At 65.6% G+C, this 55,827-nt stretch carries 52 protein-coding genes and 1 tRNA gene (1 of these 53 only partly in view); 35 read left to right on the forward strand and 18 right to left on the reverse strand.

Annotated elements, in window-relative coordinates; all coding sequences use genetic code 11:
- The 6 genes from PQU89_RS01400 to PQU89_RS01425 form a co-directional block, all read left to right on the forward strand.
- Positions 1-1,231, forward strand: partial view of an aldehyde dehydrogenase family protein gene (locus tag PQU89_RS01400; protein ID WP_272764268.1) — the 3' portion only. Its footprint begins 242 nt before the window's first position; 1,231 of the gene's 1,473 nt are visible here — the last part of the coding sequence; its start codon lies off the left edge, out of view; its stop codon occupies positions 1,229-1,231.
- Positions 1,232-1,292: 61 nt separating this feature from the next.
- Complete coding sequence (locus PQU89_RS01405; protein WP_272764269.1) at positions 1,293-1,601, forward strand: high-potential iron-sulfur protein; 309 nt, start codon at positions 1,293-1,295, stop codon at positions 1,599-1,601.
- 60 nt (positions 1,602-1,661) lie between these two features.
- Positions 1,662-1,838: a Sec-independent protein translocase subunit TatA gene (gene tatA, locus PQU89_RS01410; RefSeq protein ID WP_272764270.1), complete on the forward strand. Its 177-nt coding sequence runs from the start codon at positions 1,662-1,664 to the stop codon at positions 1,836-1,838.
- A gap of 35 nt (positions 1,839-1,873) precedes the next feature.
- Positions 1,874-3,352: an aldehyde dehydrogenase gene (locus PQU89_RS01415; RefSeq protein ID WP_272764271.1), complete on the forward strand. Its 1,479-nt coding sequence runs from the start codon at positions 1,874-1,876 to the stop codon at positions 3,350-3,352.
- A gap of 199 nt (positions 3,353-3,551) precedes the next feature.
- Positions 3,552-4,448 (forward strand): SphA family protein, encoded by an 897-nt coding sequence (locus PQU89_RS01420; protein WP_272764272.1) that lies wholly within the window; start codon positions 3,552-3,554, stop codon positions 4,446-4,448.
- A gap of 98 nt (positions 4,449-4,546) precedes the next feature.
- On the forward strand, positions 4,547-5,449 hold the full coding sequence (locus PQU89_RS01425) for a helix-turn-helix domain-containing protein (RefSeq protein ID WP_272764273.1): 903 nt from the start codon (positions 4,547-4,549) through the stop codon (positions 5,447-5,449).
- A 7-nt stretch (positions 5,450-5,456) separates the two neighbouring features.
- Here the strand turns inward: PQU89_RS01425 and PQU89_RS01430 are convergent, their stop codons facing one another.
- Entirely contained in the window at positions 5,457-6,380 is a 924-nt protein-coding gene (locus tag PQU89_RS01430; RefSeq protein WP_272764274.1) for a helix-turn-helix transcriptional regulator, read from the reverse strand.
- Positions 6,381-6,539: 159 nt separating this feature from the next.
- Between PQU89_RS01430 and PQU89_RS01435 the strand changes: the two genes are divergently transcribed.
- Genes PQU89_RS01435 through PQU89_RS01455 form a run of 5 tightly spaced genes read left to right on the forward strand, consistent with a single transcriptional unit; the run spans position 6,540 to position 11,838 of the window.
- On the forward strand, positions 6,540-8,537 hold the full coding sequence (locus PQU89_RS01435) for a TonB-dependent receptor domain-containing protein (protein WP_272764275.1): 1,998 nt from the start codon (positions 6,540-6,542) through the stop codon (positions 8,535-8,537).
- A 55-nt stretch (positions 8,538-8,592) separates the two neighbouring features.
- A complete protein-coding gene (locus tag PQU89_RS01440; protein ID WP_272764276.1) occupies positions 8,593-9,702 on the forward strand; it encodes an ABC transporter substrate-binding protein in 1,110 nt (369 codons plus the stop codon).
- Entirely contained in the window at positions 9,699-10,763 is a 1,065-nt protein-coding gene (locus PQU89_RS01445; RefSeq protein WP_272764277.1) for a FecCD family ABC transporter permease, read from the forward strand. Before PQU89_RS01440 ends, PQU89_RS01445 begins: the two co-directional genes overlap by 4 nt.
- Positions 10,760-11,557, forward strand: coding sequence for an ABC transporter ATP-binding protein (locus PQU89_RS01450; RefSeq protein ID WP_272764278.1), 798 nt, complete (start codon positions 10,760-10,762; stop codon positions 11,555-11,557). The genes PQU89_RS01445 and PQU89_RS01450 overlap by 4 nt, the downstream gene beginning before the upstream one ends.
- Positions 11,554-11,838: a DUF2218 domain-containing protein gene (locus PQU89_RS01455; RefSeq protein WP_272764279.1), complete on the forward strand. Its 285-nt coding sequence runs from the start codon at positions 11,554-11,556 to the stop codon at positions 11,836-11,838. Before PQU89_RS01450 ends, PQU89_RS01455 begins: the two co-directional genes overlap by 4 nt.
- 124 nt (positions 11,839-11,962) lie before the next feature.
- Here PQU89_RS01455 and PQU89_RS01460 read toward each other — a convergent pair whose 3' ends face one another.
- The 3 genes from PQU89_RS01460 to PQU89_RS01470 all read right to left on the reverse strand — a co-directional run bounded on the left by PQU89_RS01460 (position 11,963) and on the right by PQU89_RS01470 (position 15,112).
- Positions 11,963-13,135, reverse strand: coding sequence for a Gfo/Idh/MocA family protein (locus PQU89_RS01460; protein WP_272764280.1), 1,173 nt, complete (start codon positions 13,133-13,135; stop codon positions 11,963-11,965).
- Positions 13,136-13,206: 71 nt separating this feature from the next.
- Complete coding sequence (locus PQU89_RS01465; RefSeq protein WP_272764281.1) at positions 13,207-14,133, reverse strand: sugar phosphate isomerase/epimerase family protein; 927 nt, start codon at positions 14,131-14,133, stop codon at positions 13,207-13,209.
- A gap of 79 nt (positions 14,134-14,212) precedes the next feature.
- On the reverse strand, positions 14,213-15,112 hold the full coding sequence (locus PQU89_RS01470) for a sugar phosphate isomerase/epimerase family protein (RefSeq protein ID WP_272764282.1): 900 nt from the start codon (positions 15,110-15,112) through the stop codon (positions 14,213-14,215).
- A gap of 234 nt (positions 15,113-15,346) precedes the next feature.
- On the opposite strand from PQU89_RS01470, the gene PQU89_RS01475 reads away from it, so the two are divergent.
- Positions 15,347-16,360 carry a LacI family DNA-binding transcriptional regulator gene (locus PQU89_RS01475; protein WP_272764283.1) on the forward strand — a complete coding sequence of 338 codons (1,014 nt, stop codon included), beginning with the start codon at positions 15,347-15,349 and terminating at the stop codon, positions 16,358-16,360.
- Between the two features lie 102 nt (positions 16,361-16,462).
- On the opposite strand, the gene PQU89_RS01480 is transcribed toward PQU89_RS01475, so the two are convergent.
- The 5 genes from PQU89_RS01480 to PQU89_RS01500 all read right to left on the reverse strand — a co-directional run bounded on the left by PQU89_RS01480 (position 16,463) and on the right by PQU89_RS01500 (position 21,899).
- A complete protein-coding gene (locus tag PQU89_RS01480) occupies positions 16,463-17,476 on the reverse strand; it encodes a Gfo/Idh/MocA family oxidoreductase (RefSeq protein ID WP_272764284.1) in 1,014 nt (337 codons plus the stop codon).
- 141 nt (positions 17,477-17,617) lie between these two features.
- Positions 17,618-18,604, reverse strand: coding sequence for an inositol 2-dehydrogenase (iolG, locus tag PQU89_RS01485; protein ID WP_272764285.1), 987 nt, complete (start codon positions 18,602-18,604; stop codon positions 17,618-17,620).
- 400 nt (positions 18,605-19,004) lie between these two features.
- Positions 19,005-20,018, reverse strand: coding sequence for a bifunctional inositol 2-dehydrogenase/D-chiro-inositol 1-dehydrogenase (gene iolG, locus PQU89_RS01490; protein ID WP_272764286.1), 1,014 nt, complete (start codon positions 20,016-20,018; stop codon positions 19,005-19,007).
- 72 nt (positions 20,019-20,090) lie between these two features.
- Complete coding sequence (locus tag PQU89_RS01495; RefSeq protein WP_272764287.1) at positions 20,091-20,909, reverse strand: TIM barrel protein; 819 nt, start codon at positions 20,907-20,909, stop codon at positions 20,091-20,093.
- Between the two features lie 90 nt (positions 20,910-20,999).
- On the reverse strand, positions 21,000-21,899 hold the full coding sequence (locus PQU89_RS01500; protein WP_272764288.1) for a sugar phosphate isomerase/epimerase family protein: 900 nt from the start codon (positions 21,897-21,899) through the stop codon (positions 21,000-21,002).
- A 215-nt stretch (positions 21,900-22,114) separates the two neighbouring features.
- Between PQU89_RS01500 and PQU89_RS01505 the strand changes: the two genes are divergently transcribed.
- The 6 genes from PQU89_RS01505 (at position 22,115) to PQU89_RS01530 (ending at position 30,326) form a co-directional block, all read left to right on the forward strand.
- The gene (locus tag PQU89_RS01505; RefSeq protein WP_272764289.1) at positions 22,115-23,167 is read left to right on the forward strand and encodes a LacI family DNA-binding transcriptional regulator; all 1,053 of its coding nucleotides are present in this window, start codon (positions 22,115-22,117) and stop codon (positions 23,165-23,167) included.
- A 169-nt stretch (positions 23,168-23,336) separates the two neighbouring features.
- Positions 23,337-25,193 (forward strand): 3D-(3,5/4)-trihydroxycyclohexane-1,2-dione acylhydrolase (decyclizing), encoded by a 1,857-nt coding sequence (iolD, locus tag PQU89_RS01510; protein WP_272764290.1) that lies wholly within the window; start codon positions 23,337-23,339, stop codon positions 25,191-25,193.
- A 449-nt stretch (positions 25,194-25,642) separates the two neighbouring features.
- A complete protein-coding gene (locus PQU89_RS01515) occupies positions 25,643-26,581 on the forward strand; it encodes a sugar ABC transporter substrate-binding protein (protein WP_272764291.1) in 939 nt (312 codons plus the stop codon).
- A gap of 62 nt (positions 26,582-26,643) precedes the next feature.
- On the forward strand, positions 26,644-28,197 hold the full coding sequence (locus PQU89_RS01520) for a sugar ABC transporter ATP-binding protein (RefSeq protein ID WP_272764292.1): 1,554 nt from the start codon (positions 26,644-26,646) through the stop codon (positions 28,195-28,197).
- A gap of 70 nt (positions 28,198-28,267) precedes the next feature.
- Positions 28,268-29,293, forward strand: a complete 1,026-nt coding sequence (locus PQU89_RS01525; protein WP_272764293.1) for an ABC transporter permease — start codon at positions 28,268-28,270, stop codon at positions 29,291-29,293.
- Between the two features lie 115 nt (positions 29,294-29,408).
- On the forward strand, positions 29,409-30,326 hold the full coding sequence (locus PQU89_RS01530; RefSeq protein WP_272764294.1) for a DMT family transporter: 918 nt from the start codon (positions 29,409-29,411) through the stop codon (positions 30,324-30,326).
- Here PQU89_RS01530 and PQU89_RS01535 read toward each other — a convergent pair.
- The gene (locus PQU89_RS01535; RefSeq protein WP_272764295.1) at positions 30,256-31,092 is read right to left on the reverse strand and encodes a MurR/RpiR family transcriptional regulator; all 837 of its coding nucleotides are present in this window, start codon (positions 31,090-31,092) and stop codon (positions 30,256-30,258) included. The genes PQU89_RS01530 and PQU89_RS01535 overlap by 71 nt on opposite strands.
- A gap of 259 nt (positions 31,093-31,351) precedes the next feature.
- Between PQU89_RS01535 and PQU89_RS01540 the strand changes: the two genes are divergently transcribed.
- The 5 genes from PQU89_RS01540 to PQU89_RS01560 all read left to right on the forward strand — a co-directional run bounded on the left by PQU89_RS01540 (position 31,352) and on the right by PQU89_RS01560 (position 37,551).
- On the forward strand, positions 31,352-33,295 hold the full coding sequence (locus PQU89_RS01540; protein WP_272764296.1) for a bifunctional 5-dehydro-2-deoxygluconokinase/5-dehydro-2-deoxyphosphogluconate aldolase: 1,944 nt from the start codon (positions 31,352-31,354) through the stop codon (positions 33,293-33,295).
- Positions 33,296-33,348: 53 nt separating this feature from the next.
- Positions 33,349-34,248: a myo-inosose-2 dehydratase gene (gene iolE / locus PQU89_RS01545; protein WP_272764297.1), complete on the forward strand. Its 900-nt coding sequence runs from the start codon at positions 33,349-33,351 to the stop codon at positions 34,246-34,248.
- Positions 34,249-34,259: 11 nt separating this feature from the next.
- Positions 34,260-35,057 (forward strand): 5-deoxy-glucuronate isomerase, encoded by a 798-nt coding sequence (iolB, locus tag PQU89_RS01550; RefSeq protein ID WP_272764298.1) that lies wholly within the window; start codon positions 34,260-34,262, stop codon positions 35,055-35,057.
- Between the two features lie 91 nt (positions 35,058-35,148).
- On the forward strand, positions 35,149-36,645 hold the full coding sequence (locus PQU89_RS01555) for a CoA-acylating methylmalonate-semialdehyde dehydrogenase (RefSeq protein WP_189372378.1): 1,497 nt from the start codon (positions 35,149-35,151) through the stop codon (positions 36,643-36,645).
- Between the two features lie 168 nt (positions 36,646-36,813).
- A complete protein-coding gene (locus PQU89_RS01560; protein ID WP_272764299.1) occupies positions 36,814-37,551 on the forward strand; it encodes a sulfite exporter TauE/SafE family protein in 738 nt (245 codons plus the stop codon).
- 75 nt (positions 37,552-37,626) lie between these two features.
- Here PQU89_RS01560 and PQU89_RS01565 read toward each other — a convergent pair whose 3' ends face one another.
- The gene (locus PQU89_RS01565; protein ID WP_272764300.1) at positions 37,627-38,628 is read right to left on the reverse strand and encodes a LacI family DNA-binding transcriptional regulator; all 1,002 of its coding nucleotides are present in this window, start codon (positions 38,626-38,628) and stop codon (positions 37,627-37,629) included.
- 321 nt (positions 38,629-38,949) lie between these two features.
- Here PQU89_RS01565 and PQU89_RS01570 point away from each other — a divergent pair, with 321 nt between their 5' ends.
- From PQU89_RS01570 to PQU89_RS01580, 3 genes are all read left to right on the forward strand, one after another.
- Entirely contained in the window at positions 38,950-39,759 is an 810-nt protein-coding gene (locus PQU89_RS01570; RefSeq protein ID WP_189372383.1) for a TIM barrel protein, read from the forward strand.
- A gap of 42 nt (positions 39,760-39,801) precedes the next feature.
- Positions 39,802-40,851 carry a Gfo/Idh/MocA family oxidoreductase gene (locus tag PQU89_RS01575; protein ID WP_272764301.1) on the forward strand — a complete coding sequence of 350 codons (1,050 nt, stop codon included), beginning with the start codon at positions 39,802-39,804 and terminating at the stop codon, positions 40,849-40,851.
- A 147-nt stretch (positions 40,852-40,998) separates the two neighbouring features.
- A complete protein-coding gene (locus PQU89_RS01580) occupies positions 40,999-41,937 on the forward strand; it encodes a sugar ABC transporter substrate-binding protein (protein ID WP_272764302.1) in 939 nt (312 codons plus the stop codon).
- A 230-nt stretch (positions 41,938-42,167) separates the two neighbouring features.
- Here PQU89_RS01580 and PQU89_RS01585 read toward each other — a convergent pair whose 3' ends face one another.
- Positions 42,168-43,193, reverse strand: coding sequence for a LacI family DNA-binding transcriptional regulator (locus tag PQU89_RS01585; RefSeq protein ID WP_272764303.1), 1,026 nt, complete (start codon positions 43,191-43,193; stop codon positions 42,168-42,170).
- 209 nt (positions 43,194-43,402) lie between these two features.
- Between PQU89_RS01585 and PQU89_RS01590 the strand changes: the two genes are divergently transcribed.
- Genes PQU89_RS01590 through PQU89_RS01605 form a run of 4 tightly spaced genes read left to right on the forward strand, consistent with a single transcriptional unit; the run spans position 43,403 to position 46,945 of the window.
- Positions 43,403-44,476, forward strand: coding sequence for a fatty acid desaturase (locus tag PQU89_RS01590; protein ID WP_272764304.1), 1,074 nt, complete (start codon positions 43,403-43,405; stop codon positions 44,474-44,476).
- Positions 44,477-44,531: 55 nt separating this feature from the next.
- Positions 44,532-44,852, forward strand: coding sequence for a MocE family 2Fe-2S type ferredoxin (locus PQU89_RS01595; protein ID WP_272764305.1), 321 nt, complete (start codon positions 44,532-44,534; stop codon positions 44,850-44,852).
- A 13-nt stretch (positions 44,853-44,865) separates the two neighbouring features.
- A complete protein-coding gene (locus tag PQU89_RS01600; protein WP_272764306.1) occupies positions 44,866-46,116 on the forward strand; it encodes an NAD(P)/FAD-dependent oxidoreductase in 1,251 nt (416 codons plus the stop codon).
- A complete protein-coding gene (locus PQU89_RS01605; protein ID WP_272764307.1) occupies positions 46,109-46,945 on the forward strand; it encodes a sugar phosphate isomerase/epimerase family protein in 837 nt (278 codons plus the stop codon). The genes PQU89_RS01600 and PQU89_RS01605 overlap by 8 nt, the downstream gene beginning before the upstream one ends.
- Before the next feature lie 139 nt (positions 46,946-47,084).
- On the opposite strand, the gene PQU89_RS01610 is transcribed toward PQU89_RS01605, so the two are convergent.
- Positions 47,085-48,236 carry a pyridoxal phosphate-dependent aminotransferase gene (locus PQU89_RS01610; protein ID WP_272764308.1) on the reverse strand — a complete coding sequence of 384 codons (1,152 nt, stop codon included), beginning with the start codon at positions 48,234-48,236 and terminating at the stop codon, positions 47,085-47,087.
- A gap of 142 nt (positions 48,237-48,378) precedes the next feature.
- On the opposite strand from PQU89_RS01610, the gene PQU89_RS01615 reads away from it, so the two are divergent.
- The 3 genes from PQU89_RS01615 to PQU89_RS01625 all read left to right on the forward strand — a co-directional run bounded on the left by PQU89_RS01615 (position 48,379) and on the right by PQU89_RS01625 (position 50,478).
- Positions 48,379-48,468, forward strand: a tRNA-Ser gene (locus tag PQU89_RS01615).
- 497 nt (positions 48,469-48,965) lie between these two features.
- On the forward strand, positions 48,966-49,397 hold the full coding sequence (locus PQU89_RS01620; protein WP_272764309.1) for an SEL1-like repeat protein: 432 nt from the start codon (positions 48,966-48,968) through the stop codon (positions 49,395-49,397).
- Positions 49,398-50,106: 709 nt separating this feature from the next.
- Complete coding sequence (locus PQU89_RS01625; RefSeq protein ID WP_272764310.1) at positions 50,107-50,478, forward strand: hypothetical protein; 372 nt, start codon at positions 50,107-50,109, stop codon at positions 50,476-50,478.
- 670 nt (positions 50,479-51,148) lie between these two features.
- Here the strand turns inward: PQU89_RS01625 and PQU89_RS01630 are convergent.
- Positions 51,149-52,030, reverse strand: coding sequence for an EF-hand domain-containing protein (locus tag PQU89_RS01630; protein ID WP_272764311.1), 882 nt, complete (start codon positions 52,028-52,030; stop codon positions 51,149-51,151).
- Positions 52,031-52,041: 11 nt separating this feature from the next.
- Positions 52,042-52,611 (reverse strand): LemA family protein, encoded by a 570-nt coding sequence (locus tag PQU89_RS01635; protein WP_272764312.1) that lies wholly within the window; start codon positions 52,609-52,611, stop codon positions 52,042-52,044.
- A 69-nt stretch (positions 52,612-52,680) separates the two neighbouring features.
- Between PQU89_RS01635 and PQU89_RS01640 the strand changes: the two genes are divergently transcribed.
- The gene (locus PQU89_RS01640) at positions 52,681-53,550 is read left to right on the forward strand and encodes a Rossmann-like and DUF2520 domain-containing protein (protein WP_272764313.1); all 870 of its coding nucleotides are present in this window, start codon (positions 52,681-52,683) and stop codon (positions 53,548-53,550) included.
- Here the strand turns inward: PQU89_RS01640 and PQU89_RS01645 are convergent.
- From PQU89_RS01645 to PQU89_RS01655, 3 genes are read right to left on the reverse strand one after another with little or no spacing between them, the layout of a single operon-like run.
- Positions 53,537-53,875 carry a hypothetical protein gene (locus PQU89_RS01645; protein ID WP_272764314.1) on the reverse strand — a complete coding sequence of 113 codons (339 nt, stop codon included), beginning with the start codon at positions 53,873-53,875 and terminating at the stop codon, positions 53,537-53,539. The two genes, PQU89_RS01640 and PQU89_RS01645, sit on opposite strands and share 14 nt — an antisense overlap.
- A gap of 10 nt (positions 53,876-53,885) precedes the next feature.
- Positions 53,886-54,590: an SAM-dependent methyltransferase gene (locus PQU89_RS01650; RefSeq protein WP_272764315.1), complete on the reverse strand. Its 705-nt coding sequence runs from the start codon at positions 54,588-54,590 to the stop codon at positions 53,886-53,888.
- Complete coding sequence (locus PQU89_RS01655; protein WP_272764316.1) at positions 54,590-55,168, reverse strand: Maf family protein; 579 nt, start codon at positions 55,166-55,168, stop codon at positions 54,590-54,592. The genes PQU89_RS01650 and PQU89_RS01655 overlap by 1 nt, the downstream gene beginning before the upstream one ends.
- A gap of 128 nt (positions 55,169-55,296) precedes the next feature.
- Between PQU89_RS01655 and PQU89_RS01660 the strand changes: the two genes are divergently transcribed.
- On the forward strand, positions 55,297-55,797 hold the full coding sequence (locus PQU89_RS01660; RefSeq protein ID WP_272764317.1) for a YceD family protein: 501 nt from the start codon (positions 55,297-55,299) through the stop codon (positions 55,795-55,797).
- The last annotated feature ends 30 nt before the right edge of the window (positions 55,798-55,827 follow it).

Here is a 55,827-nt window from a genome sequence, read left to right on the forward strand (position 1 = left end):
GATCATGCTGGCGCGCGCCGAGGAGATCCAGGACTGGATCGTGCGCGAATCCGGCAGCTCGCGGCTAAAGGCCATCATCGAATGGGACAGCGCGCGGCGCATCACCCAGGAGTCCGCCACCTTCTGCAACCGTGTCGAGGGCCGCATCCTGGCCTCGGCCATCCCGAATCAGGAAAGCCGCGTCTACCGTGCGCCGCTGGGCGTGGTCGGCGTGATCAGCCCGTGGAACTTCCCCTACCACCTGACCGCGCGCTCCATCGCCCCAGCGCTGGCGCTGGGCAACGCGGTGGTGGTGAAGCCGGCCAGCGATACCCCGGTGACCGGCGGCCTGTTGCTGGCCAAGATCTACGAGGAAGCCGGCCTGCCGGCCGGGCTGTTCAGCGTGGTGGCCGGCGCCGGCAGCGAGATCGGTGACCATTTCGTCGCGCATCCGGTGCCGAGCCTGATCTCGTTCACCGGTTCCACCGAGGTTGGCCGCAATGTTGGCCGCATCGCCACCGGCGGGCGGCACATCAAGCGCGTGGCGCTGGAGTTGGGCGGCAACGCCCCGCTGGTGGTGCTGGACGACGCCGACATCGAACAGGCGGCACAGGCGGCGGTAGTCGGCCGCTTCCTGCATCAGGGCCAGATCTGCATGAGCACCAACCGCGTGATCGTCGACGCCAGGGTGCACGACCAGTTCGTGGCCGCGCTGAAGGCGCGCGTCGAAAAGCTGCCTTACGGCGACCCGGCCAACCCGGCCAACATCGTCGGCCCGCTGATCAACGGCAAGCAGCTGGACGGCGTGCTGAGCAAGATCGAGCAGGCGAAAAAGGACGGCGCCACGCTGCTGGTCGGCGGCGCGCCGCAGGGCAATGTACTGCCGCCGCACCTGTTCGTGGATGTCGACCCCAGCTGGTCCATCGCCGTGGACGAGACCTTCGGCCCGGTGCTGCCGGTGATCAAGGCCCGCGACGAGGCGCACGCGCTGGAACTGGCCAATGCCAGCGAATACGGTCTGTCCGCCGCGGTGTTCACCCGCGACTACGCCCGCGGCCTGCACTTTGCCCGCGGCATCCGCAGCGGCATGTGCCACATCAACGACATCACCGTCGACGACCAGACCAACGCGCCGTTCGGCGGCGAGAAGAACTCCGGTCTCGGCCGTTTCAACGGCGAGTGGGCGATCGAGGAGTTCACCCGCGCGCAGTGGGTAACGCTGCAGTTCCAGCCGCGCCCGTATCCGTTCTGAGCATCGTCATTCATTGCATCACGCCGGCGGCGGCCGCCGCCGGCATCTTCAGGAGTCAACCATGCAATCACGCCGCAATTTTCTGATCAAAAGCGTAGGGGTCGTTTCCGCGCTGGCCGTGGCCCGTAGCGCGCTGGCCGCCGCCCCGAAAGTGGACGCCAAAGACCCGACCGCGGTGGCACTGGGCTACGTCGCCGACGCCGCCAAGGTCGACAAGGCCAAGCAGCCGAAATACGCCGCCGGCCAGAGCTGCAGCAACTGCCAGTTCTACCAGGGCAAGGCCAGCGACGCCTTCGCACCCTGTCCGATGCTGGCCGGCAAGCAGGTCGCCGGCAAGGGCTGGTGCAACGTCTACGTCAAGAAAGCCTGATCGTTAATCGCCGGGCCAGGTTGGCCGCAGGCCGGCCGTGGCGGGCGCAAGGAGAGCGCAATGGGTTCATTCAGCCTGTGGCACTGGTTGATCGTGCTGGCGGTGGTGCTGCTGGTGTTCGGCACCAAAAAACTGCGCCATGTCGGCGCCGATCTGGGCGGCGCGGTACGCGGCTTCAGGCAGGGCATGCAGGGTGAGGGCGAGCCGCCCGCAAGCGATGCCACGCCGAAAAGCTAGTTGCCGGCCGGCGCGCGGCGGCATACAAACGCAGCATGACCCATCACCCTGCGGAGAGCGCCATGCTGCACGCCAAGCTGTTCATCAATAACCAGGATGTCGCCTCGTCCGACGGCGCCACCTTCGACTGTCTCAACCCGGTCAATGGCGAGGTCGCCACCGTGGCGGCGGCGGCGAGTGTGGATAGCGCGCTGGCGGCGGTGAATGCCGCCACGGTGGCGTTCGGCGCCTGGGCGGCGATGCTGCCGCAACAGCGCCGCGCGCTGCTGGACCGCGCCGCCGACCTGATCGTGGCGCGCAGTGTCGATTTCAGCGCCGCGATGACGGCGGAAACCGGTGCCACCGCGGCGTGGGGCAGCTTCAACTGCCAGCTGGCGGCCAACATCTTCCGCGAGGCGGCGGCGCTGGTCACGCAGATCCAGGGCGAGCTGCCGCCGTCCAGCCGTGCCGGCGCCATCGAGATGGTGCTGCGCCAGCCGGCGGGCGTGGTGCTGGCCTTCGCGCCATGGAATGCACCGGTGCTGCTGGCGGCGCGGGCGGTGGCGATGCCGCTGGCCTGTGGCAACAGCGTGGTGCTGAAAGGCTCCGAGCTGTGCCCGTACACCCACCGCCTGCTGGGCGAGGTGCTGGCCGAGGCCGGGCTGCCGCCGGGCGTGCTCAACGTGGTGCTGAACGCGCCGGCCGATGCGGCCAACGTGGTGGAGGCGCTGATCCGCCACCCGGCGGTGCGGCGGGTGAACTTCACCGGCTCCACCCGGGTTGGCCGCAGCATCGCCGAGATCGCCGCGCGCTACCTGAAGCGCTGTTTGCTGGAGCTGGGCGGCAAGGCGCCGTTCGTGGTGCTGGACGACGCCGATCTGGACGAGGCGGTGAAGGCGGCGGCGTTTGGTGCCTTCTTCAACCAGGGCCAGATCTGCATGTCGACCGAGCGCATCATCGTCGATCGCAAGGTGGCGGACGCGTTCGTGCAACGCCTCGCCGACAAGGCGCTGAGCCTGAAGGCCGGGCTGCCGGACGAGCCGGGCTGCGCACTGGGGCCGATGATCAGCGCCGGCGCCGCCGAGCGCATCACGGCGCTGGTGCAGGACGCGGTCGGCAAGGGCGCCGAGCTGGTGACCGGCGGCCATGCGCGCGGCAGCGTGATGCCGGCGACGGTGGTCGACCATGTCACCGCGGCGATGCGGCTGTACGGCGAGGAGTCGTTCGGCCCGGTGGTGGCGGTGCTGCGCTTTGACGACGTGGAGGAGGCGATCTCGCTGGCCAACGACTCCGAGTACGGGCTGTCGGCGGCGGTGTTCGGCGGCGACGTGCTGCGCGCGCTGGAGGTTGCCCGCCGCATCGAATCCGGCATCTGCCACATCAACGGCCCGACGGTGCTGGACCAGGCGCAGATCCCGTTCGGCGGGGTGAAGGATAGCGGTTACGGCCGTTTTGGCGGCCGCGCCGCGATCGATGAATTTACCGAGTTGCGCTGGATCAGCATCCAGCGCGGCGCACAGCAGTACCCGATCTAACTGGATCTGATCTAACAGAAACGGGCGGCGGCCTACCCGGTCGCTGCCGCCCAGCCGCCGAGTCCCCATCCGGACGCGCGGCTTGCGGCCAACCCTGGCAGCGGGACGCTGCGCTGCCCGTCCCGCTTGCCTAGTCGTGCAGGCAGCGCATTTTCACACCCATCGTTAATGACATATAAATAAAACGGAGAGATTCATCATGCAACAATCCAGAGCGCTCACCACCCTCGTCACCACGGGCGCCTTGCTATCGCTGGCGACCGCCAGCTGGGCGACCGAAGGCGGTGGCGGCATGTACCCCAACGGCAACGAGAACTACCTGACCGGCGCCTTGCCGCCGCCCGGCTTCTACGTGCTGGGCTACGCCTCCAGCTACCGCGCCGATACGCTGCGCGACAACAACGGCGACAAGCTGCCGGTGGATTTCAAGCTGCAGGTCAACGCGGTGGCGCCGCGCTTCATCTGGGTGAGCGACCTGCCGCTGGCTGGTGGCCAGCTGGCGATGCACGCCATCACCCCGCTGGTGGAGCTTGACGCCACGGTCAACGGCCAGTCGCAGCGCAAGCGCGAGCTGGGTGACATCGTGCTGGGCGGTGGTGCCGCCTACCACGTCTCCGACAAGCTGCACTACTACGCCGGGCTGGACATCAACGCCCCCACCGGTCAGTTCGACAAAAATGATCTGGTCAACGTTGGCCGCAACTACTGGAACGTGGAGCCGCTGCTGGCGGTGAGCTACGTGCAGCCTAGCGGCATCAACGCCGACGTGAAGCTGATGTACGACTACAACTGGAAGAACAAGGACACCGACTACCGCAGCGGCCAGGAGGTGCACGCCGACTACGCGCTGGGCTGGGGCTTTGGCAATGGCTGGGTGGCCGGCGTCGGCGGCTACGCCTATCGCCAGGTCAGCGACGATACCGGGCCGAACGTGCCGGCACACGGCAACCGCGGCAAGGCCTTCGCCATCGGCCCGTCGCTGAAGTACGACAACGGCAAGGGCTACTTCGTCACCGCCAAGTGGCAGCGTGAAAGCGGGGTGGCCAACCGCGCCCGCGGTTCCGAATTCAAGCTGCGCATGACGCTGCCGTTCTAAGCCGGCACGCATGATGTCCACCGCTGCGCCGCCGTGCTCTGCATAGCGGCGCAGTGCCGTTATCATGTGTGTTTGTTCACCCTCGTCGCGGCCTGCCCATGACCCCCGTCGCCCAGCGCATCAACGCCAACGCCGCCGCCCACCGTATCGACACCACGCTCGATACCCGCCGCTACGCGCTGGCCAATGGCCGCCACGATACCGCGCGCGCGGCGATCCTGCTGTTGAGCGGCAGTGCCAGCATCAGCCTCGACAAGGACAGCATCGAGCTGGCGGCGCCGGCGCTGGCCTGGGTCAACGTGCCGCCGCAAAGCCATCTGCGCGTCAGCGCCGGCAGTGCCGGCTACCTGTTGTCGCTGTCGGACGTGCTGGTGAAGGAGGCGGCGGGGCAGGGCGCGGAGTCGGTGCCGCTGCGCTATCTGACCGATCGCCGCATCGTGCAGAACCGCCTCGACGCCGCCGAGGCGGTGCAGGAGATGAGCGCCTCGTTCCGCAGCATCGAGCGCGAGCTGAAGCTGGGCGGCAAGGCGTCGTGGAGCTATCTCACCGCCCATCTCACGCTGATCCTGATCCACTGCTGGCGCCTGTCCGGGCTGGAGGATGTCAGCCAGCAGGGGCACAGCACCAATTCGACGCTGCTGATGCGCTTTCGCCACCTGGCCGAGCTGCACCTGCGCGAACACTGGAAGATCGCCCGCTACGCCGCCGAGCTGGGCATCTCCCACGACCGCCTGCACGACATCTGCGTGCGCACCCTCAAGCGCACGCCGCTGGAGCTGCTGCACGACCGCCTCACCCACGAGGCCTGCCTGCGGCTGGTGCGCTCCGGGCTGACCATCGAACAGGTCGCCGCCGATCTCGGCTTTCGCAGCACCACCCACTTCAGCCGCTTCTTCCGCCTGCGCACCGGACTGACTCCGGCGCGCTACCGGCTGGAAGCCAAGCAGCAGCTCAGCAGCCACGAGGCACTGGCGATCCGCAACTACGCCGACTGGCCGTGAGCGCTGCCTAGCGGCGCAGGCTGCGCGGGCAGACGCCGTACTGGCGGCGGAAGGCGGTGGCAAAGTTGGCCGGGCTGCCGTAGCTGGCCAGCAGCGCGGCCTCGGTGACGCTGGCGCCCTGCAGCAGCAGCTGGTGCGCGCGCGCCAGCCGCTGCCGGCGCAGATAGTCAAAAATGCTGCAACCGTGCAGCACGCGAAACTGCCGTTGCAGCGTGGTCGGGTTGCTGCCCATCTCGCGTGCCATCTCCGCTAGCGACCAGCCGTCGGCGCTGCCGCTGTCCAGCAGTTGCTGCAGCTTTTCCACGCGCCGGCGTTCTGCCAGTTTCAGCGTGCTGTCTTGCCTTGTCCCCTGTAATTGTCCCAGTGCCTCCATCAGCAGCTCCACGGCGTGGCACTCCTGGTACAGGCGCTGCAGGTGCGGCGACCGCTGTGCCGGGTGCAGCAGTTGCCCGGCCAGGCGGCCCAGCGCGGCGCCTACCTGCAGCGGGCGCACCGCCAGATGCTGCCGGCACAGGCCGAGGGTGCTGCCGCGGTCGCTGAGGTTGTCGAAACCGCCTTCTTCAAACCATTGCCGGTTGACCGCGATCACCACCTGGCGCTGCTGCATCGGCTGCGGGATGTCCCGCTGCAGCTGTTCGGTTTCGGCGATGGACAGCAGCACTCCCTGCGGCTGGCGGCTGGCATTCAGTCGCAGCGGCTGCTTGCCGAAGCGCGCTTCCAGCGTGCCTTCCAGCATCAGGATCAGGCGCAGGCCGGGCTCGGCGCTGCTCTCGGTATGTATCGCCTGCAGGATGTCGATGTGGGTGCAGTGCAGCGACAGCCCGGGGCGCAGGGTTTCGCTGACAAAGTGGCCGCGTACCGCCGGCGGCGGCGCGTGGTGAGCGGCGGGGTGTGACTGGCTGGCAGCAAGGCCGCTGCGCCCGGTGTTCATGGTGGAAGTCCTGTCGATTGTCCGTGGCGCAAAGCTTTTATTTTGGCAAGCAAAGGACGCCGAGGGGGAGATGTGGAAAAATTATAGTTGAGAATGATTATTGATAACAAGTCGGCTGCTGCCATATCGCCGGCATTTCTTGCACAGGACCGCTTTGCCATGACTCACACTCTTCCTCCGCCGTTCCGGCTGCCCCTGCTCAGTGTCATGCTGCTTGTCGGCTGGAGTAGTGCCGCACTCGCCGAAGACGGCGTCGGCCAGCTGCCCACCGTGGTGGTGAGCGCGAAAACGCCGACGCTGGACAAGACCATCCGCCAGGACGAGCTGGCCGACAGCCAGGCCCGCGACCTCAGCGACATCTACCGCAAGGACGGCGAGATCAGCGTCGGCGGCGGCGGCAATCCGATTGCGCAAAAGGTGTACATCCGCGGCATGGAAGAGTCGATGCTGAATCTCAGCGTCGACGGCGCGCAAATCAACGGCAAGGTCTATCACCACCAGAGCGCGCTGGTGATCGATCCGCAGCTGCTGAAAACGGTGGAAGTGGAGAAGGGCACCGCCGCGGCCAGCGCCGGCCCGGGGGCGCTGGGCGGCGCCATCCGGCTGGAAACCATCGACGCGCGCGACATGCTGCGCGACGGCCGCGATTTCGCCATGGCGCTGACCGGCGGCTGGTCCAGCAACCGGGGCTGGCGCAGCATGGCCACCGTGGCCGGGCAGCTCGACGAGCGCTTTGACGGCCTGGTGTCGGGCAGCCTGCTGGAAACGCAGAACTACAAGAGCGGCGATGGCCAGCTGGTGGCCAACTCGGCGACCGAGCAGCAGAACCTGCTGGCCAAGTTCGGATTCACACTGTCGCCGGAGCACCGCATTAGCGCCTCCTACCAGCACAGCAACGACGAGGGCATCCGCAACGCACGCGCCAACATGATGCCGGAGTTCGCCCATCCGCAACTGCCCAACGACCCGATCCCGCAGCGCCTGACGCGCGACACCGCCACGCTGCGCTACCAGGGCGGCAAGCTGGGCGTGGTCGACAAGGTTGACGCCACCCTCTACCAGTCGGTGGTGGAGTCGGAGCGTACCAACAAGGTTGGCCGCAACTATGGCGAGGAGATCACCACCACCGGCATGGATATCGGCCTGCGCAGCTATCTGGGCGCGCATGTGCTGAAGTACGGCCTGAACTGGCGCGAGGAAGAGACCGCGGCGCGCAACATCCTTGATCCTTACGGCCTGACCGGCAGCGGCACGGAAAGCCTGGGCGTGGCGGGCGGCTATGTCGAAAGCCTGCTCGATTTCGATCCGGTCACGGTATCGGCCGGGCTGCGCTTTGACGACTACGAGTACACCGACAATCACCGGCAGACGTATCGCAGCAGCGGCTTCAGCCCCAGTGCCGGCATCAGCTGGCAGCTGCTGGACAGCCTGAAGCTGACCGCCGGCCACTCGCGCGCGCTGCGCGGGGTCGGCCCGAAAGAGGCGTTCATGCTCGATATCGCGCGCTGGAAAAACGCCAGCGATATCGATCCGGAAAAGGCCAGCAACAGCGAGCTGGGCTTCCGTTTCGACCGGGGCGGCTTCAGCCTGTCGGGTAATGTCTACCAGCAGGACATCAAGAACTTCATTACCTCGATGGCCTGCGCCGGGGTGCCGGCCGGCTGCCGCGACAATGCCGGCGACGCACGCATCAAGGGCTACGAGCTGGGCGCCGAATACCGCAGCGGCGCGCTGACCACCGGGCTGTCGGTGGCGCACAGCAAGCCGCGCCTCAACGAGCAGCCGTTCTACGACGCCGACCTCGGGCTGGGCGCCAGCAGCGGGCGGACCTGGACACTGCACGCCAGCTATGACCTGCCGGCCTACAACCTCGACTTCGGCTGGAGCGGCCGCTTTGTCGAGTCGCTGGCCTACCGCCCGGTCGGCGCCGCCGTCGGCGTCAGCCGCACCAAGCAGGGCTACGGCGTTCACGATATCTACATCAACTGGCGGCCGCTGCACAAGGACACGCTGACCCTCAATCTGGCGGTGAAGAACCTGCTCAACAAGCACTACTACGATCACACCACCTACGCCTACCAGGTCTACCAGCAGCGGGTGCTGGGCTACCCGGAAGCCGGTCGTGACGTGCGGCTGCAGGCCACCTACCGCTTCTGATCTTTTACCAACCCCATGCCCCGGCCCGTGCCGGGGCCAGGCTATTGGAGCTGCAATGAATTACCTGAAAGGGATGGCCCTCGCGCTGGGGCTGACGCTGTCCACGCTGACGCTGGCGGCCAGTGTCACCGATCTGGCCGGCCGCCAGGTGACCCTGCCGGCCAAGGTTGGCCGCATCATCCTCGGCGAGGGGCGCATGCTGACCACCCTCGCCATTCTGGAAAAACAGCAACTGCCGCAGCGGGTGGTGGGCATGCTCGGCGATTTCGAGCAGCTGGACCCGGCCGGCTACGCGCAGTACCGCCAGCGCTTCCCGGCGCTGGACAAGGTGGTGCGCCTGGGCAAGACCAGCGCCGCCACCTTCAGCGCTGAGCAGGCGATCGCGCTGAAACCGGACCTGGCGATTTTCAGCCTCAGCGGTCACGGCCCCGACGTCAACGACCACGCCACCCTGAAGCGGTTGCAGGCGGCCGGCATTGCCGTGCTCTATGTCGACTTTACCCGCGACCCGCTGCTGCACACGGTGCGCAGTGTCGAGGTGCTGGGCCAGGCGCTGGGCCGTCAGCAGGAGGCGGCCGAGTTCATCGCCTTCTACCGGACCGAGATGGACAAGGTGCGCCAGCGCCTGAAACTGACCCGCCGCCAGCCGACGGTGTTCCTCGAAAGCCGCGTCGGGCTGAGCCGCGAATGCTGCGAAACCATGACCCACGGCATGATCGGCCGGCTGCTGGACGCCGCCGGCGGACACAATATCGCCGGCCCGCTGGTGCCGGGCATGCACGGCACCGTCAACCTGGAATTCCTGCTCAAGGCGCAGCCGGAAGTCTATATCGGCACCGCCATCGGCAATCCTGCCAGCGTGGCGCGCGGTGTGCCCACCATCGCGCTGGGCAGCGGCATTGACGCCGCCACCGCCCGCGCCAGCCTGCGCAAGGTGCTGGGCCGTCCCGGCTTCCCGCAGCTGAAGGCGGTGGCCGGCAAGCGCGCCTTCGCCATCTGGCACCACTACAACTACTCCGCCCAGAACATCATCGGCCTGCAGGCGATGGCCAAGTGGCTATACCCGCAGGAAATGGCCGACCTGCAGCCGGAAGACACCCTCAGGCGTTTCTACCAGCGCTTCCAGCCGGTCGCGCTCAACGGCACCTACTGGACGCAACTATGAGCACGACCCTTGTATTGGAGGCGCCGCTGTCGCTGGCGCAACGCTACCACCGCGCCAACCTGCGCCGCGCCGCGGTATTGCTGCTGCTGGCGGCCGCGCTGTGCCTGAGCCTGCTGTGGGACATCGGCACCGGCCCGTCCGGTCTGCCGCTGCGGGATATCGTGCAGGGCTTGCTGGCCCCGGCGTCGCTGGATGTCGCCGACCGGGTGATCCTGTTCGACGTGCGCCTGCCGTACACCTGCATGGCGCTGGTGGTCGGCGCCGCGCTGGGCCTCGCCGGCGCGCAGATGCAGACGGTGCTCAACAACCCGCTGGCCAGCCCGTTCACGCTGGGGCTGGCGGCGGCCGCCACGCTGGGCGCCGCCATGGCCATCGTGTTCGTGCCGGTGTTGCCGTGGCTGCCGGTCGAGCTGCTGACCCCGCTGTGCGCCTTCCTGATGGCGCTGCTGTCCACCGGGCTGATCCTGCTGCTGCTGCGCTGGCACGGCGGCGGCAGCCACTCGCTGGTGCTGTTCGGCATCGCCCTGATGTTCGCGCTGGAGGCGCTGGTGTCGCTGATGCACTTTCTGGCCGACAGCAACGCGCTGGAGCAGATCGTGTTCTGGAGCATGGGCAGCCTGGGGCGGGCAAGCTGGCACAACGTGCTGCTGGTGGCGGTGACCCTGCTGCTGTGCTTTGGCCTGGCGATGCGCCGCGCCTGGGCGCTGACCCTGCTGCGCAGCGGCGAGGCGCAGGCGGAAAGCCTGGGGGTGGACGTGGCGCGCGTGCGCCGTGCCTGCCTGGTGGAAGTCAGCCTGCTGACCGCGGTGGCGCTGTGCTTTGTTGGCACCATCGGTTTTGTCGGCCTGGTCGGGCCGCACATCGCCCGCCTGCTGGTGGGCGAGCAGCATCGTTACTTCCTGCCGGCCAGTACGCTGTGCGGTGCGCTGATGCTGTCGCTGGCCTCCATTGCCAGCAAGTCGCTGATTCCGGGGCTGATCGTGCCCATCGGCATCGTCACCGCGCTGGTCGGGGTACCGGCCTTCATGCTGCTGATTCTGGGACGGAGGGCCGCCGCATGAGCCTGCAGATCACCTCGCTCGCCGTACAGCGCCAGCGGCGCTGCATCGTCGAGGATTTCAGCCTGGCCACGCCGCTGGCCGCCGGCAGCCTCACTGCGCTGGTCGGCCCCAACGGCGCCGGCAAGTCCACCCTGATCCATGCGCTGGCCGGCCTGCTGCCATCCAGCGGCCAGCTGCTGCTGGACGGCGCCGCGCTGTCCGCGCTGCCGCTGCGCCAGCGCAGCCGGCAGGTGGCGCTGCTGCCGCAAAGCCTGCCGCAGAGCGTGGGGCTGTCGCCTTACGAATTGTTGCTGGGCGGGTTGCTGGCCAACGGCGTCGGCCGGCGCGAGGCGGAAACGCGCATCGATGCCGTGCTGCGCCGGCTGGGGCTGCTGGCGCTGGCCATGCAGCGGCTGGACACCCTGTCCGGTGGCCAGCGCCAGATGGTGGCGCTGGCGCAGGTGCTGGCACGTCAGCCACGGCTGCTGCTGCTGGACGAGCCGACCAGCGCACTGGACCTGCGCTGGCAGCTGGCGGTGCTGGGTGCGGTCGGCGAGGACGTGCGCCAGCGCGGCGCGATCGGCGTGATCGCGCTGCACGACCTCAACCTCGCACTGCGTGCCTGCGACCGGGTGCTGGTGCTGGCCGGCGGCCGCCTGCAGGCGGATGGCGCGCCGGACGCGGTGCTGGACGCGGCATTGCTGCGGCGGGTGTATGGCATCTCCGCCCGTATCGAACCCTGCTCGCAAGGGCGCCCGCAGCTGATCGTCGACCAGCTGCTATCTGAATCCCACCTGGAGGCATTACCGTCATGATTCACTACCACGCATTGGTGGCCACGCCGCACGCCGGCACCTATCTGTTCAAGCTGTGCAAGCACTTTGCCCGCAAAGTGCCGGTGGAGTTCGACGCGCAGCGCGGGCAGGTCTGTTTCCCTTACGGCCGCTGCGTGCTGGAAAGCGGCACGGACGGCCTGCGCCTGCGCAGTAGCGGGGAAAGCCTGGCGCAGGTGCAACAGGTGATGGCGGTGCTGGACAGCCACCTGGCGCTGATGACGCGGCAGGCGCCGCTGCAGATCGCGTGGCAGCCGGACTGAGACCGTGACGGCGATTGTGTTGGCCGTGAGCGCGGCGAGGCCGGCCGCGTCGGCGCCGGTTTGATGGCTGCTGCCGTGTCCGGCAGCAGCCATCGTCGCAACGCACCCGCCACCGGGCTTGCGTTTACTGATAATCCACCCACACCCCGCCGGCGTCAGCGGAGCGCACGCAGTTTTCCACCCAGCGCACGCCTTCCACCCCGGCGTGGATGTCCGGGTAGCGGATGGCGGCCAGCGCCGCCTGGTCGTCACGGTCGCTGGCGTCCATCGCCAGTGCAAAGCGGTAGTACAGATTGGACCACGCCTCGAACAGCCCTTCCGGGTGGCCGCTGCCGATGCGGTCGTCGTGCAGCGCGGCCGGGTGCAGGTAGTCCATGCCGCGCTCCAGCACCTGTGCCGGGCGGCCCTGCACCTCGAAGCTCAGCTGGTTGGGGCGCTCGTCCCACCATTCCAGGCTGGCTTTCGAGCCGATGACCCGAATCTTCTGGCCGTGCATGGAACCGGCATTTACCGCGCTGGACCACACGAAGCCCATCGCGCCGCCGTGGTACTGCATCAGGGTGAAGGCGTTGTCTTCCAACGGGGCGCGGCTGGCGACAAAGCTCTGCCGGCTGCACATCAGCTTCTGCACCTTAAGCGCCGGCAGCATCACTTCCGACAGGTACAGCGGGTGGGTGCCGACGTCGCCCAGCACATAGCTGGGGCCGGCCAGTTTCGGGTCGACGCGCCAGCGGGTGGCCGGGTTGGCCTCCTCCACCGCCGCGCTGTGGAAGCCGTGGGCAAACTGCATGTTGACGATGCGAATCTCGCCCAGCTCGCCGGCGGCGATCATCTGCCGTGCCTGTTCGATCAGCTGGTGGCCGGCATAGCCGTAGGTAACGCCAACGATCTTGCCGCGGCTGGCGGCCAACGTTTGCAACTCCTCCGCCTCGGCGGTGGTGAAGCACAACGGTTTTTCGCATACCACATGCAGCCCGGCCAGCAATGCCGCCTTGCAGATGGCGAAATGGGTGCCGTTAGGCGTGGCGATCGATACCGCCTGGATGCCGTCGGGGCGCTTGGCCTCCTCGGCGAACAGCGTCTGGTAGTCGGCGTAGCAGCGCGCCGGTTCCACCCCCAGGCTGGTGCCGAAATCGCGGCCGCGCTGCGGATCGATATCGAACGCGCCGGCTACCAGCTGGAACACGTTGTCGCGCAGCGCGGCGCTACGGTGGATGTAGCCGATCTGGCTGCCCTGGCCACCGCCGACCATCGCCCAGCGAATCGGCGCGGCGGTGAGTTTTGCTCCGTTGATCATGTTTCTGTCTCCTTTGTCTGCGGCCAACCTTGCGCCGTGGCGCGGCGGCTGGCCGCTTGTGATGTCAAATGTCAGTGGAAGCCGGCCCGTTGCAGGTACTGCAGGCTGGCGGTGACGTCGCGCAGGCTGCTGTCGGCGTTGCGCGGGTCGCGTTCCTGTTCGATGGTGATGTAGCCGTGGTAGCCGATGTCATCCAGCAGCCGGCGTATCGCCGGATAGTCGATCACCCCCTTGCCGATCGGGCACATCACTCCCTGGGCGCAGGCGTCGAAGAACGCGATGTGCTGCTGCATTACCCGCTGGTAGACGTCCAGGTCGATGTCCTTGAAATGGATGTAGTCCAGCCGGCTGGCGTGCTGGTGCAGCCACTGCACCGGGTCCATGCCGGAGTAGTACAGGTGGCCGGTATCCAGGCACAGCCCGGCCTCGGCGTAGGGAATGTCGGCCAGGATCTGCAGGATCTCGTCGGCAAACTCGATATAGCCGCCAGCGTGCGGGTGAATCACGGTGCGCACGCCGAACTCGGCTTGCGCCACGGCGGCGATCTGGCGGATGTGCGCCACCATGCGCTGCCAGTCCTGCTGGCTCAGGCGCGGCGCGCGCTCGCTGTGGCCGGCCTGGAAGTCGCGCTCCGGGTGGCCCCAGTCCATCACCACTAGGTAGGGGGCGGCAAAGTGCTGGCCATCGGCCTGCGGCGGGCGCGGCAGGCGGGTGATCAGGCGGCAGATGTCGCGGGTCTGCTGCAGCAGGTTGTCCAGGTTGGCCGCAGCCACCAGGTCGTCGAAGATGGTGCCGGCCACGATATGCAGCCGGTGGCGGTGCAGTGCATTGCCCACCAGTTCCACGTCCAGCGGAATATAGCCGTAGGGGCCTAGCTCGATCCCTTTGTAGCCGGCCTGCGCGGCCTCATCCAGCACCCGTTGCCACGGCGGCAGGTGCGGGTTGTTCACGTCGTCCACACCCCAGCAGCAGGGGGCGCTGGCAATCTTGATGCTCATGATGTCTCCTTGTTTTGGGCAAAGCGGGGCCGGCCCCGTGGCGCGCACGGGGTGGCGGGAGTCCTTGTAAGGGGGTGGTTTAGCGCTGGTACTTGTCGAGGTAGCGCTGGATCTCGCTGCGCATGAAGCGCGACGACTCGTCGGCGCGTTCTTCCCACGCGAACACACAGGACGACAGCACGCCGTCGAAACCGCTGTCGGCCAGGGTGGCGAAGAACAGGTCCCAGTCGATCTCGCCCTCGCCGATGTTCAGGTGCTGGTGCACGCGGATGTGGCTGGAGCCGGGCGGGTTGACGATGTAGCGCAGCTGCGAACTGGCCTTGTGGTTGAAGGTGTCGGCCACGCGCACATGCGCCAGCAGCGGCGCCGCGTCGCGCAGCATGGCGGCCATGTCGTCGCCGTAGTAGAAGGTGTGCGGGGCGATATAGGACAGCTTGACGTTGGCCGAACCCAGCACGCGCACGATGTCCAGCGCCGGGGCCAGCGTCTCCACCCAGTCTTCCGGGTGCGGCTCCACCGACAGGGTGATGCCTTCGCGTTCGAAGATTGGCACCAGCTCTTCCATCGAGCGCCACCAGGCGGCCTCGCACATCTCTCTGGTATTGGCACCGGCGCCCTGGCCGACCGAGCGCTCCGGCGAGACGCCACGACCGAACTCGGAGATCATCAGCTGGCAGCCCATTTCCACCGCCACCTCGATGGCCTTCTTCCAGCACTTCATCGCCCACTGCCGTTCGTCCTCGAACGGGCTGGCCCAGCGGTACATCGGCTGCAGGGAGGCAAGACCAACACCATGCTCGCGCAGCGCGCGCTTGAATTCGGCGATGCGCTGGTTGTGAGCGCGCGGCATCACCCACCAGTCGAGGAAGTCGGCGCGGGGGGACAGCTCGATCTGGTCGTAGCCCAGCTCGGCGGTTTTCTGCACCAGCTCAGGCAGGCTGAGGTGGCGGTGCATATAGGGGTCGAGTGCGATTTTCATGTGTGGTCTCCTGTCGTGGTCGCGCTGTGCCGGCCGGGCGGTGGCAAGCGGCTGCACGCTGATTGTTTTGATAGTTTTATTGATATGCAACGGCTTCCATCGCATGCTTTAAGCCCGTTACAATCCAGTTTAACCCGCAGATTTTTATTGACAATACGGCGCCGCCATCCGGTATCGCCATCTATCATCCATCAATTGATATGCATTGATAGAACTATCAGAAAAGGACGCAGCATGACCGATGCAACCATGCTGGATGTGGCAAGACTGGCCGGGGTCGGCGTGGCCACAGTGGACCGCGTCATCAACAAGCGCGCCAGCGTGCGGCCGGAGACGGCGCAACGGGTACTGGCCGCGGCCGAGCAGCTGGGCTTTCGCCGTACCGGGCTGATCCGCCACCGCATCGACGAACAGCAGGCCGGGCCGCGGCTGGGTTTCATCCTGCAAAAGCGCAGCACCTATTTCTACCGCGAGCTGGGGCTGGCTATCGAGCAGGCGGTCGGCAGCCAGGGCAAGGCGGTGATCGACTACCTGGACGAGCTGACGCCGCAGCACATCGTGGCGCGGCTGCAGGAGATGGCGCGCAAGGTGGATGCCATCGCGCTGGTGGCGGCCGACCATCCGCAGGTCAATCAGGCCATCGACATGCTGGCGGTGCAGGGCACGCCGGTATTCGCGCTGGTGTCGGAGCTGAGCGCGGAAGCCTGCGCCGGCTATGTCGGGCTGGACAACCGCAAGGTTGGCCGCAGCGCGGCGTGGACGATATCGCGCCTGGCGCCACGGCCAGGCAAGGTGGGGCTGATTCTGGGCAGCCACCGCTACCTGTGCCAGGAACAGTGCGAGATCAGCTTTCGCGCCTACCTGCGCGAATACGCGCCCGGCTTCCAGGTGCTGGAAACGCTGACCAGCCTGGAGGACATCCATCTGGCGCAGGCTGCGACGCTGGAGTTGCTGGATCGCCACCCGGATCTGGCCGGCATTTACGTGGCCGGCGGCGGCATCGAAGGCGTGCTGGAGGCGTTGCGGGAACAGCGTCCGGCCGGGCTGGTTACCGTCTGCCACGACCTGACCGACATTACCCGCCAGGCGCTGAACGACGATCTGGTCAGCATGGTGCTGTCACACCCGCTGGAGTGGCTGTCCCGCCGCCTGGTGGACTGCATGGTCAACGTGCTGCGCGAGCGGCAGGGCCGCGGCGCACTGCAAAACATCCTGCCGTTCACCATCTACACCGCGGCCAACGTGTAGCTGGGGGTTTCCACTCGTGGCGCGTGATGCCGCCGCCGCGAACCAGCAGAAAAAACGCCCGCCGGGGTCTGTCCCGGCGGGCGTTGTTGCGTGCTGGCGTGCTTACAGGCTGACCGCCTCGCCGCTGCGGAACGCCTGGGTGATGGCGAGGCCGATGCGGGTGGCTTCGCGCGCGTCGGCCAGGGTGACCGGCGACGGGCGGTTGTCGCGGATAGTGTCGACGAACACCTGCGCCTCGGTGACGAAGGCCTCGGCAAAGCGCTGGTAGAAGTCCTGCACGCACTCGTTGCGCACGCCGTGCGCGTCGCTGATCTCCACCCGGTTGGCGCGCGGGTTGGCGCCCACGCTCAGGCGGCCTTCGCTGGCGAAGATCTCGGTCAGCGTCTCGTGGCCGTGCGCCTGGGTGCGCGAGGCGTAGAAGCAGGCCAGCTGGCCGCCCTCGAACTCGCACATCGCCACGCCGTTGTCCACGTCCTGATGCTCGGCCAGTGCTGGGTGCAGCGCGTTGGTGCCGGTGGCCCATACCCGCTTCGGTTGCGGATTGCCCAGCAGCCAGCGCGCCAGGTCGATGTCGTGGATGCTGCAGTCCATGAAGATGCCACCGCTGCTGGCGGAGAAGCGCACGAAGAAGCCGCTCTCGTCGTTGCGGTCGCAGGTCTGCGAGCGCAGCAGGTAGGGGCGGCCGACGCTGCCGGCGGCCAGCTTGGCGGCGGCGTCGCGGTAGCTGGCGTCGAAGCGGCGCACGAAGCCGATCATCACCTTCAGCTGCGGGTGGCGCGCGGCTTCTGCTTCCACGGCCAGGCAGTCTTCCACGTTCAGCGCCAGCGGCTTTTCGCAGAACACGTGCTTGCCGGCCTTCAGCGCGGCGATGATCTGCTCGGCGTGCAGCGAGGTGGGGGTGACCAGGAACACGGCGTCGACGTCCGGGTTGGCCAGCACCTCGGCGTAGTCGGCATACAGCGCCACGCCGGGCAGGGCGGTGGCGGCCCAGTCGCGTTCTTCCGTGACCGGGCTGCAGGCGGCAACGAGCTGTGCGCCGTGGGTTTGTTGCAGGTTGGCCGCATGGCGGCGGCCGAGACGGCCGAGGCCGACGATGGCGATACGTACTGTGCTCACGGGGAGGTCCTTATTTGGGCGCCAATCCTGCTTGCGATAAAACCGGGGCTGTCGTTCCTATCGTCCTTCAGCGGCGATGCAGGCCGCTGTCACGCGGCAGTCCCGGGTTTGGCTGAGGGTGCAAGCAGGGTTGGCAATGATTTACAGGGCGATGACGCGGCCTTCCTGCCACGAGCGGGTGGCGGCGTCGGCCAGTTCCAGTGCCTTCACGCCGTCCTCTACCGTGGTGCGCGGCGTTTCGCCCTGGGTGATGACGCGGAAGAAGTGCGCCATCTCGCCGGCGTAGGCGGCCTGGTAGCGTTCCAGGAAGAAGTGCTCAGGCAGGTCGGTGGCCACCTGCTTGCTGCCGTAGGCGGTGACTTCGGTCGGACGGTGGTTGCCGGCCTGCAGCATGCCGAGGCTGCCCTGCACCTCGAAGCGCTGGTCGTAGCCGTAGGCGGCGCGGCGGGTGGTGTTGATCTGGCACAGGCGGCCGCTCTTGGTGCGCAGGGTCACGGCGGTGCAGTCGGCGTCGCCGGCATCGGCAATGGCCGGGTCGGTCAGCACGCTGGCGCTGGCATGCACGCTTACCACTTCATCGGCCAGAATCCAGCGGCAGATGTCGAAGTCGTGAATCAGCATGTCCTTGAAGATGCCGCCGGAGCGCTTGATGTAGTCCACCGGCGGGGCGCCCGGGTCGCGGCTGGTGACGATCAGCATTTCCGGGCTGCCGATCTCGCCGGCCTCGATGCGTGCTTTCACGGCGGCGAAAGTGGGGTCGTAGCGGCGCTGGAAGCCAATCAGGCACGGCACGTTGGCCGCAGCCACCGCGGCGGCGCAGTCGCGGGCGCGGGCCAGGTCGAGGTCGACCGGTTTCTCGCAGAAGATGGCCTTGCCGGCGGCGGCGGCGCGCAGGATCAGCTCGGCGTGGGTGTCGGTGCTGCTGGCAATCACCACGGCGCCGACGCTGGCGTCGTTCAGCGCGGTGTCGGTATCGGTGACGCTGGCGCCGTATTGTTCGGCCAGCGCGGCGGCGGACGGCGCGTGGGTGTCCACCACGTATTTCAGGCGCACGCCTTGGTGCGCAAACAGGTTGGCCGCGTGAATCTTGCCGATACGGCCAGCGCCGAACAGGGCTACGTCGATCATGGTGTTCTCCGTGTTGTAGGTTGGTCGCCTGTCTGTCGGACACACCGGCAGCGCTGGCGATCTGGTGGCGCCCGTGGCGGGCGGCCTATTGCCAACGCAGTATAAGATTAGAAATTAATTTCTCAAATACTATTTCACTAGAAAATTTTTTGACGCACCAGCTTGTGCCATGCCTGCAACAGCGCGCCGGCTGCCGTCACCCTGACAGTGATCGTGCGGCAGCCGGCGGCTGTTATTACCTTGGCTGGCTCACGATCCTGCGAGCTAAGGCGAGACAAGGCGAAAGTGGCTGAGGAAGCGGCATTGACATGAAGTCAATGCGCATTTCGAAGGCGCTTTCAACGCCGTATCGCCCCAGCCGCAGCAAGTAGTACAAGCGCAGCAGATCGTGAACTTATGCTTAGCGCGGGTAGAACGCCGGACGCGCACCCATGCTGATGGCCTCGACCTGACGCGTTTCCTGCGCCTTGACGCAGGCATCGGCGGCCACGGCGGCGGCGTAGCCGTCCCAGGCCGACGGGCCGGTCAGCGCGCCGTCTCGGATGCCGTTGATGAAGCCCTGCAGCTCCACGTCGTAGGCGTCGATGAAGCGCTGCTTCCAGTCGGTGAGGATGGTGGTGCCCAGCCGCGCTTCGCTGCGCAGCAACACGCTGGCCGGCTCCGGCAGGTTGGCCACGCCGCTTTCACCCACCACCGAGCACTGGATGTCGTAGCCGTACTGGCAGTTGACGAAGATTTCCACGTCGATGCGCACGCCGCGGGTGGTTTCCAACAGCACGATCTGCGGGTCGGCCAGGTGCGCGCTGGCGTGGCTGCTCTTGCGCGGGAACACCACCTGGGCGGACACGTAGTCGTCGTCCAGCAGCCAGCGCAGCACGTCCAGCTCGTGGATCAGGGTGTCGGTGATGGCCATCGGCGTGGTGTAGCTGTCGCCCACGCTCGGGTTGCGGTGCGCGCAGTGCAGCATCAGCGGCGCGCCGATGTGGCCGCTGGTAATCACGTCCTTCAGCGCGCGGTAGCCGGCGTCGTACGGGCGCATGAAGCCGACCTGCACCAGGCGCTTGCCGTGGGCGATCTCGGCGTCGACGATGCGGCGGCAGCCTTCGGCGGTCACCGCCAGCGGCTTCTCGCAGAACACCGGCTTGCCCTTGGCGATGGCGGCCAGCACGAACTCTTCGTGGGTCGGGCCCCAGGAGGTCACCAGCAGCGCCTGGACTGCCGGGTCGGCCACCAGCGCGTGGGCATCGGTATGCACGATGGCGTCCAGCTGGTAGCGTGCCACGGTGTCGCGCGCCTGTTGCGGGTTGATGTCGTTGACCGCCACCACGCGGGCGCCGGACAGCGCCTGGGTGATTCTGCGGATGTGGTCCTGGCCGATGGCACCGGTGCCGATTACGCCGATTTGCAAAGTCATGATGTCTTCCTCTTTATCTCTTGGTGTAAGGGTTGGCCGCAAGGTTTGCGGCCAACCTTGTGCGGTTGCGGTTCAGGTCAGCGAGTGGCGGATGTAGTCCATGCTGCTGCGCAGCAGCGCTTCGCTGTCGCTGGCTTCCATGATCTCGGCGGCAAACGGTTCGAACGACACCACGCCGTCGTAGCCGCGCTGCAGCAGGATGGCCAGCTGGCGCAGGTTGCCCAGACGGTCGGCATCGCCCACCAGCACGCGGTGGCCGTCACGCATCTGGTTGTCGGCCAGTTCGGTCGATTCCACGCCGGAGATGTGCACCAGGCCGGTCAGCTCGGGATAGAAGATGTCCTCGCCGGACAGGTGGTGGTGGAAGGTGTCGTGCACCAGCTGGTAGTGACGCTCGCCGGCGGCGTCGAAGATCGCCTTCACCGCGTCGGACTTGCGGCGCAGCGAACACTCCTCGAAGCCCAGCGGCTCCACCAGGCCGGTAATGCCGTGGTCGTCCAGGATCGGGCGCAGCTGCTTAAGCGCGCCGACCAGATCGCGGTAGCGCTCGCTGGCGCTGCGCTTGTCTTCCCAGCTGTTCAGCGGGCACATCACCAGCGCCTCGGCGCCGCAGTCGCGGGCGTAGGCGGCCAGCTTCACCGCACGCGCCTGCAGGTCGGCATCGAACACGTCGAACGGGTACAGCGCGTTGATGGAGCGAATGCGGATATTGGCGGCCTGCGCGGCGTCGCGGATGGCGGCCGGGCTGGTGCCGTCGCTGATTTCCACGCCGTTCAGGTCGTTGCGGATCTCGATGGTGGCTACGCCCAGGCGCTGGCACATGGCCAGGTAGTCGTGGAACGACAGGCGCGGTGCGCTGATGCGGTTGATGGCAAAGTCGATGCGGCTCATGGTTGATGTTTCCTTCTGGTTTTTGGGCAAAGCGGGGCCGGCCCCGTGGCGCGCACGGGGAGGCTTGATACGTTGTGGGGGCCGCGTGCCTTAGCGCTGGTACTTGTTCAGGTAGCGCTGGATCTCTTGGCGCATGAAGCGCGACGATTCGTCGGCGCGCTCTTCCCAGGCGAACACGCAGGACGACAGCACGCCGTCGAAACCGCTGTCGGCCAGGGTGGCGAAGAACAGGTCCCAGTCGATCTCGCCCTCGCCGATGTTCAGGTGCTGGTGCACGCGGATGTGGCTGGAGCCGGGCGGGTTGACGATGTAGCGCAGCTGCGAGCTGGCCTTGTGGTTGAAGGTGTCGGCCACGCGCACATGCGCCAGCAGCGGCGCCGCGTCGCGCAGCATGGCGGCCATGTCGTCGCCGTAGTAGAAGGTGTGCGGCGCGATATAGGACAGCTTGACGTTGGCCGAACCGAGCACGCGCACGATGTCCAGCGCCGGGGCCAGCGTTTCCACCCAGTCTTCCGGGTGCGGCTCCACCGACAACGTGATGCCTTCGCGTTCGAAGATCGGCACCAGCTCCTCCATCGAGCGCCACCAGGCCGCCTCGCACATCTCCCTGGTGTTGGCACCGGCGCCCTGGCCGACGGAGCGCTCCGGCGAGGCACCGCGGCCGAATTCGGAGATCATCAGCCGGCAGTCCATTTCCACCGCCACTTCGATGGCCTTCTTCCAGCACTTCACCGCCCACTGCCGCTCGTCCTCGAACGGGCTGGCCCAGCGGTACATCGGCTGCAGGGTGGCCAGGCCGACGCCATGCTCACGCAACGCGCGCTTGAATTCGGCGATGCGGCCGGCGTGGGCGCGCGGCATCACCCACCAGTCGAGGAAGTCGGCGCGCGGCGACAGCTCGATCTGGTCGTAGCCCAGCTCGGCGGTTTTCTGCACCAGCGCCGGCAGGCTGAGGTGGCGGTGCATGTAGGGGTCGAGTGTAATTTTCATGATGATCTCCTCCGGTTTTTAGTGTTGGCCGCACCCTGTGTCGGGGGCTGGTGTTGGCTAAATCTAGAGGCCGTCAACAGAAATGGCAGCACTGTTGTTGACGATAAATCGTCAAAATGGGATTAAGCTGGCAGCCAGTGCGGCGGGATGATGCTGGCTGCCGCCCGGCGGTGCCGCACTGCTCCGGGCCACCTTTCACCGTTACGGAGCCGTAGATGGACACTCCTCCCCGTCGCAAGAAAAGCGCGCGTTTCGTCGAGATCGCCGAGCTGGCCGGCGTCAGCGTCGCCACCGTGGACCGGGTGCTGAACGAGCGCGGTAGCGTGTCGGTGCGGGCGCGGGCACAGGTGGTGGCGGCAGCGCGGCAGCTGGGCGTGCCGCGCCTGCTGCCGGACACCCGCCACGGGTTGATCCACATCGACATCGTGCTGCCGGACAACCGCTCGCCGTTCTTCCAGCGTCTCAATCTGGCGCTGCAGCGCGGGGTGGCGATGCTGGACAAGCGGCTGGTGGTGCACCGGCTGTGGACGCCGGACCAGGACGAGGCGGCGCTGCTGCGCGCCATCACCCAGCGCCGCCACCAGCGCCAGGCGCTGATCGTGGCGGCGCCGGATACGCCGGCGGTGCGAGAGGCACTGCAGCAGGCGCGCGCGCGCGGCGAGCACATTGCCATGGTGGTGACGCGGGTGGACGAGGTGCCGGACGCGGCTTACGTCGGCATCGACAACTACGCCGCCGGCCGCACCGCCGGCTATTTGCTGGGGCGCTTGTGCCGCAAGGTTGGCCGCATCCTGCTGCTAAGTAGCCGCCGCGACTACCGCGGCCACCTCGAACGCAGCCGTGGCTGCCGCGAGGTGCTGGCGGCACAGTTTCCGGAGCTGGAGTGCGATGCCCATAGCAGCGAAACCCACGACGACCCGGACAAGTGCTACTGGGCGGTGAGCCAGGCCTTCCAGCGCGGTGACGTGATTGCCGGCATCTACAATACCGGTGCCGGCTCGCCCGGCATCGAGGCGGCGCTGCGGCGCTTTGCGCTGGACAAGGTGTGCTGGGTGACGCACGAGATTTCCGACGACCACCGTCTGTACATGCAGCAGGGGCTGCTGGACGTGGTGATCGACCAGGACCCGGACACTCAGGCCATCCGCGCGCTGCAGCATGTGCTGGCGGCGCTGGAGATGGCGCCGGCGGATGCCGCCGTCTCGCTGGCCGGCGAGTTCCGGCTGTATCTGCCGGAGAACATGGGGCAGCAGCCGTATCTGGGCTGATGGCCGGCGGCGGGCGCTGACGTGATCAGCATTGCGAAATTAATTTCTATCAATTTAAATTTAAGAAAATATTTTGCAAAAAGGCGCCGTTCCTATATCGTGAGCAGGTAGCCGCACGCTGACGGCGGCGTAACGGCCCACGGCAGGCCGCATGGACAAGGAGACAAAGGTGAAGACAGTACGCTTGACGGTGGCCCAGGCGCTGGTGCGCTATCTGGCCGCGCAGTATGTGGTGGCCGAAGACGGCACGCGCGAGCAGCTTTTTGGCGGGGTGTGGGCCATTTTCGGCCACGGCAACGTGGCGGGCCTCGGCGAGGCGCTGTACACGATGCGCGATGCGCTGCCCACCTTCCGCGCCCACAACGAGCAGGGCATGGCGCTGGCCGCCGCCGCCTATGCCAAGGCGCACTTCCGCCGCCGCATGATGGCGGTGACCACCTCGATCGGCCCCGGCTGCAACAACCTGGTGACCGCCGCGGCCACCGCGCACGTCAACCGTCTGCCGATGCTGCTGCTGCCGGGCGACATCTTCATCACCCGCGCGCCGGACCCGGTGCTGCAGCAGGTGGAAGACTTCCACGACGGCGGTGTCTCCGCCGCCGATACCCTGCGCCCGGTGTCGCGCTATTTCGACCGCATCGTGGTACCGGAGCAGCTGCTGACTGCGCTGCCGCGCGCCATCGCCTACCTCACCGACCCGGCGCTGTGCGGCCCGGTGACGCTGGCGCTGCCGCAGGACGTGCAGGTGCTGGCGCATGACTGGCCGGAATCGTTCTTTAACGAACGCACCATCCGTTTCCGTCAGCCGCCGGCCGAAGCCGCCGAAGTGGCGGAACTGGCCGCGATCCTGAAAAGCGCCAAGCGGCCGCTGATCGTCACCGGTGGCGGCGTGCTGTACAGCCAGGGCGGCGTGGCCGCACTGCGCCAGTTTGCCGACAAGCACGGCATCCCGGTGGGCGAGACCCACGGCGGCAAGGGCGCGCTGGCGTGGGATTACCCGCTGCTGGCCGGCTCCATCGGCGTCACCGGCTCGCCGGCGGCCAATGCGCTGGCGCAGGATGCCGACGTGGTGCTGGCGGTCGGCACCCGGCTGCAGGATTTCACCACTGGCTCGCACACGCTGTACGCGCAGGCCAGACTGCTGTCGATCAACGTCAATACCTTCGACGCCATCAAGTGGGGCGGCTGCAGCATCCAGGCTGACGCCACGGCCGGCCTGACGGCACTGAGTGCCGAGCTTGGCGACTGGCACAGCGAGGCGGCGTGGGACACGCAGGCACGGCGGCTGTGCGATGCCTGGCGCCGCCAGGTGGCGGAGATCGTGGTCAGCCCGCGCGCGTCGCTGCCGACCTACGCCGAAGCCATCGGCGCGGTGCAGGCGTCGGCGGCCAACTCTGCCGCCAACGACATCGTGGTGTGCGCGGCGGGCACCTTGCCGGCCGAGCTGCACAAGCTGTGGCGCACCAGCCGCCCCGGTGGCTACCACATGGAATACGGTTACTCCTGCATGGGCTACGAAGTGGCTGGCGGCCTGGGCGCCAAGATGGCGCAGCCTGAGCGCGAGGTGATCGTGATGGTGGGCGACGGCAGCTACATGATGCTCAACAACGAGCTGGCCACCTCGGTGATGCTGGGGCACAAGATCATCGTGGTGCTGCTGGACAACGCCGGCTACGCCTGCATCAACCGTCTGCAACAGGCCTGCGGCGGCGCGCAGTTCAACAATATGTACGAGCACTGCCTGACCGGGCCGGACGGCGCGCCGAGCATCGATTTCGAGATGAACGCGCGCTCGCTGGGCGCGGCGGCGGAAACGGTGCGCACGGTGGCGGAGCTGGAAGCGGCGATGCAGCGCGCGCGCGCATCGAGCAAGAGCTATCTGATCAGCCTGCAGGTGGACGGCCCGCAGTGCACGCCGGAAGGCGGCAGCTGGTGGCAGGTGGGTATTCCGCAGGTGTCGGAGCGCAGCGAGGTGAACGCGGCGCGCGAACGCTACGAGGAGGCGGTGCGGCAACAGCGCGTCTGAGTGTGCTTTTGACCGTCAGCGGCTGATGGTGCTTTTGTCCTGCTAAGCGGGCCGCCCAGTGATGGGCGGCCCGCTTGTTTTTTGCGGCCAAGCCTGGCGGCACAGGGTTGGCCGCAAGGGCTGGCCGTGACGGCGGCGGGTGACAGCTCGCCGTGCGGCACCCGCTGGCCATGCGCTGCCGTGGTGCCCGCACGTGGCCGGAAGTGACGGTTTTCTGCCGCCGGGCGCCGCTGCCGGCGGGTGCACCGCCGGATGCCCGAAGCATGGTGTGGTAGCTTTGTAGAAATAAATTTCTACTTAAATTTTTATGTGAAATTTTATTTGCAATTGTCGGCAGCAACACTTATCTTAGCAATACGGATTTGCCGAAGACGCCGCTGGAGTTGCTCGCAACTGACACGGCACTCAACGGCCCGGTAGCAAATCAAAAAAACACAGGAGACACACCGATGAAACGTATTACCAAGCTTGCTGGTTCTGCTGTATTCGTTGCACTGGCCACCGCCGCCATGCCTGCCTCTGCCGCCAAGATCGGCGTCACCATGTCGACCTTTGACGACAACTTCCTGACCGTGCTGCGCAACGGCATGAAGGCCCACGCCGGTAGCCAGAAGGATGTCAGCGTCCAGTTTGAAGATGCGCAGAACGACATCGGTCGTCAGATCTCCCAGGTACAGAACTTCATCGCCCAGCGCGTGGACGCCATCGTGGTGAACGTGGTGGATACCGAAGTGAGCCCGAAGATTTCCAAGATGGTGTCGGCTGCCGGCATCCCGCTGGTGTACGTGAACCGCCTGCCGGCCGACCGCGTGCTGCCGGCCAAGGTGGCGTTTGTCGGTTCCAACGAGATTGACTCCGGCACCCAGCAGATGAAAGAGGTGTGCCGCCTGATGAACGGCAAGGGCAACATCGTGGTGATGATGGGTGACCTGTCCAACCAGGCTGCGCGCATGCGCACCAAGGACGTGGAAGACGTGATCGCCACCCCGGCCTGCAAGGGCATCAAGATCGTGGAGAAGCAGACCGCGAAGTGGTCGCGCACCGAAGGCCGCGACCTGATGATGAACTGGCTCAGCGCCGGCGTGAAATTTGACGCCGTGGTGTCCAACAACGACGAAATGGCACTGGGCGCGATCCAGGCGCTGAAGTCCGCCAAACGCCTGAACGGCACCATCGTCGCCGGCGTGGATGCCACCCGCGACGCGCTGACCGCGATGAAGGCCGGCGAACTGAAAGTCACCGTGTTCCAGAACGCCGCCGGCCAGGGCCGTGGTGCCATCGACACCGCGCTGAAGCTGGTGCGTGGCGAGAAGGTACCTCAGGTCAACAATATTCCGTTCGAGCTGGTGACCCCGGCCAACCTGAAGTCCTACGAAGCGCGTAACTGATTGTCTGTGTTGCCGCGGCGGGGGCAGGCGACCCGCTGCGGCGCTGCAAAGGAACACGAGTCATGTTGAGTTTAGCACCAGAGAAAGTTGTCGCCGCGGCTGCCGAGGCCGCCGCAACATCACAGCCGGAAGCGACCCTGCTGATCGAAGTGGAAGGTGTCCGCAAGACGTTTCCGGGTGTGGTGGCGCTGGACAATGCCTCCTTCCGCCTGCGTCCGGGTACCGTGCACGCGCTGATGGGCGAAAACGGCGCCGGCAAATCCACGCTGATGAAAATCCTGGCCGGGGTGCACGAGCCGGACAAGGGCGTGTTCCGCCTGCGTGGCCGCGACATCGCGCTGACGTCGCCGCTGGATGCGCTGGAGCACGGCATCGCCATGATCCATCAGGAACTGAACCTGATGCCGTACATGAGCGTGGCGGAAAACATCTGGATCCGCCGCGAGCCGCTGAACCGTCTGGGCATGGTCGATCATGGCCGCATGAACCAGATGACGCGCGAGCTGCTGCAACAACTGTCCATCGAGCTGGATCCGGAAAGCAACATCATCGACCTCAGCATTTCCAGCCGCCAGATGGTGGAAATCGCCAAGGCGGTGTCCTACGACTCCGACGTGCTGATCATGGACGAGCCGACCTCGGCGCTGACCGAGCACGAGGTGTCGCACCTGTTCCGCATCATTCGCGAGCTGCGCGCGGCGGGCAAGGGCATCATCTACATCACCCACAAGATGAACGAGCTGGCGGAGATCGCCGACGAAGTCACCGTATTCCGTGACGGCCGTTTCATCGGCTGCAAGCAGGCCGAGCGCCTGGAACGCGACGAGATCATCAGCATGATGGTTGGCCGCGAGATCACCGAGATGTTCCCCAAGGAGCCCGCCAAGATCGGCGACGTGGCGCTGTCGGTACGGGGCCTGACCCTGGACGGCGTGTTCAGCGACGTGAGCTTCGAGGTGCGCCAGGGCGAGATTCTCGGAGTCGCCGGCCTGATCGGCTCCGGCCGCAGCAATGTGGCGGAGACGCTGTTCGGGGTGACCCCGGCCAGCGCCGGCAGCATCACCATTTTCGGCAAGGAGGTGGCGGTCGATTCGCCGCAGGTGGCGATGGCACAGGGCATGGCCTTCCTCACCGAAGACCGCAAGGACACCGGCTGTTTCCTCAACCTCAGCATCCTGGAGAACATGCAGATCTCGGTGCTGAACGACGAACACCTCACTGCCGGTTTCGTGCACCAGAAGACGATCGACCAGCTGTGCGAAAGCATGGCGGCGACGCTGCGGGTGAAGGCACCGGGGCTGTACGAGCGGGTGGAGAACCTGTCCGGCGGCAACCAGCAGAAGGTGCTGATCGGCCGCTGGCTGCTGACCAACCCGCGCATCCTGATCCTGGACGAACCGACCCGCGGCATCGACGTCGGCGCCAAGGCCGAGATCCACCGCCTGATTTCCAAGCTGGCGGGGCAGGGCGTGGCGGTGATCATGATCTCGTCGGAATTGCCGGAAGTGCTGGGCATGAGCGACCGCATCATGGTGATGCACGGCGGCCGGGTGACCGGCATCCTCGATCGTGCCGATGCCGACCAGGTCAGCATCATGCAACTGGCCGCCAGCTAAAGCGCCAGCACAACGCTAACAGCAGTAAGCACTGTCACAGTGCCACAAGACAAACATGGAGGATGGAACGATGGCTATCGCGAATACCGGCACGATCGACAAGCTCGACAAAGGGCCGCTGAGCAAATTCAGGATCCCTGCCGAAGCACGTATTTTCATGGTGCTGCTCGGTGTGGCGCTGATTTTTGAAATTCTGGGCTGGTTCCTGGTTGGTCAAAGCTTTCTGGCCAACAAGGAACGCCTGCTGGTGATGATCCTGCAGGTGTCGGTGATCGGCATCATCGCGGTGGGGGTGACCCAGATCATCATCATGGGCGGCATTGACCTGTCGTCCGGCTCGGTGGTGGCGCTCACCGCCATGGTGTCGGCCAGTCTGGCGCAAACCTCGGAATTCGGCCGCGCGGTGTTTCCGTCGCTGACCGACCTGCCGATGGTGGTGCCGCTGCTGTCCGGCCTGGTGGTGGGGCTGGCTTGTGGCCTGCTCAACGGCTTCGTGATTGCCAAGACCGCGATCCCGCCATTCATCGCGACACTGGGTCTGATGGTGACCGCCCGCGGCCTGGCCAAGTGGTATACCGAAGGCGAACCGATCAGCATGCTGTCCGACAGCTACGCCGAAATCGGCAGCGGCGTGACGCCAGTCCTGATCTTCCTCGGTGTGGCCGCGCTGTTCCACGTGATCCTCAGCTACACCCGCTACGGCAAGTACACCTACGCCATCGGTGCCAACCGCGCCGCGGCACGGGTGTCCGGCATCAACGTTGCCCGCCATCTGGTGGTGGTGTACGCGGTGGCCGGTCTGCTGTCGGGCCTCGCCGGGGTGGTGACCTCCTCCCGCGCCGTGTCCGGTCAGGCTGGCATGGGCATGATGTACGAACTGGATGCGATTGCGGCGGCGGTCATCGGTGGCACCTCGCTCAACGGCGGCCTCGGCAAGATTACCGGTACCGTGATCGGTGTGCTGATCCTCGGGGTGGTGACCTCCGGCTTCACCTTCCTGCGCATCGACGCCTACTATCAGGAAATCGTCAAAGGTGTGATCATCGTGGTGGCGGTGGTAGCCGACCAGTATCGTCAGCGTCATCGTCGCAGCTGATTGCTTTCTCCAGGGTTGGCCGCAGTGTGCGGCCAACCTTGTACGCGGCCCGGGCTTCCCGGGCCTTTGTCATTGGTGCACCCCGCCGCGGCGGGGTTTTTGCGGGTAAGTGTTCTTGGATCAGGCAAGGGTAGGCAAGGTGGCGGCGGCGGATGCGGTGCTGCTACTGGTGACGTTGCTGGCGGCGACCGGCTGGCTGTTTTCGAAACAGGTGTTGCAGCATCTGCCGCCGCTGCTGTTCATGAGCCTGCGCTTCGGCGTGGCCGGCCTGCTGTTGCTCTTGTTGTGCCGCTGGCGCGGCGCCTTGCTGCCGTCGCGGGCGCTGCGTCCGGCACTGGGCTGCGGCCTGCTGTTCGGGGTGTCGATGATGCTGTGGATCAAGGGGCTGCAGCACAGCAGCAACCTCGGTGTGGCGGCCTTCATCTGCAGCATGGGCGTGGTACTGGCGCCGTTTGCCAGCCGCCTGCTGCTGGGCACGCAGCTGAGCCGGGCGGCGTGGCTGTCGATGGCGCTGGCGGGCTTGGGCATGGCCTGCATGTCGCTGCGCGCCGGCGGCGGCCTGCACGCGTCGGACTGGCTGTTCCTGGCGTTCGCGCTGTGTTCCGCCGCCTATCTCAGCCTCAACAGCCATTTCATGGCGCTGGTGCCGGCGTTGCCGGCCACCGCGCTGCAGCTGCTGGTGGTGGCGGTGCTGTGTCTGCTGGGGAGTGTGCTGAGCGAGGCGTGGTCGCTGCCGGCGCTGCTGGCCAGCTGGCACTGGCTGCTGGCCAGCATCCTGCTGGCGACCTGTCTGCGCTTTTTGCTGCAGAACTGGGGGCAGGGCAAGATGCCGATCGCCAGGGCCGCCTTCATCCTGCTGCTGGAGCCGGTGTGGACGGCGCTGCTGGCCAGCTGGTGGTTCGGTTCGGTGATGACGGGGCTGCAGTGGCTAGGCGCCGGCCTGATCCTGGCCGCCATCCTGGTCAGTCGTCATAAGCCCCGGCGTCCTGCGTCTCTTCAATCACCAGTTCCAGCCGGTAAGACAGGGCAATGAACAGCGCCTGGCACAGGCTGATGGTGCTGCTCATCGAGCGGAAGGCGAAGGCGGTGCCTTCCTTGACCGTCAGCACGGTGCTGGCGTTGCGCGCCAGCGGGCTCATCTTGCTGTCGCTGATCACCAGCAGCTTGGCCTTGTTCTGTGCCGCCACGCGTGCGCAGTAGCGGGTCTCGCGGCCGTAGGGCTGGAAGCTGATCGCGATCATCAGGTCGTTTTCGCGGATGCTGCGCACCTGGTCGTGGTACATGCCGCCGAGGCCGGAGATCAGGTGCACCCGCTTCTGGGTGTGCTGCAGCGCGTAGCAGACGTAGGACGCGATCGGGAACATGCGGCGCACGCCGACCACGTAGATGTTTTCCGCCTTGTACAGCAGCTCCACCGCGGCGTCGATCGCCGCCGGGTCCAGCGACTGGCTCAGCTCTTCCAGCCCCTGCTGGCAGGCGGAGAGGAAGCTCTGCGTCAGCTCGGTATTGCTCAGCGGTGTGTTCTGGCTGGCAATCACGGTGCGGATGCGCTTCTGGTAGTTGTTGACGTTGCCCTGCGCCGGCGCGAACGAGTCGCGGAACAGCGCCTGCATGTCACTGAAACCACTGAAGCCGAAGCGTTGCGCAAAGCGCACGATGGCGGATGGCTGCACCTCGCAGGCCTGGGCGATGTCGGTAATGCGCTCCAGCACCAGCGTCGGGCGGTGTTCCTCGATGTACTTGGCGATGACTTTTAGTTGCTTGCTGAGGCCTTCGTACTCCTCAGAAATGCGCTGCATGAGTTGATCGGCAGTGATTCCGTTGCTCATATGCTGTTTTGACCTTGTAGGTTGACCATTACATCTTAAAACGAAAGCTGACGTTTTGAAAAAAATATTTCAGAAATTAATTTCTAGTAGAAAATAAATACGAAAAAAAAGTTGCATTCGTGGCGGGGCAGGATTAATCTTGTTGCAAGACAGTAGCCAACGGCGACCTCCGCCGCGGAGATGCCGGAGCCGGCGTCACTGACCTTCTGAAACCAACGGAATGGACACCATGCAAAACCAGACATCCTTTGCACCCGACCGTAACCTCGACGTGATTTGCCTGGGGCGACTGGCAGTTGACCTGTACGCCCGCCAGCTGGGTGCACGTCTGGAGGATGCGAGCAGCTTTGCCAAATACCTTGGTGGTTCCTCTGCCAATATCGCCTTCGGTACCGCCCGTCTGGGGCTGAAGTCGGCGATGCTGTCGCGGGTTGGCGACGAGCAGATGGGGCGCTTCCTGCTGGAAACGCTGGAGAAGGAAGGCTGTGACATCAGCCAGGTGAAGACCGACCCGCAGCGGCTGACCGGCGTGGTGCTGCTCGGCATCAAGGACCGCGACACCTTTCCGCTGCTGTTCTACCGCGAGAACTGCGCCGACATGGCGCTGTGCGAAGACGACATCGACGAAGCCTTCATCGCCAGCAGCAAGAGCCTGCTGATCACCGGCACCCACCTGTCCACCGAGAAGGTCAACGCCGCCAGCCGCAAGGCGCTCGGCTTTGCCCGCAAGCACAATGTGCGCACCGTGCTGGACATCGACTACCGCCCGGTGCTGTGGGGCCTGACCGGCCGCGGCGACGGCGAGCAGCGTTTCATTGCCGATGATGCCGTCAGCACCCACCTGCAATCGGTGCTGCCGCTGTTCGACCTGATTGTCGGCACCGAAGAAGAATTCCTGATCGCCGGTGGCAAGCCGGCGCTGCTGGACTGCCTGCAAGTGGTGCGCCAGCTGGCGCCGCAGGCGGTGCTGGTGGTCAAGCGCGGCCCGCTGGGCTGCGCGGTGATCGACGGCGACATCCCGGCCGACATCGACGATGCATTCACCATCAGCGGTGCGCAGGTGGAAGTGATGAACGTGCTGGGTGCCGGCGATGCCTTCCTGTCCGGCTTCCTGTCGGCGTGGCTGCGGGGCGAGGACTACGCCAGCTGCTGCCGCCGTGCCAATGCCTGCGGCGCGCTGGTGGTGTCGCGCCACGGCTGCTCGGCGGCGATGCCGACCCCGGCGGAACTGGACTACTTCCTGGGCCTGGCGGTGACGCCGCTGCGTCCGGCAGAAGACCCGACCCTGGCCCGGCTGCACCGTGTCAGCGTCAAGCGCAAGCAGTGGGACAACCTGTGCGTGTTCGCCTTTGACCACCGCAACCAGTTCTTCGAGCTGGCACGGCAGAACGGCGTGCCGGAGAGCCGCATCTCGCAGCTGAAAACGCTGCTGGTGCAGGCGGTGGCGCAGACCGAGGCCGCCAGCGGCCTGCAGGGGCGCACCGGCATCCTGGTCGACGACCGCTACGGCGAGGACGCGATGTACGCCGCCACCGGTCGCGGCTGGTGGATCGGCCGCCCGATCGAACTGCCCGGCTCCAACCCGCTGGAATTCGACCACGGCCGCGCGCTGGCGGCACGGCTGGAAATCTGGCCGCAGGAACACATCATCAAGTGCCTGGTGCAGTACCACCCGGACGACGAAGTCGGCAACCGTCTGGAGCAGGAGGCGCAGGTGCGCGCCGTGTACCAGATGGCGCAGCTCAGCGGCCACGAGCTGCTGCTGGAGGTGATTCCGTCCAGGAAGCTGCCGCAGCAGCCGGACACCGTGCTGCGCGCGCTGAAGCGCTTCTACAACCTCGGCATCTACCCGGAATGGTGGAAGCTGGAGTCGATGAGCGCCGAGCAGTGGCAGGACATCGACAACCTGCTGGAGCAGCGCGATCCGTACTGCCGCGGCGTGGTGCTGCTGGGCCTGAACGCGCCGGTGGGCGAGTTGCGCAAGGGCTTCGAGCAGGCGCGGGACAGTCGCAGCTGCCGTGGCTTCATGGTTGGCCGCACCCTGTTCCAGGAGCCGTCGCAGCGCTGGCTGGCCGGCGAGATCGATGATGCCGGCCTGATCGCCGCCGCCCGTCACAACTTTGAAACCCTGATCGACATCTGGCAGGCGCAACGGCGCCAGGCCCAGAAGTAAGCACGCCACCACGGCAGCCAATGACAACAGCAAGCAAAGACACGGACAACACTATGACTTCCACTTTCAAGGTAAAGATCGGCATCAACCCGATTTCCTGGTGCAACGATGACCTGCCGTCGCTGGGCGGTGAAACCACGCTGGATACCATCCTGCGCGAAGGCAGCGAGATCGGTTACCAGGGCTTCGAGCTGGGCAACAAGTTTCCGCGTACCGCGACGGAACTGAAGGCGGCGCTGGTGCCGTACGGCGTGGAGTGCGTGTCCGGCTGGTACTCCGGCTATCTGGCCGAGCGCTCCGCCGAGGAAGAAATCGCCGCGGTGGAAGGCCATCTGAGCCTGCTGGTGGAAAGCGGCTGCCAGGTGATGGTGTATGGCGAGGTGGGCGGCTCCATCCAGGGCCAGATCGGCACCGCACTGTACAAGCGGCCAACCTTTACCAGCGAGGAAGCGTGGCAGCAGTACGCCGCCAAGCTGAACACCTTTGCCGCCCACCTGGCGTCGCGCGGCATCAAGCTGGCCTACCACCACCACATGGGTGCGTTCGTGGAAACGCCGGCCGACGTGGACAAGCTGATGGCGCTGACCAGCCCGGACGTGGGCCTGCTGTTCGATACCGGCCACATGTACTTTGCCGGCGGCGATCCGCTGACCGAGCTGAACAAGCACATCGACCGCGTGGTGCACGTGCACTGCAAGGACGTGCGCGCCGAAGTGCTGCGCCGCGCCCGCAACGGCAGCTGGAGCTTCCTGCAGTCGGTACTCAATGGTGCCTTTACCGTGCCGGGTGACGGCGACATCCAGTTCGGGCCGATCCTCGCGCGTCTGGCGCAGCACGGTTACCAGGGCTGGCTGGTGGTGGAAGCGGAGCAGGACCCGACCATCGCACCGAGCTACGAATACGCGCAAAAAGGCTTCAATACCCTGTCCGGGCTGGTTGCCGGCCTGTCCTGAGGAGAAAAGGCATGAATTTGCTGGTTAAGGCAGACCAGGCAGGCAAGCCGCTGGTGGAGGTGACTCCGGCGTCGGCAGGCTGGACCCACGTCGGTTTTCGCGCCGTCAGGTTGGCCGCGCAGGAACGCGAAGTGTGGCAGCAGCCGGGCCGCGAGTGCTGTGTGGTGATTCTGGCCGGCAAGGCCAGCGTCAAGGTGGGCGAGCAGCAGTGGACGCACCTGGGCGAGCGCCACAGCGTGTTCGACGACATGGCACCATACGCGGTGTACGCACCACCGGGCGTAGCGGTGGAAGTGACCGCCGAGAGCGCCGCCGAGGTGGCGTTCTGCTCGGCGCCGTCTGCCGGCAACCATCCGGCACGGCTGATCACCCCGGACAGCATGCAGCGCAGTGTGCGCGGCAAGGACGCCAATACCCGCTACGTCACCGACATCCTGCCGCAGACCGCGCCGGCCGACGGCCTGCTGGTGGTGGAGGTGCGTACCCCGTCCGGCCACTCTTCCAGCTACCCGCCGCACAAGCACGACCGCGACGCGCTGCCGGAAGAAAGCGTGCTGGAAGAAACCTACTATCACCGGCTGAATCCGGCGCAGGGCTTTGCCTTCCAGCGCGTGTACACCGACGACCGCCGCATCGACCAGTCGATGGCGGTGGAAGACCACGACGTGGTGATGGTGCCGGAAGGCTACCACCCGGTGTCCGTGCCCTACGGCTACGAGTCCTACTACCTCAACGTGATGGCCGGGCCGAAGCGCGAATGGTGCTTCAAGAACGATCCGGCGCACGAGTGGATCATCGCCAAGCCGTAAACCGAACCCCCACGACCCAGAACAGACCACAGGCAGACCCGCACGCGGGCTGCCGGGGCAGAGCATTGCCCGCCAGCACAGGACAAACGACATGAACCGCATCCTCAGCCACTTCATCAACGGCCAGCAAACCGCCGGTCACAGCAGCCGCACCAGCACGGTGTACAACCCGGCCACCGGTCAGGCGCAAGCCGACGTGCTGCTGGCCGACAACGCCGATGTCAACGCCGCCGTCGCCGCCGCCAAGGCCGCCTTCCCGGCCTGGGCCGATACCTCGCCGCTGCGCCGCTCCCGCGTGATGTTCAAGTTCAAGGAATTGCTGGAAGCGCGCCAGCACGAGCTGGCCGCCATCATCTCCAGCGAGCACGGCAAGGTGCACTCCGATGCGCTGGGCGAAGTCGCCCGCGGCCTGGAGGTGGTGGAATTCGCCTGCGGCATCCCGCAGCTGCTGAAGGGCGAGTACACCGAACAGGTTGGCCGCGGCATCGACGCCTGGAGCATGCGCCAGCCGCTGGGCGTGGTCGCCGGCATCACGCCGTTCAACTTCCCGGCGATGGTGCCGATGTGGATGTTCCCGGTGGCGCTGGCCTGCGGCAACTGCTTCATCCTGAAGCCGTCGGAGCGTGACCCGTCGGCGGCGCTGCTGATTGCCGAGCTGCTGAAAGAAGCCGGCCTGCCGGACGGCGTGTTCGGCGTGCTGCAGGGCGACAAGCTGGCGGTGGACGGGCTGCTGACCCACCCGGACGTGGCGGCGGTGAGCTTCGTCGGCTCCACCCCGATCGCGCAGTACATCTACGAAACCGGCGCCCGCCACGGCAAGCGCGTGCAGGCACTGGGCGGCGCCAAGAACCACATGGTGGTGATGCCGGACGCCGATCTGGAACAGACCGTGGACGCGCTGATGGGCGCCGCCTACGGCTCCGCCGGCGAGCGCTGCATGGCGATCTCGGTGGCGGTGGCGGTGGGCAATGTCGCCGACGCGCTGGTGGAAAAACTGGCGACCCGTCTCAAGACGCTGAAAGTCGGCCCCGGCAACGATCCGCAGTCGGAAATGGGCCCGCTGGTGACACGCACCCATCTCGACAAGGTCAGCGGCTATATCGCTCGCGGTGTGGAAGAGGGCGCCAAGCTGGTGGTGGATGGCCGCGGCCTGAGCGTGCCAGGCTGCGAGGACGGTTTCTTCCTTGGCGGCTGCCTGTTCGACAACGTCACCACCGACATGGTCGTCTACCAGGAAGAAATCTTCGGGCCGGTGCTGTGTGTGGTGCGCGTCGACAGCTTCAACGAAGCGGTGCAGATGATCAACAACCACGCCTTCGGCAACGGCACCGCCATCTTTACCCGCGACGGCGATTCGGCGCGCGAATTCGTGCACCGCATCCAGGTCGGCATGGTCGGCATCAACGTGCCACTGCCGGTGCCGATGGCGTTCCACAGCTTCGGCGGCTGGAAAGCGTCGCTGTTCGGCGACCACCACATGCACGGTCCGGAAGGGGTGCGTTTCTATACCCGCATGAAGGCGGTTACCAGCCGCTGGCCAACCGGCATCCGCGCCGGCGCCGAATTCGCGATGCCCACGATGAAGTAAGACGGACGCAACTCTCCCAAGGCGTTTGTGTTTTTGCCACCCTGCGGGGTGGCTATTTTTTTCACTGCGGTGCCAGCCGGCAACGGCCGGGGCACGCGACAGGGCCGCGACACGACGGCGCGTGCCAACGCACCGTCGCCATGCCTTGGCATATGAAAGGCGGAAGCCATGTTCGCTGACTTGCTACCGGCAGCCATTGCCGCCGTGCTGCTGATGGGGCTGAGCAAGAGTGGCTTTGCCAATGGCTTCGGGGCCTTTGCCACGCCGCTGATGGCGCTGGCGATGCCGATCACGCAGGCGGCGGCGGTCATGCTGCCCTTGCTGCTGGTGATGGATCTGGTCAGCGTGTTTTCGCTGCGCAAATCAGTGGATGGCGCGGTGCTGAAGCACTGCCTGCCGACGGGGGTGTGCGGCGTGCTGCTGGGCTGGCTGCTGCTCAGTGTGGTGAGCCTTGCCGTGGTGTCGGTGCTGGTCGGCGCCATGACCTTGTGTTTCCTGCTGCAGCGGCTGCTGCCCGTCGGGGGGATCGATTGGCGCTGGCGCCCGCTCGCCTGGCTGATGTCGGCGCTATCGGGTTTTGCCAGCTTTATCTGCCATGCGGGCGGGCCGCCGATGATGATGTACTGCCTGGCGCGTAATATGGCCCCCAGCCATCTGGCCGGCACCAGTGCGGTGTTCTTTTTCGTGGTGAATGCCATGAAGTGGCCGTTGTACTACCAGATGAACCTGCTCTCCAGCGGCAATATGCACATGGCGCTGGCGCTGCTGCCGGTTGGCATCGCGGGGGTGCTGCTGGGGGTCTACCTGGCGGGCTGCCTGCAACGGCAGTGGTTCTATCGGGTGTCGTATGCCGGCCTGTTGCTGGCCGGGGTCAAGCTGATCGTCGATGGCGCCCAGCGCTGGTAGCCTGCAGCTCGGTCATCGGCGGCCGTTGCCGGCCGTGTTTCCGCCACGCCTTGGCCCGGCGCCGCACTGGCGCGGCTAGGTCGAGCCGCGAATGATCAGTTCGCCGGGGAGATTAATCGAGCGCGCTTCGCTGCGGCCCTTCAGCATGGCGATCAGCGTCGCGACCATCTCCTGCAGCGGCTGGCGGTAGCTGGTCAGGTTGAACGACGGCGTGGCCGCCAGCTCGTCGCCGTCGTAACCGACGATGGCCAGGTCCTGCGGTACGCGCAGGCCGAATTCGTGTCTGGCGGTTTCGATGACGCCGATCGCCAGCGCGTCGTTTTCACACATCAGCACGTCGATGCGCTCGGCCGCCGGAGTCTGCTGCAGGTAGGCGCGCAGCACTTGTGCCGCCGCACGGTGGTCGTAGCTGCCGGCGGCCAGCTCCGGCACCGTGGTGCCGGCTTGCTGCTGCCAGAACGCCATGAAGTGGTTCTTGCGCCCCAGTGCGGTGGACAGCGAGCGCGGCCCGGACATGAAGCCGGGGCGGCGGTAGCCGCGCTGCCACAGGTGCTGATTGATCGCCGCCATCGATATCCTGGCGTCGCAGGACACCGCCGGGATGTGCGCGATGGTGCTTTCCCGCGCCAGCACATACAGCGGCGGGCGCGAGGCGGGCAGGGTCGATAGCTTCAGCGCCTCGTCCTTGAAGTCGGTGCCGACCAGGATCACCGCGTCCACCTGGCGCTGGTCGGCATCCAGGATGGCGGACAGGTGGTCGAAGTGCTGGTTGATGTTGATCAGCACCGCGGCCATCTGCTCGGCCTGCAGCGCCTGGGTCAGCACTTCCAGCACCGGCAGTTTGTAGCTGTTGGCAAAGTCGTCGACCAGTATCGCCACCAGATTGGTGGTCTTGGTCGCCAGGCTGCGCGCCAGCAGGTTGGGGCGGTAGCCCAGCTTGGCGGCTTCCTGCAGCACGCGTTCGCGACTGTGCTCGGCGATGGATGCGCCGGGGGTGAAGGCACGCGTCACCGTCCATTTCGACACGCCGGCGGCCAGGGCCACGTCTGCTGCCGTCGCGCGGCTGGGTTTGCTCATGAAGTCTCCTTGGAAAATATTTTCCAATTTTAATTAAAATTAAAAAAATTTTCTTGACTTTGTTTATGGCGAGCTACTACTGTAACGTCAATGTAACCGGTAGCAAAGCGAAGACGGCAAGCTGGTGACGGAGTCCTCATCCAAGCCGTCCTTTTTTGAGCAGCAATTGCAACCGGTAGCATTAGTGGCAAAGGGAAGGCGGGCAGCTGGTCATGGTCAGGCGTTCCCCTTTTCTATGCATCGTTTTGCAACCGGTAGCAAAGTGCGGTCGCAATGCATGGATGCCGCGGCAGACACAACAAAACCCACATGGAGATTGAGATGAGCAGTCAGGATCAGCAGCAAGCCAGCCCGTTCACGCTGGCGGTATGTGCCGAAATGGTGTTTCGCGATTTACCCATCGTGGAGCGTATTCACCGCATTCACGACCTGGGCTTCCAGGTGGAAATCTGGGACTGGACCCGCCACGACATCGATGCGCTGGTGCGTACCGGCGCCACCTTCTCCTCGATGACCGGCTACATCCGCGGCACGCTGGCCGACGCTGCCGGTGCCGAGCAGCTGCTGCACACCGCGCGCGAATCGATCCCGGTGGCCAAGGCGCTGGGCATTCCGCGGCTGAATCTGCACGGCACCGGGCTGGACAACAAGGGCCTGCCGGTGCAGCCGGCGCACCACGTCAGCGGCGCCATGTGGCTGCAGGCGCGCGACACCCTCAATCAGCTGGCGGACTTGGGCGAGCGCGAAGGGGTGACCTTCGTGCTGGAAAACCTGAATACCGCGGTGGATCACCCCGGCGTGCCGTTTGCCCGCGCCGAAGACTGCCTGGCGCTGGTGGCGGCGGTGAATCGCCCCGGCCTCAAGCTGATGCTGGACCTGTACCACGCCCAGATCGGCGAGGGCAACCTGATCGAGCTGCTGCACAAGTGTGCGCCGCATATCGGCGAAATCCAGGTCGCCGACGTACCCGGCCGCTGCGAGCCGGGTACCGGCGAGATCAACTATCCGGCCATCGCCCGGGCGCTGCAGGCGCTGGGCTACCGCGGCAGTATCGGCCTGGAAGCGTTTGCCTCCGGCGACGACGAGCTGGCGCTGCGCCGTTTCCGCGACGCCTTCACGCTGCCGGCCTGAGCCAGCTGCTGCATTCATCCCCCACAACATAAGGAGTGAGACATGTCTTCCACCAAACCTGTCGCCGTGGCGCTGATTGGCGCCGGCCGCATCGGCGCCTCGCATGCCGAGATCGTTGCCCGCCGCCTGAAAAACGCCACCCTGGCCGCCATCGCCGACCCGGCGCCCGGTGCCGCCGCGAAGTTGGCCGACAAGCTGGAATGCCCGCTGGCCTACACCGATGTCGATGAGCTGCTGGCCAACCCGGCGATCGAGGCGGTGATCATCGCCTCGCCGGCGCGCTTCCACACCAATCTGGCGGTAGCCGCCGCCCGTGCCGGCAAGGCGGTGTTCTGCGAGAAGCCGATGGCGCTGACGCTGGCGGACGCCGAGCTGGCCATCGCCGCGGCGCGCGAAGCCGGCGTGCCGCTGCAGGTGGGTTTCAACCGCCGCTGGGACCGCGCCTTTGCCGAGGGTAAGGCGGCGATCGAGGCCGGCAAGGTCGGCACGCCGCAGCTGCTGCGCTCGCTGACCCGCGACCCGGGCCCGTTTGGCGCCGATCCGGCGCGCATCCCGCCGTGGACGGTGTTCTTCGAAACCCTGATCCACGACTTCGATACCCTGCTGTGGCTGAACGCCGACGCCCGGGCGACCGAGGTGTACGCGGTGGCCGATGCGCTGGTGCGCCCGGATTTCAAGGATCAAGGCCTGCTGGATACCGCGGTGGTCACCATCCGCTTTGACAACGGCGCGGTGGCGGTGGCGGAGGCCAACTTCAGCGCGCTGTACGGCTACGACATCCGCGGTGAAGTGTTCGGCTCCGGCGGCATGGTCACCATGGGCGACGTGCGCCGCTCCAGCATGACGCTGTTTGACAAGGATGGCGTCTCCAACGACACCTGGCGGCTGGACACCGACCATTTCATCGACGGCTACACCGCCGAGCTGCACGCCTTCGTCGCCTCGGTGCGCAGCGGTCGCAATAGCGGCCCGGACGGGGCGGATGCCAAGGCGGCGCTGGAAATCGCGCTGGCCTGCATTGTCTCGGTGACCGAGCGCCGTCCGGTGGCGCTGGCCGACATCCGCGAACAGGTGGCGGCAATCCGGCAGTGATGAACAACCGGCCGCGGCAGATGTGCAGCGGGCGCCGTGCCGCGGCCCTAAGGCAACAGCAGTCTGAAACAGCGTCATTTTCCGGCTGTCTTCCTGAGGGGAGACGGCAGGTATCGGTGGTATTAATAAAACACAGGAGATACACCAATGAAACGTTTCATCAAGCATGCAGGTTCGGTAGTGCTGGTTTCCCTTGCCATGCAGGCCATGCCGGCCTCCGCCGCCCGGCTGGGCGTGACCATGGCTACCTTCGACAACAATTTCCTGACCATTCTGCGCAACAACATGAAGAGTTACGCCGCCAGCCAGAAGGGGGTGAACCTGCAGCTGGAGGACGCGCAGAATGACGTTGGCCGCCAGATCAGCCAGGTGCAGAATTTCATCGCGCAGAAGGTGGACGCCATCGTGGTCAGCGCGGTGGATACCAGCACCACGCCCAAGATCACCAAGCTGGCGCAGGCGGCCGGCATCCCGCTGGTGTTCGTCAACCGCATGCCCACCGACAAGACCCTGCCGCCGAAAGTGGCGTTTGTCGGCTCGGATGACTCGGTGTCCGGCACCATTCAGATGAAAGAGGTGTGCCGCCAGCTCAACGGCAAGGGCAGCGTGGTGATCATGATGGGCGACCTGGCCACGCAGGAGGCGCGGCTGCGCACCAAGTACGCGGAAGAGGTGATGGCCAAGGCGCCGTGCAACGGCATCAAGGTGGTGGAAAAGCAGACCGCCAAGTGGTCGCGTACCGAAGGCCGCGATCTGGTGATGAACTGGATGACCGCCGGCCTGAAGTTCGATGCCGTAGTGGCCAACAACGACGAAATGGCGCTGGGCGCGATCCAGGCGCTGAAGTCTTCCGGCAAGCTGGACAAGACCGTGGTCGCCGGCATCGACGCCACTCAGGATGCGCTGAACGCGATGAAGACTGGCGACATGAAGGTAACGGTATTCCAGGACGCCGCAGCCCAGGGCAAGGGCGCGGTGGATGCGGCGATCCGGCTGGCGGCCGGCGAGAAGGTGCCCAGCATGATCTGGGTGCCGTACGAGCTGGTGACCGCGGCCAATTACAAGAACTATCAGAGTCGTAATTGACGAGCGGCGCCAGGCCCGCCCGCGCGGCGGCTGGTGCTGGTGTCGTCAGCAGTTGTTGTCTCCCGCTTGGTAAGCCTGGGCACCCCGATGGGGTGCCCTTTTTTGCGGGTGCCGACGTCCGCGCTGGCGCCAGCATCTGGCCCGCCGCTTGGTCGCCCGCGTCGTGCGGCGGGATGCGGTGGCCGTTGCGGCGCGGTGACAGGCCGGCCGGGCTTGTCGGCCCAGGTTCGCTACACGTTGGCCGGGGTGTAGGTGATGAACGGCAGGCTGTTCTGCAGCGAGCCGCGCGCCGCCTTGTCCTGAATGGCGGCCACCATCGCCTCCACCAGCCGGCTGGCCAGCCACTCCTGCGGATGCGACAGCACCATGTTGATGCGCCGCTCAATCAGCGCCTGCCGCGTCACCGCGGTCAGGTCCAGGCACACCGTCACCAGCCCCGGCGGCGGATTGCCGTCCTTCAGCGCCTGCAGCACGCCCTCTATGCCGCCGCCGGCGATATAAATGCCGGTCAGGTCCGGGTGCTGCTTCAGCAGCTCCAGCGTTGCCGACTGCGCCAGGTGGATGTCTTCCAGGCTGATCAGCGTTTCCAGCACCTGGAACTGCGGCGCGAACTCGCGGAAATAGGAGCGGAAGCTCATCTCGCTCTGCTCCTGGCACAGGTAGCGGTGGCTGCCGACGATCACCCCCACCTTGCCCGGCGCCGGGCTGATGGTGGAAATGGCCCACGCCGCGGTGCGGCCAACCTTGCGGTGGTCGATGCCGACATAGCCGCTGCAGCTGACGGCGGTGAGGTCGGAAATCAGCGCGAACACCGGGATGCCGCGCGCCGTGATGTCGTCGATGGCCTGGCTGACCAGCGGGTGATCGGCCGCCACCAGCGCAATGGCGTCCACCTTCTTGCCCAGCTCGTACAGCTTGGCCACCACGTGTTCCGGGGTCAGCTCGTCCAGAAACGCCACCAGCGCCTTGCCGGCGGGCTGCATTTGCGTCCGGGTCGTCGCCTCCAGCACGCTACCCAGCTCGCTGTAGAAGTGGGTGCTGCTCTTTTGCAGGATAAAGCCCAGCCGGTAGCCGGCGGTGCGCTCGTCCAGCCGGTCGCGGATCAGGCTGGCGCGGCGAAAGCCCAGCTTCTCGGCCGCCGCCAGCACCCGCTCCGCCGTCTCCTGGCTGACGCTGGCGCGCTTGTTGATCACCCGGTCCACCGTGGCCAGCCCCACCCCGGCCTCTCTGGCCACATCCGTCATTGTCGGACCCATGCCGCTGCCCTCCATCATGAGGTTTTTTATCAAAGCCATCACAGGATGTTGTGATAGCGGCTGATGCAAAATGAGGCATCAGGATTGTGCCTTTCACGTTGCTGATTATACTCGATTTACCGAGCAAAAGCCTTGATCGGCAACAAGTTGTCGCGGCCGCTTCATCTAGACAAACAAACACAGGAGGATGATGAAAAATGATAAAAAACATGAAAGCACGGGACTACAGTCTCGAAGGGCCGTGCGGCCAAGAAGCCGCCGCCAAAGGGCTGGTCTCGGCACAGTGGTTTGCCTGCCAGGTAGACCGCAAGCAGATGAAGCAGCTGATGCAGCGCGACGACTGGCAGGCGCTGAAATACCTGGGCAGCTGGCTGGCGTTGCTGCTCGGCAGCGGCGTGCTGGCCTACCACGCCTGGGGCACACCGTGGGCGGTGCCGGCCTTCCTGCTGTACGGGCTGCTGTATTCCGCCGGCGAGCACGGCTCGCACGAGCTGTCGCACGGCACACCGTTCCGCAGCGGCTGGCTGAACACCTTCTTCTTCCAGCTCACCTCCTTCCTGGCGCTGCATGAAACCGTGTTCTGGCGCTGGAGCCACGCCCGCCACCATACCGACACCATCATCGTCGGCAACGACCGCGAAATCGCCTTTCCGCGCCCGGTAAAACTGGCCGGGCTATTCGCCGACTTCTTCTTCCTCAAGTCCGGCAGCATCGAATTGCTGCGCACCATCCGCCACGCCTTCGGCAGCGTCAGCAGCGCCACCCGCTCCTTCGTGCCGGCGTCCGAGGTTGGCCGCATGATCCGCGCCAGCCAGGTGTACACGCTGATCTTCGCCGCCACCATCGCCGCCTGCATCTACAGCGGCAGCATCCTGCCGGCAATGTTCATCGTGCTGCCGCGCTTCTACGGCTCGCCGCTGACCCAGGTGTTCAACATCACCCAGCACGCTGGCCTGGCCGAGGACGTGCTGGACCACCGCCTGAACACCCGTACAGTGATCTTTAACCCGCTGTTCGCCTTCCTGTACATGAAGATGAACTACCACGTGGAGCACCACATGTTCCCGATGGTGCCGTTCTACAACCTGCCCAAGCTGCACGCGCTGATCAAGGACCAGTGCCCGCCGGCCCACCCCGGCCTGGCCGACGCCTACCGCGAGATCATTCCGGCGCTGTGGCGCCAGCGCAGCGACCCCGGCTACACCATCCCGCGCCAGCTGCCGCCACTGCCTGCCAGTCACGGCGTTGCGGCCAACCCTGAAGCCGTACGCAGCTACGCCTGAACACCGACAACAGCGCCGGCCCGCGCCGGCGACACCCACCCCGAGGAGCCCCACCATGAGCCACTGGACCGCCGCCTGTGATGTCGATGACATCGAGCAGGAAGACGTACTGCGCTTCGACCACGCCGGCCGCACCTATGCCATCTACCGCGCGCCGGATGACCAGTTCTACGCCACCGCCGGCACCTGCACCCACGAGAAGGTGCACCTGGCCGACGGCCTGGTGATGGACCACATCATCGAATGCCCGAAGCACAACGGCCGCTTCGACTACCGCAGCGGCAAGGCGCTGGGCGCGCCGGTGTGTGTCAACCTGCAGACCTACCCGGTCAAGCTGGAAGGCGGCCGGGTGTGGATTGCGCTGGCCGATGCCTGAACGGAGCCGCACCATGAGCCATCCCGCCCCCATCATCATCGTCGGTGCCGGCCATGCCGGCGGCCGCGCCGCGCTGGCGCTGCGCGAACAGGGCTACGCCGGCCGCCTGCTGCTGATCGGCGACGAGCCGCACCTGCCGTACGAGCGTCCGGCGCTGTCCAAGCAGCTGCTGCTGGACAGTCAGCCGGCGGACGCCTGCCACATCGGCTGCGCCGAGCAGTACCAGGCACAAGCCATCGAGCGGCTGGCCGGCGTGCGCGTCGCCGCCATCCAGCCGCAAGCGCGGCGCATTTGCCTGCACGACGGCCGCGAGCTGGATTACCACCGGTTGCTGCTGGCCACCGGCGGCCGCGCGCGCCAGACCAGCTTGCCGGGAGCTGATCTCGCCGGCGTGCAGCTGCTGCGCACGCTGGACGACGCCGCCGCGCTGCGGCCACGGCTACAGGCCGGGCAGCGGCTGCTGGTAGTGGGCGGCGGCTTCATCGGGCTGGAAGTGGCCGCCAGCGCGCGGCAGCTGGGCTGCGCAGTGACGGTGCTGGAAGCCGGCGACAGGTTGGCCGCACGCGCCTTGCCGCCGCTGATTTCCGAAAAACTGCTGGCGCTGCACCGCGCACGTGGCGTGGAAGTGCGCCTTGGCTGCCAGATCGCGGCTTTCCGCGGCGACGGCAGCGTCAGCGCGGTAGAGCTGGCCGATGGCGAGCTGCTGGCCTGCGACACGGTGCTGGTCGGCATCGGCATCCAGCCCAACACCGAGCTGGCCGCCGCCGCCGGGCTGGCGGTGGGCAACGGCATCCGCGTCGATGCCCGGCTGCGCACCAGCGACGCGCAGATCTACGCGGTGGGCGACGCCTGCGAGTTTCCCTGTCCCGTCAGCGGCCAGCCGCAGCGGCTGGAAACCTGGCGCAACGCCGAGGAACAGGGCCGCCACGTGGCGCGCACCCTGCTGGGCGCCGACGACGCCTATGCCGCGCTGCCGTGGTTCTGGTCCGACCAGTTCGACCACAGCCTGCAACTGGCCGGCCAGCTGCAGGCTGCGGCCAACTGTGTGACCCGTGCGCTGCCGGATGACGGCGTGCTGCTGTTCTACCTCGATGCGGCGGAGCGCCTGCAGGGCGCCTGCGGCTGGGGTGCCGGCAACAGCATCGCCCGCGACATCAAGCTGGCGGAGATGCTGATCCGCAGCGGCAAGGCGCTGCCCGCCGCCGCGCTGGCCGACCCGGCCTGCAGCCTGAAATCCCTGCTCAAAGGAGTGACCAGTGTCTAAGCCGTTGCTGATCTTTCAATCGATGTGGGCGATGGAAGGCATCCATCCCCACGGCCACACCGCCAGCGTGGAGGACAACCTGCAGCAGCTGGCCGCCGCCGGCTTCGACGGCTTTACCGACCACTACTACCGGCGCGCTCACGTGCAGCGGCTGGCGGCCAGCGCCCGGGAGCTGGGCCTGCAGGCCGAGGGCCAGGTGTTCCCCACCGACATCGACGGCCTGCAGCCGGCGCTGGAGCTGGGTAGCGAGTTTGGCTGCCACCACATCACCATCCAGGCCGACCTGCGCCCGCGCACGCTGCGCGAGGCGATCCGCGTGCTGGAAGGCTGGCAGCGGCTGGCGGAGCAGGTGGACTTCCCGGTGCTGGTGGAAACCCACCGCTACCGGCTGACCAACGACCTGCTGTTCACGCTGGACGTGCTAGAGCAGCTGCCCGACCTCAAGCTGCTGGCCGACCTGTCGCACTACGTGGTGGCGCGCGAGCTGCCACTGCCGCCGGCAGCGGCGGATCAGCAGCAGATGCACACCATTCTGGATCACAGCTGGGGCTTTCACGGCCGGGTGTCCAACGGCCACCAGGTGCAGGTGCCGCTGCGCTTTGCCCAGCACCAGCCGTGGCTGCAGCAGTTCCAGCACTGGTGGCGCTACGGCATGCACAGCTGGCGAGCGCGCGCGGCGGCGGGTGACACGCTGTCGTTCACCTGCGAGCTGGGGCCGGCGCCGTATGCCATTACCGGTGCCGACGGGCTGGACATCACCGACCGCTGGCAGGAGTCGCTGCAGCTGAAAGCTATCGTCCAGCAACTGTGGCGGGAGGTGGCGGTGTAGCGGGGCAGGCCAGGGTGTCATCGGCCTGCCGCAGGTCTATGAGTCATCACCCTCAGGCCGGGGCCGGCAGTTTGCCGGCCCTGGCGTTTGCTGCGTAGCGTCAGTCCGGTGGCGCTTTCTGGGTTAGCGGTTTGCGGCGCTAGCGCACCGTCTTCATGCGTGCCACCGCCTCGGCCAGGCGGTCAATACCGGTGGTGTAGGCGACGCGCACATAGCTGCCGGCGCGGTTGTTGCCGAAGTCCGCCCCCGGTGTGATCGCCACCTTGACCTCGTCCAGCATGCGCTGGCAGTAGGCAAAGCTGTCGGGCGTCACCGCCGACACATCTGCGTAGACGTAGAAGGCGCCATCCGGCACCGCGTCGATGCGCCAGCCCAGCGTCGGCAACACCTGCAGCAGGAAATCCCGCCGCCGGCCAAATTCGGCGCGGCGGCTTTCCAGGACGTCCAGCACCGCCGGCTGGAACGCCGCCAGCGCGGCGTGCTGCGCCGCCGCTGGCGGGCACAGGAACAGGTTCTGCGCCAGTCGGATCGCCGGCTCGACATAGGCTGGTGGCACCACCAGCCAGCCCAGTCGCCAGCCGGTCATCTGGAAATATTTGGAGAAGCTGTTGATCACGAAGGCGTCGTCTGCCAGTTGCAAGGCCGAGAACGAATCGGCGCCATAGGTCAGCCCCTGGTAGATCTCGTCCACGATCAGTGCACCGCCACGGGCGCGACAGCGCTCGGCCAGCGCGGCGATCTCGTCGCGGCTGAGCACGGTGCCGGTCGGGTTGGCCGGTGTGGCCACCATCGCCGCCACCGTGTTCGGCTGCCAGTTGGCGTCCAGCTCGTCGGCCAGCAACTGGTAACGCGTCGCAGCGCCGACCGGCACCGCCTGCGGCACGCCGCCGAGCAGGCTGACGAAGTGGCGGTTGCACGGGTAGGTCGGATCGGCCATCAGCACACCGTCTCCCTCGTCCACCAGCAGCGACAAGGCAATCTGCAGCGCGCCGGACGCACCCGGCGTGACGATGATGCGCTCCGGCGCCACCGTCACACCGAAGCGCGACTGGTAGAACGCGGCAATCGCCTGGCGCAGCTCGGCCAGTCCCTGCGCCGCGGTGTAATAGGTATGTCCCGCCGCCAGCGCCGCACGTCCGGCATCGACGATGGCCTGCGGCGTGGCGAAGTCCGGCTCGCCCACTTCCAGGTGGATCACATCATGACCGGCCGTCTGCAAGGCGCGGGCCTTTTCCAGAATCGCCATCACCTGGAACGGGGCAATGGCAGACAGGCGTTTTGACAGTTTCACGGCAATCCCTTTGTTGAAGTTATCGACGCGCAGCACGGCGCATCATCGACAGCCAGTATGCCGCAGCCACCGCCGTGCACCAATATTCATGAAATACGCTTGACAGATCAAGATTCGATATCTACAATGCGCAGCCTGAGTCGGAGAGGTGGCAGAGTGGTCGAATGTACCTGACTCGAAATCAGGCGTACGTGCGAGCGTACCGAGGGTTCGAATCCCTCCCTCTCCGCCAGACCAGCATCTAAGCCCTTGAGCAATCAAGGGCTTTTTTGTTTTGCCCTTCTCAGGAAACGCCGGTTTCCGTCCCTGATTCCATTCTGCAAAATCTACAAATGTTCTACAAAAACCGTTTGTGGCCACCTTTCAAGGCTTTGATTTTCAAGAAAATGTTCGCTGAAAATCAGTCAGGAGCATGCATCAGGCACAGACAGCGAGAAAAATCAATGCTTTGCATGCACCCAATCACTCGCCCTTAAGTTCTTATCAGTCATGCCAATGCGCTATCATGGCAGCTATCGGCCACAAGCGGCCATTTCGGTTGGTGCTCCTGAGCAGTCAGACTGTGATGTCAAGGCTCAGCGGTTCGTTAATGATCAGCTTTTCGCTCGCAGGTGAATCGTCTAAACCCTGTTAGCCATCTTCAAAATGCGTATACCCAGAGCCGTTCTTTCGTTGGCCTTCGGCATAGTCGCCACGGTCGCCAATGCCAGCCCATGCCAAGAGTCCAAGTTGGAAGCGTTGGCTGAAACACATCCGGAGTGTAGGTTCTACAAGGGTACAAGCTACTTTAGGGCCAAAGAGTACTCGAGCGCACTTGATCAATGGCAGGCGCTCGTGGATCTACAAGACATCCCTAAGGAACTTGAGTACCTACGGGTCGATGCCCAGAACAACCTGGGCTTCCTCTACTTCATGGGCTGGGGTGTGAAGCAGAACAAGGAGCGGGCCATTCAGCAGTACTGGCTGCCTGCTGAAAAAGCCGGGCACGAGGAGGCTGCCTATCACCTTTGTCACACGTATGCTATAGAGAGTCCCGAACTCGCCCTCGGCTACTGCCGTGAAGCGCTTCGTCGCTATGACAGGATCGGTCGGACCGACGGTGACACTAACGAAATCATCGCTCAGATTCGACAACTAATCTCGTGGCTTGAGGAGAGGTGATGCCTAACCAATGCCGGCTCCTGGCCGGGGTACCTTGCACCAGCCTACGGCTGCACTCGACCAAGAGCGGATAGTCGATAACTATGCTGGATAGCGGACAAGCAAAGGTTCTGCGACCGTGTTCCACCCAAATTTTTAACAATATACTGACGGAGCTTTCAGTTTATTAACTGCTAGGCATGGATACCCAGTCTTCATTCCCATTCTTCATGCCCACAGATTCTCGTCCGTTGAGCACTCAGGAGCGAGTTATTGTGGAGCGGCTTATTCGCGAACTGTCACCAAGGTTTTCGGGGCAAGTAGATGCGCTCAACGTAGTAGGCCGATGCGGTTGTGGCATTTGTCCAACTGTCTTTTTTCAAGCCTACGAGGCCGGCGACACCGAGACAGACATTGCGACTATGGCAGGAAGAGATAGCTCCGGAGGGCTAGTTGCAGTTGTGCTGCTTGAGAAAGCTGGAGCGCTTTCACAGCTTGAGTTCTACTCCATAGATGGGCATGACCCTTGGGGGCTTCCGATTGCGGAGACATTGGGGCCGTTGTAACACCATGGCTAGCTCCCCGTTCCTGAACGCCTGCTTCTTGAAGCCGCCAAATACAGCTTAGTGTCGACTACTGCCATGGGGTTGTTGACCGCAGCCGGTCAGAAGCAGCCATTTGGCGCACGTCGTGATTAGCGGGCGTCACAGTATGCAGGGATAATAATTCAATGAAGTACAAACACATTAATGCCATGCTTCACAACTTTGGCCACTCCTTCGTAAGCTCCATGAATTACATCGATGACGAATACATCATTGACGTGTTGACCGAGCTGGCCTTTCAAGCTCCTAGGCATGAACTCGAAATTAATTTCTCTACGGGTCACATTTCACCGCCTGGTGAATATCCGGTGAGGCTCTACAAGTCTATTGGTTACTGGAAAGAATGGTTACCCAAGCACATGGAGCATCACAGAATCAATCCCTCTGCATTGTCAGAGGTGCATCTCAGATTTCGTCTGGTAAGAGATGGTCGCGAAGTTATTGTTGCCACGTCTGATGACAGGGGCAAGAACTACAAGGTGTTTGTACATGGCTAATGCCTAGATCATTTTGAATCCAATTGTTAGTGGTCCGCTTTCCTTGTAGGTAAACGTCTGCTTGGGGGCGCAAGCTGCCGACAGAAGATTCTCGGCCGATACGGCCTCCACTACAGAAGGCATGCCCACCCTTCTACAAAAAACAGCCACACCCTAGCAAAATAAGGCTGTAACGGCTTATTACAAAGCATTTTTGTAGAAGAAAAAATCGGATAAGCTACTGAAAATATTGAATTTGCCACCTAACTCGAAATCAGGCGTACGTGCGAGCGTACCGAGGGTTCGAATCCCTCCCTCTCCGCCAGACCAGCATCTAAGCCCTTGAGCAATCAAGGGCTTTTTTGTTTTTCTGGGGAGGCTGCGGCTGTCGCCGCGATAATCGCCTGCCAGAATCCCTTCTTTGCCTTCTGAGCAATCACGCCGTGCCGCCCGCGCAAGGCGCTGAATTCAATGGAGGTTACCCGCTGTCGGCCAGTCGGTCGGCACCCGGGTTAAGCGCTCCGGTGCGCGTAATGCGCTCTCCAAAAAACCATCTGAAGATCGACCCAGTGACGAGATAAGCACTGTCGGGGCTGCTTTCCGGAAAGAAACAGCCTTCTTCCTTCTGCTTCGCCTGACTGCGTGATGCCCAACGCGCCGCCTGCGTAGGTCAGGGGAACGTGTTTGGCAGCTAGCTGCTGCGCGCCAGCCACAACGTCGCCAGCAGTGCGCAGACGGCGTGGCTCCATGCCAGCCAGCGCAGTGCGCTGGCGGTGTCCTGTGGCGAGCGCCAGCTGATGATGAAGGGGCGACGGTCGGTGGGGCGTTGTAGGTGATGACTGAGCGGGATGGCGGCCAGTGCGCGGTGGTTGCGGCCAACCTCGCCGTGGGCGGTTTGGCGGGCGCGTTCCCACTCCTCGCTGCTGAGCGTGCCGTCGCCGTCCTTATCGAAACGGCGCAGCAGTTGCGCCGGATCCTGTTTCCATTCGTTCAGCGTCAGCTGCAGGTCGTCGCGAAAGGCCTGCCGGTCCGGTTGGCCGCCGAGGCTGCGCAGCTCGCCCAGCGTGTACAGCGGGTCGCCGATGGCGATCCAGCGCTCGCTCAGCACGTCGTCGCCGTCGTGCCAGCTGCGCTGGTGGCGGGTCTCGATGCTGGCGCCGGCCGGCTGCACGATGATCTCGCCGCGACGGTCCAGCAGCCGGAACGAGTCGTCGCTGCGCAGGCGTTCGCTGCGTCGCGGGCCTTGCTGGCGACCGTTGGGGCGCCGCTCCGCCTGGTACCACACGCAGCGCATGCCGCCAAACGGTGTCACCAGCGGCGGGCCGTCCAGCGCCGCCGCCTCGCCAAAACATTCGCAATAACCCTGCGCCGCCGCCTGCGAGGTGGTGGTCGGGGTGTCGGCCACGTGGCGGTACTGGCGGTAGAAGTACAGCCACAGTGCCACGCCGAACAGGGCGCCGGCCGCCGGCAGCAGCCGCGGCGGCAGTTCTTCTAGTTGCCAGGCCAGCAGGGGCAGCAACAGGTAGGGCAGCAGCGAGGCGTAGCGCTGTTGCAGCGCCGCGAGCAGGCTCATGGTGGGGTGGCTCAGCGTTCGAACTGCGCCTTAACGTCGACGTCGCGTTTTTCCGCTTCGGCAAAACGCAGCGCGCGCGCAGTGCGGAAGCCGAACAGGTTGGCGACGAACACGTCGGGGAATTGCTCGATGCGCACGTTGTTGTTGTTGACCGCTTCGTTGTAGAGTTCGCGGCGATCGGCAATGCCGTCTTCCAGCTGGCTGATACGCTGTGCCAGGTGGCGGAACTGCACGTCGGCCTTCAGTTCCGGATAGGCTTCGGCTACCGCGAAAATCTGGCCGAGCAGGCCGCGCAGCTGGCCTTCCAGTTCGCCGATGCGGCCAACGTTGCCGGCGCGGGCGGCCTCCGACATCGCGGCGCGCGCTTCCATTACCTGCGTCAGGGTGTCCTGCTCGAACTGGCCGTAGTGGCGGCAGATATCGACCAGCTTGGGGATCTCGTCGTGGCGCTGTTTCAGCAGCACGTCGATATTGGCCCAGCTCTTGCTGACCTCGTGCTTCAGGCGCACCAGGCCGTTGTAGAGCAGGATGCCGTAGAAAAGCAGCACCACGAATGCAGAAACGAACAGGAAAAATGGCATGAGCGGGTGTCCTTTGAAATTCGATGCCATCGTCACCGCAGCGCTGGCGGGTGTCAAGAAAGGGGCGAGATGACTTCTCTCAATATTGTCGGTGGCGGGCGTCTGGGCAAGAGCGTGGCGCGGCTGGCGCACGATAGCGGCCGCTACCGCATCGGCGCGCTGCTGTGCCGCAGTCAGGCGTCGGCGCTGGCGGCGCGTGACTTTGTCGGCGCCGGCGTGGCGCTGACGACGCTGGCGGACTTGCCGGCGGCCGACATCACTCTGCTGGCGGTGCCGGACGGCGAGATTGCCGGTGTGGCCGCCGCGCTGGCGACGGCGGGGGTGATTGCCGCCGGCAGCGTGGTGTGTCACGCCAGCGGTGTCGGCGAGGCGGCCTTGCTGGCGCCACTGGCGGCGCAGGGCATGCACTGCGCCAGCCTGCATCCGGCGTTTTCCTTTGCCGATCCGGCGCGCGCGGTGGCCGGCTTTGCCGGTACCCGCTGTGCGCTGGAGGGCGACGCGGCGGCATTGCCGTTGTTGCAAAGGTTGGCCGCAGACATCGGCGGCGTGCCCTTCGTGCTGGCTCCGGGCGGCAAGGCGGCCTACCACGCCGCGCTGTCGATTGCCTCGAATTACCTGGTGACACTGCATGATCTGGCGGCGCGGGTGGCGGCACAGGCCGGCATGACGGACGACATCGCCGCCGCGGTGCTGGGCGGGCTGATGCGGCAGACGCTGGACAACACTCTGGCGCTGGGGCCAGCGGCGGCGCTGACCGGCCCCATCGCGCGTGGCGATGCCGGCACCGTGGCGCGCCACCGGCAGGTGTTGTTGGCGACGGACGACGCACTGTACTGCGCACTGGGCGTGGCGACGGCAAGGTTGGCCGCAGCGCGGCTGGATGAATCAGCCCAAGCGGCGTTGTGTCAGGTGCTGCAAGCCGGATTCAGCGCGGCGTGAGTGGTGTGGTGACAGAGTCGGATGGTGCCTGGCGATAACCCTGGCGTAACAGGCTGGCGATCAGCCACTGCACTCCCTTGCGCGCCACCCAGATATTGCGTGCCAAGTACGGCAGGCAGACGAGTGGAAGCTCCACCGGGCGGCTGGCCAGCAGCAGCCCGGCAAAGGCGAACTCGGACAGCAGCAGCCAGCGCGCGTGCCAGCTCAGCCCTTCGCTCAACGCCCACAGCGTGGGCGTGATTACGGCAAGCCAGTTGAAGCCGCTGCCCACCTGACGCTCGGGCAGGGTGGGGTGGTAGAAGCGGAGGTGTGCGCTGGCGGCCACGCTTGCTGCCTTAGCTGGCGTGAATCACGAAAATCGCCGGGCGCTTGTGGAAGTCCGGCGTCTGTTTCGGCCAGTCCTTCACCAGCCGGCTGACGATGGTCTGCGTCGGCGCGGTCAGGTCGGCGGCCACGCACAGGCGGGTGGCCGGTGCCAGCGTCTCGAGCAGCTGTTGCAGCAGCGCGTTGTTGCGGTACGGCGTCTCGATGAACAGCTGGGTTTCGTTGTTCTGTTTGGATCGCAGTTCCAGCGCCTTGATCGCTTTGGCGCGCTCGGCGGCGTCCACCGGCAGGTAGCCGTGGAAGGCGAAGCACTGGCCGTTGGCGCCGCTGGCCATCATCGCCAGCAGGATCGACGACGGCCCGATCAGTGGCTCCACGCGATAGCCTTTCTCGTGCGCCAGTGCCACCAGCTGCGCGCCGGGGTCGGCCACCGCCGGGCAGCCGGCTTCCGATACCAGTCCCACGTCTTGGCCGGCGGCCAACGGTGCCAGCAGCGCGGCGACTTCCGCCGGCTTGGTGTGCTCGTTCAGCGTGTTCATCACCAGCTCGCGGATCGGCGTGCTCACACCGAGCTGCTTCAGGTGCTTGCGCGCGGTCTTTTCCGCTTCCACCACGAAATGACTGATGTGGGTGACGCGGGCGCGCTCGCCCTCCGGTAGCCACGGAGTGTCGCCATCGCCCAGCGGGGTGGGGATCAGGTACAGGGTGCCGGCCATCACAGGATCTCCACTCCTTCGTTCTGCAACATGGTCACCAACGCGAATAGCGGCACGCCGATCAGCGCGTTGGGGTCGTCGGCTTCCACCTTTTGCAGTAGCGCGCCGCCCAGCGTTTCGCTCTTGGCGCTGCCGGCGCAGTTGAGCGCGTCCGGCTCGCGCGTCAGGTAGTTGCGGATCTGCTGTTCGGTCAGCTGGCGCAGGGTGACTTTAGTGATGCCGACGTCTTCCTGGATGTGGCCGCTCTTGCTGTTATAAACCGCCAGTGCCGAGTGGAACACCACGGTGCGGCCGCTCATCCACTTGAGCATCGCCACGCCGTTTTCGAGACTACCGGGCTTGCCGATCTGCTGACCGTCAAGCAGTGCCACCTGGTCGCCGCCGATGATTAGCGCCTCCGGGAAGCGTTCCGCCAGCGACATCGCCTTGCTGCGCGCCAGGCGCACGGCGGTGTCGAGTGCGGTTTCGCCCGCAAGCGGGGTTTCGTCGCACACCGGCGCCACGGCGGTGACCGGCAGGCCGAGGCGTTCCACGATTTCGCGGCGGTAGGGAGAGGTAGAGGCAAGCACGATCTGCATATCGGTCATCCGTGGTAAAGAGGGTGCAGGCTGCCTGTTGCATCAATGGCTTGTTGCCGCCGCTGCCGCAGTCAGTATGCTGGTTTGTTTTGACAAAGTGATGGCGCTGATAATATCATGCCGGGTTTATGTCTAACCCGATTTTGATTGATCCGCTCGCGTTTGCCCGCGATGGCGCTTCGTTGCAAAACGAACGGCCGGTTGCGACGCTCGCCGAGCGCGTACATGAGCTGCTGGCATCCGATGCTGGCGTGGTGAAATTCGAGGTGGAAGGTTTTCAGGACCGTCTGCTGCGACCTTCGCTGCGTTACCGTCTGTCTGCCACGCTCAGCGTTGAATGTCAGCGTTGCCTGACGCCGATGCCGTTCGAACTGGAAGCAGGGGGTGTGATTACTCTGTTCTCCCGCGAGGACAAGCTGGAAGCAGCGGTAGAGGCCGATGACGAACTGGACGCCATTCTGGCGGAAGAAACTTTCGACGTTATCGCACTGATCGAAGACGAAATTATCATGGGCTTGCCGCTGTCGTTGATGCACGACGACTGCGACACGGATGAACTGAAGCGCGCCAAGGCTGACAAGCCTAATCCGTTTGCGGTATTGGCGGTGTTGAAGCAATCCAAGTCCTGAACGTTTAACTTGAATCCTTAGGAGTCGACC

Origin of the sequence: Vogesella indigofera (genome assembly GCF_028548395.1) — a bacterium.
Classification (GTDB): Bacteria; Pseudomonadota; Gammaproteobacteria; order Burkholderiales; family Chromobacteriaceae; genus Vogesella; species Vogesella indigofera_A.

Bases quoted from the DNA above. Each gene is read 5' to 3' on its own strand.
- PQU89_RS01405 (WP_272764269.1), top strand. From the start codon at position 1,293: ATGCAATCACGCCGCAATTTTCTGATCAAAAGCGTAGGGGTCGTTTCC.
- tatA (WP_272764270.1), top strand. From the start codon at position 1,662: ATGGGTTCATTCAGCCTGTGGCACTGGTTGATCGTGCTGGCGGTGGTG.
- PQU89_RS01415 (WP_272764271.1), top strand. From the start codon at position 1,874: ATGACCCATCACCCTGCGGAGAGCGCCATGCTGCACGCCAAGCTGTTC.
- PQU89_RS01420 (WP_272764272.1), top strand. From the start codon at position 3,552: ATGCAACAATCCAGAGCGCTCACCACCCTCGTCACCACGGGCGCCTTG.
- PQU89_RS01425 (WP_272764273.1), top strand. From the start codon at position 4,547: ATGACCCCCGTCGCCCAGCGCATCAACGCCAACGCCGCCGCCCACCGT.
- PQU89_RS01430 (WP_272764274.1), bottom strand. From the start codon at position 6,380: ATGAACACCGGGCGCAGCGGCCTTGCTGCCAGCCAGTCACACCCCGCC.
- PQU89_RS01435 (WP_272764275.1), top strand. From the start codon at position 6,540: ATGACTCACACTCTTCCTCCGCCGTTCCGGCTGCCCCTGCTCAGTGTC.
- PQU89_RS01440 (WP_272764276.1), top strand. From the start codon at position 8,593: ATGAATTACCTGAAAGGGATGGCCCTCGCGCTGGGGCTGACGCTGTCC.
- PQU89_RS01445 (WP_272764277.1), top strand. From the start codon at position 9,699: ATGAGCACGACCCTTGTATTGGAGGCGCCGCTGTCGCTGGCGCAACGC.
- PQU89_RS01450 (WP_272764278.1), top strand. From the start codon at position 10,760: ATGAGCCTGCAGATCACCTCGCTCGCCGTACAGCGCCAGCGGCGCTGC.
- PQU89_RS01455 (WP_272764279.1), top strand. From the start codon at position 11,554: ATGATTCACTACCACGCATTGGTGGCCACGCCGCACGCCGGCACCTAT.
- PQU89_RS01460 (WP_272764280.1), bottom strand. From the start codon at position 13,135: ATGATCAACGGAGCAAAACTCACCGCCGCGCCGATTCGCTGGGCGATG.
- PQU89_RS01465 (WP_272764281.1), bottom strand. From the start codon at position 14,133: ATGAGCATCAAGATTGCCAGCGCCCCCTGCTGCTGGGGTGTGGACGAC.
- PQU89_RS01470 (WP_272764282.1), bottom strand. From the start codon at position 15,112: ATGAAAATCGCACTCGACCCCTATATGCACCGCCACCTCAGCCTGCCT.
- PQU89_RS01475 (WP_272764283.1), top strand. From the start codon at position 15,347: ATGACCGATGCAACCATGCTGGATGTGGCAAGACTGGCCGGGGTCGGC.
- iolG (WP_272764285.1), bottom strand. From the start codon at position 18,604: ATGATCGACGTAGCCCTGTTCGGCGCTGGCCGTATCGGCAAGATTCAC.
- iolG (WP_272764286.1), bottom strand. From the start codon at position 20,018: ATGACTTTGCAAATCGGCGTAATCGGCACCGGTGCCATCGGCCAGGAC.
- PQU89_RS01495 (WP_272764287.1), bottom strand. From the start codon at position 20,909: ATGAGCCGCATCGACTTTGCCATCAACCGCATCAGCGCACCGCGCCTG.
- PQU89_RS01500 (WP_272764288.1), bottom strand. From the start codon at position 21,899: ATGAAAATTACACTCGACCCCTACATGCACCGCCACCTCAGCCTGCCG.
- PQU89_RS01505 (WP_272764289.1), top strand. From the start codon at position 22,115: ATGGACACTCCTCCCCGTCGCAAGAAAAGCGCGCGTTTCGTCGAGATC.
- PQU89_RS01515 (WP_272764291.1), top strand. From the start codon at position 25,643: ATGAAACGTATTACCAAGCTTGCTGGTTCTGCTGTATTCGTTGCACTG.
- PQU89_RS01520 (WP_272764292.1), top strand. From the start codon at position 26,644: ATGTTGAGTTTAGCACCAGAGAAAGTTGTCGCCGCGGCTGCCGAGGCC.
- PQU89_RS01525 (WP_272764293.1), top strand. From the start codon at position 28,268: ATGGCTATCGCGAATACCGGCACGATCGACAAGCTCGACAAAGGGCCG.
- PQU89_RS01535 (WP_272764295.1), bottom strand. From the start codon at position 31,092: ATGCAGCGCATTTCTGAGGAGTACGAAGGCCTCAGCAAGCAACTAAAA.
- PQU89_RS01540 (WP_272764296.1), top strand. From the start codon at position 31,352: ATGCAAAACCAGACATCCTTTGCACCCGACCGTAACCTCGACGTGATT.
- iolE (WP_272764297.1), top strand. From the start codon at position 33,349: ATGACTTCCACTTTCAAGGTAAAGATCGGCATCAACCCGATTTCCTGG.
- iolB (WP_272764298.1), top strand. From the start codon at position 34,260: ATGAATTTGCTGGTTAAGGCAGACCAGGCAGGCAAGCCGCTGGTGGAG.
- PQU89_RS01555 (WP_189372378.1), top strand. From the start codon at position 35,149: ATGAACCGCATCCTCAGCCACTTCATCAACGGCCAGCAAACCGCCGGT.
- PQU89_RS01560 (WP_272764299.1), top strand. From the start codon at position 36,814: ATGTTCGCTGACTTGCTACCGGCAGCCATTGCCGCCGTGCTGCTGATG.
- PQU89_RS01565 (WP_272764300.1), bottom strand. From the start codon at position 38,628: ATGAGCAAACCCAGCCGCGCGACGGCAGCAGACGTGGCCCTGGCCGCC.
- PQU89_RS01570 (WP_189372383.1), top strand. From the start codon at position 38,950: ATGAGCAGTCAGGATCAGCAGCAAGCCAGCCCGTTCACGCTGGCGGTA.
- PQU89_RS01575 (WP_272764301.1), top strand. From the start codon at position 39,802: ATGTCTTCCACCAAACCTGTCGCCGTGGCGCTGATTGGCGCCGGCCGC.
- PQU89_RS01580 (WP_272764302.1), top strand. From the start codon at position 40,999: ATGAAACGTTTCATCAAGCATGCAGGTTCGGTAGTGCTGGTTTCCCTT.
- PQU89_RS01585 (WP_272764303.1), bottom strand. From the start codon at position 43,193: ATGGGTCCGACAATGACGGATGTGGCCAGAGAGGCCGGGGTGGGGCTG.
- PQU89_RS01590 (WP_272764304.1), top strand. From the start codon at position 43,403: ATGAAAGCACGGGACTACAGTCTCGAAGGGCCGTGCGGCCAAGAAGCC.
- PQU89_RS01595 (WP_272764305.1), top strand. From the start codon at position 44,532: ATGAGCCACTGGACCGCCGCCTGTGATGTCGATGACATCGAGCAGGAA.
- PQU89_RS01600 (WP_272764306.1), top strand. From the start codon at position 44,866: ATGAGCCATCCCGCCCCCATCATCATCGTCGGTGCCGGCCATGCCGGC.
- PQU89_RS01625 (WP_272764310.1), top strand. From the start codon at position 50,107: ATGAAGTACAAACACATTAATGCCATGCTTCACAACTTTGGCCACTCC.
- PQU89_RS01630 (WP_272764311.1), bottom strand. From the start codon at position 52,030: ATGAGCCTGCTCGCGGCGCTGCAACAGCGCTACGCCTCGCTGCTGCCC.
- PQU89_RS01635 (WP_272764312.1), bottom strand. From the start codon at position 52,611: ATGCCATTTTTCCTGTTCGTTTCTGCATTCGTGGTGCTGCTTTTCTAC.
- PQU89_RS01640 (WP_272764313.1), top strand. From the start codon at position 52,681: ATGACTTCTCTCAATATTGTCGGTGGCGGGCGTCTGGGCAAGAGCGTG.
- PQU89_RS01650 (WP_272764315.1), bottom strand. From the start codon at position 54,590: ATGGCCGGCACCCTGTACCTGATCCCCACCCCGCTGGGCGATGGCGAC.
- PQU89_RS01655 (WP_272764316.1), bottom strand. From the start codon at position 55,168: ATGCAGATCGTGCTTGCCTCTACCTCTCCCTACCGCCGCGAAATCGTG.
- PQU89_RS01660 (WP_272764317.1), top strand. From the start codon at position 55,297: ATGTCTAACCCGATTTTGATTGATCCGCTCGCGTTTGCCCGCGATGGC.